The 54979-nt window shown below is 65.4% G+C and carries 59 protein-coding genes, 1 tRNA gene, 1 pseudogene and 1 riboswitch (1 of these 62 cut by a window edge); of the genes and pseudogenes, 36 read left to right on the forward strand and 25 right to left on the reverse strand.

All coding sequences use genetic code 11. From position 1 onward, the window contains the following. Positions 1–222: 222 nt before the first annotated feature. The 4 genes from ABIB35_RS11835 to ABIB35_RS11850 all read left to right on the forward strand — a co-directional run bounded on the left by ABIB35_RS11835 (position 223) and on the right by ABIB35_RS11850 (position 5100). Complete coding sequence (locus tag ABIB35_RS11835) at positions 223–897, forward strand: TetR/AcrR family transcriptional regulator (RefSeq protein ID WP_354181633.1); 675 nt, start codon at positions 223–225, stop codon at positions 895–897. 38 nt (positions 898–935) lie between these two features. Further along, positions 936–3506, forward strand: coding sequence for an MMPL family transporter (locus ABIB35_RS11840; protein ID WP_354181635.1), 2571 nt, complete (start codon positions 936–938; stop codon positions 3504–3506). Positions 3507–3690: 184 nt separating this feature from the next. Continuing rightward, complete coding sequence (locus ABIB35_RS11845; protein WP_354181637.1) at positions 3691–4266, forward strand: TetR/AcrR family transcriptional regulator; 576 nt, start codon at positions 3691–3693, stop codon at positions 4264–4266. A gap of 39 nt (positions 4267–4305) precedes the next feature. Then, positions 4306–5100 (forward strand): SDR family NAD(P)-dependent oxidoreductase, encoded by a 795-nt coding sequence (locus ABIB35_RS11850; RefSeq protein ID WP_354181639.1) that lies wholly within the window; start codon positions 4306–4308, stop codon positions 5098–5100. 36 nt (positions 5101–5136) lie between these two features. Here the strand turns inward: ABIB35_RS11850 and ABIB35_RS11855 are convergent, their stop codons facing one another. Continuing rightward, positions 5137–5628: a hypothetical protein gene (locus ABIB35_RS11855; RefSeq protein ID WP_354181641.1), complete on the reverse strand. Its 492-nt coding sequence runs from the start codon at positions 5626–5628 to the stop codon at positions 5137–5139. 188 nt (positions 5629–5816) lie between these two features. Here ABIB35_RS11855 and ABIB35_RS11860 point away from each other — a divergent pair, with 188 nt between their 5' ends. From ABIB35_RS11860 to ABIB35_RS11875, 4 genes are all read left to right on the forward strand, one after another. Beyond that, positions 5817–6707 carry a Rieske (2Fe-2S) protein gene (locus tag ABIB35_RS11860; protein ID WP_354181642.1) on the forward strand — a complete coding sequence of 297 codons (891 nt, stop codon included), beginning with the start codon at positions 5817–5819 and terminating at the stop codon, positions 6705–6707. A 61-nt stretch (positions 6708–6768) separates the two neighbouring features. After that, on the forward strand, positions 6769–7653 hold the full coding sequence (locus ABIB35_RS11865; RefSeq protein ID WP_354181643.1) for a phosphotransferase: 885 nt from the start codon (positions 6769–6771) through the stop codon (positions 7651–7653). 109 nt (positions 7654–7762) lie between these two features. Continuing rightward, positions 7763–8233, forward strand: a complete 471-nt coding sequence (locus tag ABIB35_RS11870) for a hypothetical protein (protein WP_354181645.1) — start codon at positions 7763–7765, stop codon at positions 8231–8233. Further along, entirely contained in the window at positions 8230–8643 is a 414-nt protein-coding gene (locus ABIB35_RS11875) for a hypothetical protein (RefSeq protein WP_354181647.1), read from the forward strand. Before ABIB35_RS11870 ends, ABIB35_RS11875 begins: the two co-directional genes overlap by 4 nt. Positions 8644–8650: 7 nt before the next feature. Here the strand turns inward: ABIB35_RS11875 and ABIB35_RS11880 are convergent, their stop codons facing one another. Further along, positions 8651–9199: an NUDIX hydrolase gene (locus tag ABIB35_RS11880; RefSeq protein WP_354181649.1), complete on the reverse strand. Its 549-nt coding sequence runs from the start codon at positions 9197–9199 to the stop codon at positions 8651–8653. After that, positions 9196–9738: a GNAT family N-acetyltransferase gene (locus tag ABIB35_RS11885; protein WP_354181651.1), complete on the reverse strand. Its 543-nt coding sequence runs from the start codon at positions 9736–9738 to the stop codon at positions 9196–9198. Before ABIB35_RS11885 ends, ABIB35_RS11880 begins: the two co-directional genes overlap by 4 nt. Positions 9739–9855: 117 nt before the next feature. Here ABIB35_RS11885 and ABIB35_RS11890 point away from each other — a divergent pair, with 117 nt between their 5' ends. From ABIB35_RS11890 to ABIB35_RS11900, 3 genes are all read left to right on the forward strand, one after another. Further along, positions 9856–10839: a DUF1295 domain-containing protein gene (locus tag ABIB35_RS11890; RefSeq protein ID WP_354181653.1), complete on the forward strand. Its 984-nt coding sequence runs from the start codon at positions 9856–9858 to the stop codon at positions 10837–10839. A 180-nt stretch (positions 10840–11019) separates the two neighbouring features. Beyond that, a complete protein-coding gene (locus tag ABIB35_RS11895; RefSeq protein ID WP_354181655.1) occupies positions 11020–12675 on the forward strand; it encodes a carbohydrate-binding domain-containing protein in 1656 nt (551 codons plus the stop codon). Between the two features lie 226 nt (positions 12676–12901). Then, a complete protein-coding gene (locus ABIB35_RS11900; RefSeq protein ID WP_354181657.1) occupies positions 12902–13531 on the forward strand; it encodes a TetR/AcrR family transcriptional regulator in 630 nt (209 codons plus the stop codon). 42 nt (positions 13532–13573) lie between these two features. Here ABIB35_RS11900 and ABIB35_RS11905 read toward each other — a convergent pair whose 3' ends face one another. Further along, positions 13574–14197 carry a GNAT family N-acetyltransferase gene (locus tag ABIB35_RS11905; RefSeq protein WP_354181659.1) on the reverse strand — a complete coding sequence of 208 codons (624 nt, stop codon included), beginning with the start codon at positions 14195–14197 and terminating at the stop codon, positions 13574–13576. Positions 14198–14279: 82 nt separating this feature from the next. Next, positions 14280–14356, reverse strand: a tRNA-Met gene (locus tag ABIB35_RS11910). A 96-nt stretch (positions 14357–14452) separates the two neighbouring features. Between ABIB35_RS11910 and ABIB35_RS11915 the strand changes: the two genes are divergently transcribed. Continuing rightward, the gene (locus ABIB35_RS11915) at positions 14453–15337 is read left to right on the forward strand and encodes an alanyl-tRNA editing protein (protein WP_354181661.1); all 885 of its coding nucleotides are present in this window, start codon (positions 14453–14455) and stop codon (positions 15335–15337) included. Between the two features lie 25 nt (positions 15338–15362). On the opposite strand, the gene ABIB35_RS11920 is transcribed toward ABIB35_RS11915, so the two are convergent. From ABIB35_RS11920 to ABIB35_RS11930, 3 genes are all read right to left on the reverse strand, one after another. Further along, entirely contained in the window at positions 15363–17771 is a 2409-nt protein-coding gene (locus ABIB35_RS11920; RefSeq protein ID WP_354181663.1) for an ATP-binding cassette domain-containing protein, read from the reverse strand. Between the two features lie 62 nt (positions 17772–17833). Continuing rightward, positions 17834–18181, reverse strand: a complete 348-nt coding sequence (locus ABIB35_RS11925) for a VOC family protein (RefSeq protein WP_354181846.1) — start codon at positions 18179–18181, stop codon at positions 17834–17836. A 37-nt stretch (positions 18182–18218) separates the two neighbouring features. Continuing rightward, a complete protein-coding gene (locus ABIB35_RS11930; protein WP_354181665.1) occupies positions 18219–18629 on the reverse strand; it encodes a VOC family protein in 411 nt (136 codons plus the stop codon). Between the two features lie 230 nt (positions 18630–18859). Here ABIB35_RS11930 and ABIB35_RS11935 point away from each other — a divergent pair, with 230 nt between their 5' ends. After that, positions 18860–19345 carry a nucleoside deaminase gene (locus tag ABIB35_RS11935; protein ID WP_502915784.1) on the forward strand — a complete coding sequence of 162 codons (486 nt, stop codon included), beginning with the start codon at positions 18860–18862 and terminating at the stop codon, positions 19343–19345. A 45-nt stretch (positions 19346–19390) separates the two neighbouring features. Here ABIB35_RS11935 and ABIB35_RS11940 read toward each other — a convergent pair whose 3' ends face one another. Further along, positions 19391–19921, reverse strand: coding sequence for a GNAT family N-acetyltransferase (locus tag ABIB35_RS11940; RefSeq protein ID WP_354181669.1), 531 nt, complete (start codon positions 19919–19921; stop codon positions 19391–19393). Positions 19922–20058: 137 nt separating this feature from the next. Between ABIB35_RS11940 and rlmN the strand changes: the two genes are divergently transcribed. Continuing rightward, positions 20059–21312 (forward strand): dual-specificity RNA methyltransferase RlmN, encoded by a 1254-nt coding sequence (gene rlmN / locus ABIB35_RS11945; RefSeq protein WP_354181671.1) that lies wholly within the window; start codon positions 20059–20061, stop codon positions 21310–21312. Between the two features lie 114 nt (positions 21313–21426). On the opposite strand, the gene ABIB35_RS11950 is transcribed toward rlmN, so the two are convergent. Both ABIB35_RS11950 and purB read right to left on the reverse strand, forming a co-directional pair. Beyond that, a complete protein-coding gene (locus ABIB35_RS11950) occupies positions 21427–22125 on the reverse strand; it encodes a PadR family transcriptional regulator (protein ID WP_354181673.1) in 699 nt (232 codons plus the stop codon). Positions 22126–22335: 210 nt separating this feature from the next. Next, positions 22336–23757 (reverse strand): adenylosuccinate lyase, encoded by a 1422-nt coding sequence (purB, locus tag ABIB35_RS11955; protein ID WP_354181675.1) that lies wholly within the window; start codon positions 23755–23757, stop codon positions 22336–22338. 193 nt (positions 23758–23950) lie between these two features. On the opposite strand from purB, the gene ABIB35_RS11960 reads away from it, so the two are divergent. Next, positions 23951–24238 (forward strand): hypothetical protein, encoded by a 288-nt coding sequence (locus tag ABIB35_RS11960; RefSeq protein WP_354181676.1) that lies wholly within the window; start codon positions 23951–23953, stop codon positions 24236–24238. After that, entirely contained in the window at positions 24239–25669 is a 1431-nt protein-coding gene (locus ABIB35_RS11965) for a hypothetical protein (protein ID WP_354181678.1), read from the forward strand. It begins immediately after the preceding gene. Here the strand turns inward: ABIB35_RS11965 and ABIB35_RS11970 are convergent. Then, complete coding sequence (locus ABIB35_RS11970; RefSeq protein ID WP_354181680.1) at positions 25646–26044, reverse strand: phage holin family protein; 399 nt, start codon at positions 26042–26044, stop codon at positions 25646–25648. The genes ABIB35_RS11965 and ABIB35_RS11970 overlap by 24 nt on opposite strands. 81 nt (positions 26045–26125) lie before the next feature. Here ABIB35_RS11970 and ABIB35_RS11975 point away from each other — a divergent pair, with 81 nt between their 5' ends. The 5 genes from ABIB35_RS11975 (at position 26126) to ABIB35_RS11995 (ending at position 31523) form a co-directional block, all read left to right on the forward strand. Then, entirely contained in the window at positions 26126–27265 is a 1140-nt protein-coding gene (locus ABIB35_RS11975) for a histidinol-phosphate transaminase (RefSeq protein WP_354181681.1), read from the forward strand. Positions 27266–27598: 333 nt separating this feature from the next. Continuing rightward, the gene (pdhA, locus tag ABIB35_RS11980) at positions 27599–28690 is read left to right on the forward strand and encodes a pyruvate dehydrogenase (acetyl-transferring) E1 component subunit alpha (RefSeq protein ID WP_502915785.1); all 1092 of its coding nucleotides are present in this window, start codon (positions 27599–27601) and stop codon (positions 28688–28690) included. Then, positions 28687–29661, forward strand: a complete 975-nt coding sequence (locus ABIB35_RS11985; protein WP_354181684.1) for an alpha-ketoacid dehydrogenase subunit beta — start codon at positions 28687–28689, stop codon at positions 29659–29661. Before pdhA ends, ABIB35_RS11985 begins: the two co-directional genes overlap by 4 nt. A 74-nt stretch (positions 29662–29735) precedes the next feature. Beyond that, the gene (locus ABIB35_RS11990; protein WP_354181686.1) at positions 29736–31244 is read left to right on the forward strand and encodes a dihydrolipoamide acetyltransferase family protein; all 1509 of its coding nucleotides are present in this window, start codon (positions 29736–29738) and stop codon (positions 31242–31244) included. Between the two features lie 69 nt (positions 31245–31313). Next, positions 31314–31523 (forward strand): hypothetical protein, encoded by a 210-nt coding sequence (locus tag ABIB35_RS11995; RefSeq protein WP_354181687.1) that lies wholly within the window; start codon positions 31314–31316, stop codon positions 31521–31523. On the opposite strand, the gene ABIB35_RS12000 is transcribed toward ABIB35_RS11995, so the two are convergent. The 3 genes and pseudogenes from ABIB35_RS12000 to ABIB35_RS12010 all read right to left on the reverse strand — a co-directional run. Then, on the reverse strand, positions 31520–32812 hold the full coding sequence (locus tag ABIB35_RS12000; protein ID WP_354181688.1) for an aminotransferase-like domain-containing protein: 1293 nt from the start codon (positions 32810–32812) through the stop codon (positions 31520–31522). The genes ABIB35_RS11995 and ABIB35_RS12000 overlap by 4 nt on opposite strands. A gap of 47 nt (positions 32813–32859) precedes the next feature. Beyond that, a complete protein-coding gene (locus tag ABIB35_RS12005; RefSeq protein ID WP_354181690.1) occupies positions 32860–33825 on the reverse strand; it encodes a helix-turn-helix transcriptional regulator in 966 nt (321 codons plus the stop codon). Positions 33826–33957: 132 nt separating this feature from the next. Then, positions 33958–34077 (reverse strand): annotated as a pseudogene (locus ABIB35_RS12010) (D-erythrulose-4-phosphate isomerase 1); the annotation flags it as partial. 84 nt (positions 34078–34161) lie between these two features. Here ABIB35_RS12010 and ABIB35_RS12015 point away from each other — a divergent pair. From ABIB35_RS12015 to ABIB35_RS12030, 4 genes are all read left to right on the forward strand, one after another. Beyond that, positions 34162–34584 carry a sugar phosphate isomerase/epimerase family protein gene (locus ABIB35_RS12015; RefSeq protein WP_354181691.1) on the forward strand — a complete coding sequence of 141 codons (423 nt, stop codon included), beginning with the start codon at positions 34162–34164 and terminating at the stop codon, positions 34582–34584. 11 nt (positions 34585–34595) lie between these two features. Beyond that, the gene (locus tag ABIB35_RS12020; RefSeq protein ID WP_354181692.1) at positions 34596–34727 is read left to right on the forward strand and encodes a hypothetical protein; all 132 of its coding nucleotides are present in this window, start codon (positions 34596–34598) and stop codon (positions 34725–34727) included. Positions 34728–35101: 374 nt separating this feature from the next. Next, positions 35102–36061: a lantibiotic dehydratase C-terminal domain-containing protein gene (locus ABIB35_RS12025; RefSeq protein WP_354181693.1), complete on the forward strand. Its 960-nt coding sequence runs from the start codon at positions 35102–35104 to the stop codon at positions 36059–36061. A gap of 61 nt (positions 36062–36122) precedes the next feature. Further along, positions 36123–36314: a hypothetical protein gene (locus ABIB35_RS12030; RefSeq protein WP_354181695.1), complete on the forward strand. Its 192-nt coding sequence runs from the start codon at positions 36123–36125 to the stop codon at positions 36312–36314. A gap of 95 nt (positions 36315–36409) precedes the next feature. Here ABIB35_RS12030 and ABIB35_RS12035 read toward each other — a convergent pair whose 3' ends face one another. Next, positions 36410–36970, reverse strand: a complete 561-nt coding sequence (locus ABIB35_RS12035; protein ID WP_354181697.1) for an NAD(P)H-dependent oxidoreductase — start codon at positions 36968–36970, stop codon at positions 36410–36412. Between the two features lie 110 nt (positions 36971–37080). Between ABIB35_RS12035 and ABIB35_RS12040 the strand changes: the two genes are divergently transcribed. Both ABIB35_RS12040 and ABIB35_RS12045 read left to right on the forward strand, forming a co-directional pair. Continuing rightward, positions 37081–37671: a TetR/AcrR family transcriptional regulator gene (locus ABIB35_RS12040; RefSeq protein ID WP_354181698.1), complete on the forward strand. Its 591-nt coding sequence runs from the start codon at positions 37081–37083 to the stop codon at positions 37669–37671. 89 nt (positions 37672–37760) lie between these two features. Continuing rightward, entirely contained in the window at positions 37761–39980 is a 2220-nt protein-coding gene (locus ABIB35_RS12045; RefSeq protein WP_354181699.1) for a catalase, read from the forward strand. Positions 39981–39998: 18 nt separating this feature from the next. Here ABIB35_RS12045 and ABIB35_RS12050 read toward each other — a convergent pair whose 3' ends face one another. Next, positions 39999–40421 (reverse strand): hypothetical protein, encoded by a 423-nt coding sequence (locus ABIB35_RS12050; RefSeq protein WP_354181700.1) that lies wholly within the window; start codon positions 40419–40421, stop codon positions 39999–40001. 329 nt (positions 40422–40750) lie between these two features. Between ABIB35_RS12050 and ABIB35_RS12055 the strand changes: the two genes are divergently transcribed. Beyond that, a complete protein-coding gene (locus ABIB35_RS12055) occupies positions 40751–41488 on the forward strand; it encodes a GAF and ANTAR domain-containing protein (protein ID WP_354181701.1) in 738 nt (245 codons plus the stop codon). 66 nt (positions 41489–41554) lie between these two features. Here ABIB35_RS12055 and ald read toward each other — a convergent pair whose 3' ends face one another. Both ald and ABIB35_RS12065 read right to left on the reverse strand, forming a co-directional pair. Next, complete coding sequence (gene ald, locus ABIB35_RS12060) at positions 41555–42673, reverse strand: alanine dehydrogenase (protein WP_354181702.1); 1119 nt, start codon at positions 42671–42673, stop codon at positions 41555–41557. A 71-nt stretch (positions 42674–42744) separates the two neighbouring features. Next, complete coding sequence (locus ABIB35_RS12065; protein ID WP_354181704.1) at positions 42745–43212, reverse strand: helix-turn-helix domain-containing protein; 468 nt, start codon at positions 43210–43212, stop codon at positions 42745–42747. A 109-nt stretch (positions 43213–43321) separates the two neighbouring features. On the opposite strand from ABIB35_RS12065, the gene ABIB35_RS12070 reads away from it, so the two are divergent. Further along, positions 43322–44431: an alpha/beta hydrolase gene (locus tag ABIB35_RS12070; protein WP_354181706.1), complete on the forward strand. Its 1110-nt coding sequence runs from the start codon at positions 43322–43324 to the stop codon at positions 44429–44431. Here the strand turns inward: ABIB35_RS12070 and aceB are convergent. The 5 genes from aceB to ABIB35_RS12095 all read right to left on the reverse strand — a co-directional run bounded on the left by aceB (position 44413) and on the right by ABIB35_RS12095 (position 48383). Next, complete coding sequence (gene aceB / locus ABIB35_RS12075; RefSeq protein WP_354181708.1) at positions 44413–46011, reverse strand: malate synthase A; 1599 nt, start codon at positions 46009–46011, stop codon at positions 44413–44415. The two genes, ABIB35_RS12070 and aceB, sit on opposite strands and share 19 nt — an antisense overlap. Before the next feature lie 136 nt (positions 46012–46147). Beyond that, positions 46148–46792, reverse strand: coding sequence for a hypothetical protein (locus ABIB35_RS12080; RefSeq protein WP_354181709.1), 645 nt, complete (start codon positions 46790–46792; stop codon positions 46148–46150). 7 nt (positions 46793–46799) lie between these two features. After that, positions 46800–47204 (reverse strand): Asp23/Gls24 family envelope stress response protein, encoded by a 405-nt coding sequence (locus ABIB35_RS12085; RefSeq protein ID WP_354181710.1) that lies wholly within the window; start codon positions 47202–47204, stop codon positions 46800–46802. Further along, complete coding sequence (locus ABIB35_RS12090; protein ID WP_354181712.1) at positions 47197–47757, reverse strand: Asp23/Gls24 family envelope stress response protein; 561 nt, start codon at positions 47755–47757, stop codon at positions 47197–47199. Before ABIB35_RS12090 ends, ABIB35_RS12085 begins: the two co-directional genes overlap by 8 nt. After that, positions 47748–48383, reverse strand: coding sequence for an RNA polymerase sigma factor (locus ABIB35_RS12095; RefSeq protein ID WP_354181714.1), 636 nt, complete (start codon positions 48381–48383; stop codon positions 47748–47750). The genes ABIB35_RS12090 and ABIB35_RS12095 overlap by 10 nt, the downstream gene beginning before the upstream one ends. 198 nt (positions 48384–48581) lie before the next feature. Between ABIB35_RS12095 and ABIB35_RS12100 the strand changes: the two genes are divergently transcribed. The 6 genes from ABIB35_RS12100 (at position 48582) to ABIB35_RS12125 (ending at position 51898) form a co-directional block, all read left to right on the forward strand. Next, on the forward strand, positions 48582–49145 hold the full coding sequence (locus ABIB35_RS12100; RefSeq protein WP_354181715.1) for an Asp23/Gls24 family envelope stress response protein: 564 nt from the start codon (positions 48582–48584) through the stop codon (positions 49143–49145). A gap of 70 nt (positions 49146–49215) precedes the next feature. Further along, entirely contained in the window at positions 49216–49395 is a 180-nt protein-coding gene (locus ABIB35_RS12105) for a hypothetical protein (RefSeq protein WP_354181716.1), read from the forward strand. Continuing rightward, on the forward strand, positions 49392–49811 hold the full coding sequence (locus tag ABIB35_RS12110; RefSeq protein WP_354181717.1) for an Asp23/Gls24 family envelope stress response protein: 420 nt from the start codon (positions 49392–49394) through the stop codon (positions 49809–49811). The genes ABIB35_RS12105 and ABIB35_RS12110 overlap by 4 nt, the downstream gene beginning before the upstream one ends. Beyond that, positions 49808–50374: a DUF6286 domain-containing protein gene (locus tag ABIB35_RS12115; RefSeq protein ID WP_354181719.1), complete on the forward strand. Its 567-nt coding sequence runs from the start codon at positions 49808–49810 to the stop codon at positions 50372–50374. Before ABIB35_RS12110 ends, ABIB35_RS12115 begins: the two co-directional genes overlap by 4 nt. 65 nt (positions 50375–50439) lie before the next feature. After that, the gene (locus tag ABIB35_RS12120) at positions 50440–51039 is read left to right on the forward strand and encodes a hypothetical protein (RefSeq protein ID WP_354181721.1); all 600 of its coding nucleotides are present in this window, start codon (positions 50440–50442) and stop codon (positions 51037–51039) included. A gap of 145 nt (positions 51040–51184) precedes the next feature. Next, positions 51185–51898 (forward strand): MBL fold metallo-hydrolase, encoded by a 714-nt coding sequence (locus ABIB35_RS12125; RefSeq protein ID WP_354181723.1) that lies wholly within the window; start codon positions 51185–51187, stop codon positions 51896–51898. A 43-nt stretch (positions 51899–51941) separates the two neighbouring features. Here the strand turns inward: ABIB35_RS12125 and cycA are convergent, their stop codons facing one another. Next, positions 51942–53438, reverse strand: a complete 1497-nt coding sequence (gene cycA, locus ABIB35_RS12130) for a D-serine/D-alanine/glycine transporter (RefSeq protein ID WP_354181725.1) — start codon at positions 53436–53438, stop codon at positions 51942–51944. Between the two features lie 279 nt (positions 53439–53717). After that, a riboswitch (glycine riboswitch) is annotated at positions 53718–53841 on the forward strand. A 150-nt stretch (positions 53842–53991) separates the two neighbouring features. Here cycA and gcvP point away from each other — a divergent pair. Further along, positions 53992–54979, forward strand: partial view of an aminomethyl-transferring glycine dehydrogenase gene (gene gcvP, locus ABIB35_RS12135; protein WP_354181727.1) — the 5' portion only. 1919 nt of this gene lie beyond the right edge of the window; 988 of the gene's 2907 nt are visible here — the first part of the coding sequence; its start codon is at positions 53992–53994; its stop codon lies beyond the right edge, outside the window.

The raw sequence follows: 54979 nt of genomic DNA on the forward strand, positions 1-54979 counted from the left end.
GTTAGACTTCTACAACAACCACCGGCCACACGGCAGCCTCGGAGGCAAAGCACCGATCACCCGGTGTAATTAACGTGCCGTCTGAGTACACCTAGGGCGGGCTCTATTGGACCAGCCGCCAAAAACCTGAGGGCCGGCGGAGCTGGTATCGACATTTATCGATCTGCGCCGGCATTGCGAGACAAATTGCACTTAGTGCATCGGTGCACTTAGTGTAGAGATGTGCTTCCGGAACCCTCCACCGACCGCCGTGCCGCTCTTAAGAGCCGCCACCGGCAGGCAATTGTTGCTGCCGCCGCTGCCCTCATGGAGGAACGGACGGGGACGGACTTCACCGTGGACGAGCTGGCCGAACGCGCAGACGTATCCCGGCGCACAGTCTTCAACCATTTCTCCTCCCTGGATGACGTGGTCACTGAAGTGTGCGGAGACGTGCTCAATGCCGTCGTCGAGACCCTGGCAGAGGTGCCCGCGGAAGGTGAAGGCACCGACGCTTCGATGATGGAGGAGATGGCCGCGGCCTTGCGCTCCACCGATCTGGTGGCTCCCATGGCCTATCTGACCCGGATGCTCGGCAGACCCATCGAAGAGCCGTCTCCGCGGCAGGCGCTGATGACACTGCGCGTGTTCACAGAGGTGAGCAACAGGCTCCTGGCCGCCATGCTTCACCGCCGTCCGGACGCGGACAAACTTGCCGTCCACCTGCTGGTGGGATCCGTCGCCGGCGGCGTGGGGGTCCTCTACCACCACTGGGCCGCCGAAACCGGCGCCGTGGACACGCAGGACTCCCGGCGGGTCTGGGCCGGGCACCTGGAACAGCTCATCGGAGCAGTCCGGGACGGCCACGGCACCGAATCGACACCCAGGCACACCGAACCAGCACCCCGGCTGGGCTAACCCCTCCTCTTTCGCTCCCATCCCCTGTTAGGACTCTCATGGCTGAATTCCTCTACCGACTTGGTCGGGCGGCCGCGCGCCGGGCCCGCACCGTACTGGCGGTCTGGATCGCGGTTCTTGTGCTTGCCGGAGCGGCGTTCGCTCTCTTCGGCGGCACGCTCGCGACCGCGTTTTCCATCCCCAACACCCCCACCACGCAGGTCACCGAGCGCCTCCAGGAAAAGCTCCCGCAGGCTTCCGGCGGATCGGGGTCAGTCATTGTCCAGACCGAGGACGGCTCGCGCTTCAGCGAGGAACAGCAGCAGGAGATTTCCGCGCTGGTGACCGAGGCGTCCAACCTTGATGGTGTGGAAACCGTCGTTGACCCCTTTGCCACCGAGGCTGAGCGGGCCGCACAGGCACAGCAGCTGGCCGAGGGGCAGGCACAGATCGACGCCGGCCGCGCCCAGCTAGAGGACGCTCGGGCCCAGCTCGACGCCGGGCAGGCCCAGCTTGATGCCGCACGTGCGCAGGCCGAGGCGGCCGGCGCGCCGGCGGAAGTGATCGCCGGGCTGGACGCACAGCAGGCAACCCTGGACGCCAGCCGCGCGGAACTTGATGCTTCCAACACCGAGCTTGAAGCGCAGGCACTGCCAGCCGAGCAGGGCGCTGATCTGCTGGAGATGGCCAAGGAAATCCGCACCGTTTCCGAAGACGGCAGCGCCGCTGTGGTGAATGTGGTCTTCAGTGAAACCCAGATGGAAATCACGCAGGAAACCAAGGACGCCCTTGTGGCCACCTTCGAGGACGAGCCGATTGACGGCGTCAAGGTGGACTTCTCCTCAGATATTGCCGCCGCCGTTCCCACCCTCTTCGGTGTTGGTGAGGTGGTGGGCATCGCGGTCGCAGCGGTGGTCCTGGTGGTCATGCTCGGCAGCCTGATCGCGGCGGGCCTGCCCCTGCTGACCGCACTGATCGGCGTCGGAATCGGCGCCCTGGGCGCGCTGGCCTTCTCCGGCGTGGTGGAAATGGCCTCGATTACCCCCGTCCTGGGTCTGATGCTGGGCCTGGCCGTGGGCATTGACTACGCCCTGTTCATCGTCAACCGGCACAGGCGCCAGCTGAAGGCCGGCTACAGCCTGCAGGAATCCATTGGACTGGCCAACGGCACCTCCGGCAACGCCGTGGTGTTCGCGGGTGCCACCGTGTTCATTGCCCTGCTGGCCCTGAACGTCACCGGGATCCCCTTCCTGGGACTGATGGGCACCGTGGGAGCAGCCTGCGTGGCCGTGGCCGTGCTGATCGCCGTCACCCTGACACCGGCACTGCTGAAGCTGGTTGGCATGCGCGTCCTCAGCCGCAAGGAACGTGCTGCCCTTCAGGGGCATGCTTCCGCCGCCAAGGCCGGTACCGCCGGAAACGGACAGCCCGCCGTTGCGCAGGCGAAGCCCATGGGTACCGGCCGTGCCATCCTGACCGTGGTTGCCGCCGTCGCCGGCCTGCTGCTCATCGCCATCCCGGCGCTGGACCTGCGGCAGAACCTGCCTGACGGCTCCTCCGAGGCCCATGACTCGAGCCAGTACCAGGCCTACGCCGCAGTCTCGGAGAAGTTCGGCGAAGGCCAGAACGGCACGCTGCTGGTGGTGGCCGAGCTGCCCGGTGAGCCCACCGAGGCGGAAGCCCTGGGTGCTCAGGCCGAAATAGCCCGGGCTCTCTTCGACCAGGAGGATGTGGCCGCTGTTGCCCCGATCGGTACCTCCGAGGACCGGAGCGTGGCAGCCTTCCAGGTCATTCCCACCGAAGGTCCCACCAGTGAGTCCACGGAAAACCTCGTCCACACCCTGCGGGACCTTTCTCCGCTGAACGGCGAATACGAGATTGGCGTGGCAGGATCTGCGAGCGGCAACATTGACATCTCGGACAAGCTGTCCGAGGCGCTGCCCATCTATCTCGGTGTTGTGGTGGGACTTTCGCTGCTGATCCTGATTCTGGTGTTCCGCTCCATCTTCGTGCCGGTGATCGCGACGCTGGGCTTCATCCTGTCCTACTTCGCGGCGCTGGGCGGCGTGGTGGCCATTTACCAGTGGGGCTGGCTCTCCGGCGTCTTCGGTGTGGAGACTCCGGCACCGATCCTGAGCTTCCTGCCGACCATCCTGGTGGGCATCCTCTTCGGCCTGGCCATGGACTACATGCTCTTCCTGGGCTCGGGCATGCGGGAGGCCTACGCCCACGGAATGCCGGCGCGCGTCGCCGTTGTCCAGGGTGTGCGGGCCGGCCGCTCGGTGGTCACCGCCGCCGCGATCATCATGGCTGCAGTGTTTGGCGGCTTCATCTTCTCGCACAGCACCATGATCCGGCCCATTGGCTTTGCGCTGGCCTTCGGTGTTCTCCTGGACGCCTTTGTGGTGCGGATGCTGCTGATCCCGGCGCTGATGCACCTGGCCGGAGACAAAGCCTGGTGGCTGCCGAAGTGGCTGGACAAGATCCTGCCGGACGTCGACGTCGAGGGCGCGTCCCTGGAGCGCCGCCATCCGCATGACACGGGGGAGGGCGACGGCGGTTCCGCGGGAACATCCGGGACCGCCCCGGATAAAGCGGGTGCGCCCGACGGCGTGTCCGCCCGCCGCTGACCACCGGCTCCTCCGCCCCCCCCGGCGCCTGGTGCCGCTCTTCTCCGTGACGGAGGAGGGCGGCACCTCTGGGTTAACGACTGGTCAGCCTCCGACTGTCAACGTCGTTGACAGTAGGAGGTCTTTGGGCATACGCTGGGTGTCAACGCCGTTGACACCCCTTCGCTTTCCCCTGAGGAACACCATGCAGCTTCCCGAATCCTCCCCCTTCCAGGAGTCCTCCGCCGCCACGCGCAAGCGCATCGCGGAGGCAGCTGCACAGCTCTTTTCGGAACAGGGTTTTGAGAAAACCTCAGTGCGGTCCATAGCTGCTGCTGCGGGCGCCGACGCGGCACTGGTTATTCGTTATTTCGGCAGCAAGGAAGATCTTTTCCTGGCGACTATCCAGCTGCACCGGGCGTTTGAACAGGCGCTGCAGGCTCCCCTGCCGGACCTTGCCGTTCAGCTGGTAGGTGCGGCAGTGCAGATGCGAGGAACCCGTGCGCTTCGTGTCTACGGCGTCCTGATGCGGGCGTCGGGCAACAAAAAAGTCGGGCACAGCCTCGGTGAAGCGATTGAGGATGGAATGATCCAGCCGCTGGTCAAGCGGCTGCAGGGGGCGGATGCGCGGGTGCGCAGCAGTCTGATTGCTGCGCAGCTGCTGGGCCTGCTGGATGCCCTCGCCCTCCGCGGGGACGAAGCCCTGCTGGCCGCCGCCGAACCTACCCTGGTTTCGGTGTACGCGCCGGCCCTGAATGCGTTGATTTTACCGGTGCCGTAAGGGCGCCGGCGTACCGGATAGAGAATGTAGGAGAACACCATGAACCGTTTGGACAACAAGGTAGCCGTCATCACCGGAGGTGCCAGCGGCATCGGGCGCGCGGCAGCGGCAATGATGGCAGCGGAGGGCGCCGCCGTCGTCATCGGTGACCTGGAACTGGAGAAAGCAGCGGATGCGGCTGCTGAAATCACTGCCGCCGGTGGACGCGCCGTGGGCTTGGCGGTGAACGCACTGGAGGAAGAGTCGCTGCACGCGCTTGTGGAGTCAGCGGTGGAAGAATTCGGTGCCCTGCACATCATGTGCAACCACGTGGGCGGCAGCAACCCCCGCAAGGACCTGGACCTGCTGCGCATGGACATGGCGGAGTTTGATCGGACCATGGCCTTGAACGTGCGCAGCACGGTGGTTGGATCCCGCGCCGCGCTGCCGCACCTCATCGCCGCCGGCGGCGGTTCGATCATCAACACCGCCTCCGTTGCCGGCATCTCCGGCGACTTCCTGCAGGCTGCCTATGGGACAGCCAAGGCGGCAGTGATCCGCCTGACCCAGTACATCGCCACCCAGTACGGCGAGCAGTACGTACGGTGCAACGCGATCGCTCCCGGCGCCATCATGACTCCGGCGCTGCAAAACAACCTGTCCGCGGATGTCATTGAATCGATCCGCGGGCACAACTCGCTGCCGTTCATCGGCGCCCCGGAGGATATCGCCGCAGCCATGGTGTTCCTTGCCTCGGACGAGTCCCGGTACATCACCGGCCAGCTCCTCACCGTTGACGGCGGAATGACCAGTCACAGCGCCATCGCGGACGGCCGTAAGGACATGCTGCCCTAGGCGCTCCGGCCGTACCTCGGCAGGGGCGGCCCGCGGTTACGGAACCGGCTGCGTCCGGTCCCCGGATCCGCGGGCCAACCTTGGCACGACGGCGGCGAGCAGCTTCTCCGGCTCGCTGCAGGACACCAGTACATCGCCGCCGCGGCACTCGATCCTGACCGAGGGTCCGCCAACAAGGTAGCCGGTACCCTCCGGAAGGATCCGCAGACCCATTCCGTAGCGCAGCCCGGTCACCGGCCCTGCCGAAACGGCCCTCATGTCCCGGTACGGAACCTCGGTCCGGAAAACGCCGGCGACTCGAATCTGCAGGCTTGCGGCGCCCACCCGGATCAGCGCCGTCATGAACATCATCGGCGCAATGATGGCCGTCGTGAAAATGCCGGTCACCAGCACTCCGGGACCCGCCTCCAGGGCAGCAAGGGCAGTGCCGGTCAGAACGGCGAGTCCCAGGATGCCCAGAACCAGCCGGTAGCGGGTAGGAATGGCAGTGCGGAATATCTGTGGCTGAGTATCTTCCCCCGACGTCATGGGGCCAGTCTGCCGGATTTGCTGCCGGGTTTGCACTTTCATCTACGGCCGGCCGGAGCAGCCCGCCGGTGCCGGGTACCACGTTGAACACGGTTCCGGTGGCCCCGGATACCCATTACGGGTGGTGCGGGGCCGAGTCGGTGGCTACCCTGTTGAGCGTCCCGCCAGCACTGCCTGAGGAGAAGAACATGCCGCGTCTGCCGTTGGTCAGTTCCGTCGACAAGTTGGAGGGGGCAGCCTGGCTGGATCCCGCTGCCGGCACCGTAGCCCGGCTGGTAAGGAAGGCACTGCCCTCCCCTCGGGTCACCGACGCGCTGCACGGTGTTCCGTTGGGGCATCCGGTGCATCCGTTGATGGTCACCGTGCCGCTGGGAGCGTGGGTTTCCGCCGCGGTCCTGGACCTGCTGCCGGGGAATCAGCGGGCGGCCCAGACGCTGGTGGGCCTGGGCGTGCTGGCGGCAGCACCGACGGCACTGACCGGAGTCACCGACTTCTCCCAGCTCGATACTCCGCAGCAGCGCACCGGCGTGGTGCACCAGGCCTCCAGTGCGCTTGCCACCGCCCTGTACGCCGCCTCGTGGCTGGCCCGGAACCGGGGACATCATGGGAAGGGAAAGCTGCTGGCGTTCGCCGGTCTTTCGGTCGCCGGCGTCGGAGGGTTTCTGGGCGGGCACCTCTCCTACCGTCAGGGGGCTGGAGTGAACCGCAACGAAGACCTCCCGGAGGAGGCCCCCGCCGGGTGGCATGCACTGGGTCCGCTGGAGGGGTTCACGGTGGGGCAGCCGCGCCAGGCCAATCTGGGCACTGTGCCGGTGATGGTCCTGCGCCGGGAGGGCACGGACGACGACGGCGTGTCGGTGCTGGCGGACACCTGCTCCCACCTGGGCGGTCCGCTGCACGAAGGGCACCTGCAGGACACGCGCGGGCGGCTGTGCGTGGTGTGCCCCTGGCACGGCAGCGCCTTTTCCGTGGAGAACGGAGAGGTGATGCGCGGACCGGCAACCGCACCGCAGCCGGTGTTCCAGACCCGGATCCGCGGCGGCCAGCTTGAAGTGAGCCTGACCGGCTCTGAGGACTAGGCACTTGGCCGGACCGGGGGCGGGTGCAGCAGGCGCGTTCACTGACTCCGACAGTCCGTACGTGGGAGGACCGGATCCGCACCCGCCGGACATGTGGGCCGGCCTGCGGTCCGTGTGGCCGGACCTGGCGTGGGACCGGGTGCAGTTTCGGCGCGGCGCCTTCCACCACGTGGCCGTGCTGGGGGAGGACGCCGTTATCCGGGTGGTGTACGGTCCGCGCCATCTTCGGACTACTGTGCGCGAAGCCGAGAATTTGACCGCTTTCGCCTCCGCCGGGCTGCCGTTCCGGATCCCTGCTGAGCTGAGGGCACCCTTTCACGGCGACGGCTGGTCCGCCCAGATGAACAGCTTTGTCCCCGGGGAGCACCGGCCGTTTGAGCGGTGGGAAGCGGTGCGGGGAGCCTTAGCCGCGGTGGTGGCCGCCATGACAAACATTATTACGGTCTCCGGAGGCGGCCTCCGACCGGTCCGGGAGTGGTGCGGCGCAGACGAGTGGCCCGCCGTCGTCGCCGGCATCACCGCCAGTCTGCTTCCGCCGGAAGCACGGGCGGCCGGAAGGATAGTTGCGGACGTCCTGGCGGCTGAGGAATGGGTGGCACCCGCCGTTGTGCACGGCGATCTGGGGCTGCACAACGTGCTGTGGAGCGGCACGGAAATCTCCGGGCTGGTGGACTTCGACAACGCCTGTGTGGGTGACCCTGCGATGGACCTGGCTCCGCTGGTGGGAGCCTTCGGCGCCGCCGCGGTCGCAGACATTGCCGACGCGGAGCTGGTGGCCAGGGCGCAGCTGCACCGCGCGTCCCTGTCACTCCAGGTGGCTGCGGCGGCGGAGCTCGCCGGAGACGGTTATCTCCGCGATTTTGCCCTGGACAATTTCAGCGACCGTTTCCGCAGCGGAACGCTCTATGACCCGGGACCGCGCCGCACCGGCTCGCGGAACGGCTGACCGGGGTCCACGCTGCGGGGTGCACGTCCGGATACGCTCAGCCAAAGCGGGAGCGGTGTGAGCATCGCCGCGGGGACGGGCGGCTCTTATCCGCAGGAAAGGGGGAGACATGACGCGCAAAGCGTTGATTCCGGCGGCTGGATCCAGAATTGTGCTGGGTAACCTTGCCCTGATCAAGGGTTGGTTTGTTGCCACCGGGCTGTGGCTGGGGGCTGCCACGGCCCTGCTGATCGCGGCGGCACTGCGGGATCCGCTCCCGGAGGTGAACGCCTTCGGCTTCTGGGCGGCGCTGATGCTCTGGGGTGCAGGCGGAGCTCTGCTGTTGGGCGAGCCTATTGCCCTGGGGCTCGGCTTCCTTCTGCGCCCCGTGCGCCGTCAGTGGGTTCATGTGGCGGTGTTCTTCGCGGTGCCGTCAGTCATTCTGGGTGCTGGGCTGGGCGGCGGCTCGGGCCCGGCTGCGCTGGAGCTGGCTGTCAGCGTCGGAGTGGCGGCCGCGCTGGGCCGGCTGTCCGTGTGCAGGGACGTGGAGGTGTTGTCTCCGGCCGGACCACCGGAAGGGTCCAGTACCGTGGAGGCATGAAGAACCTGCCGCTGTCCCTGGCCGCCGCCGCAGTTTCCGGTGCGCTAACGCTCCTTCGCCCCGCCGATTGGTCGTCCCGGACCCGCCGTGCCTTTGTACTGGTGCCCGGTGCGCTCGCCGCCGCCACACTGGCCGGCGGGCTGTTTCCGGGTGGCCGGAAGCAGTCCGGCACGGGTTCGGCCGCGGCAGGCGCCGCCCTGGCGTTGGGTGTTGGAACTCTGGTGTCAAGGCTGCAAACCCTTTCGCTGCACTGGGACGCGCGTCTGGAGCGCTGGCTGGTCCGGCGGGGCCTGCCGCAGCCCCGCCTCTTGATGGGCGCAGCGGTGGTACTGGTGACGCTGGCCGTGGACCTCCTCGGCGACCGGGGTGAGCACAGCAAGGCCGACCCCGCCCGTCGCCGTCGCTCCTAGTTCCCCGTTAGCCCCGACTGGTGATGGACACCTCATCCGGGTAGCTGTCCGTTGCATCCAACCGGCCGCCATCCGGGGCGAACCCGACGGTCAGCAGCGGTGTCAGCTCATCCTGCGCGAGCCCCTGGAATACCAGCCGTTCGTGCGGAACCACCAGGAGGGGAAGAGCGGCGAGGGGAAACCAGTGCAGATCTGTTGCCTTCTCCGGCTCCTGCAGCTGGGGCGCACCGGTCCATCCGGTGCAAAGGAAGAAAAAGTCCACCCGGTCCGAGGGCCCGGGTCCGCTGCGGTGAAGGGTGGTCAGCGGCATCAGCTGTTCGGTGTCCACGGTGAGCCCCAGCTCCTCCCGGGTTTCTCGTATGGCGCATCCGACGGCGGACTCGCCCGCTTCCACATGCCCGGCCGCCGCCGTCGCCCAGTAACCGTCCAGGTAACCGGTGGTGCCGCGCCGCTGCAGCAGCACCGAGTGTCCCCTGCGGAAGATCACGTAGGAGACTGCGATCAGGCCCGGGCGGACGAGAGACGCGGAATCCTTCCTTGGCAGCTCGGCGCTCACGGTAGAGCCAGCTTGATCAGTTGCACGTCCGGGACCGGATCCGTGGCCAGTCTGGCGTGGGTTTCCACATCGAAGCGCTCCGTGCCGTAGCGCAGCTTGGCCCGCTGGATCCCCTCGGGCGCAAACCCCGCCGCCCGGGCAACCCGGCACGATGCGCGATTGTTGGTCCGGTGCCCCAGCTCCAAGCGGTGGAGCAACAGGTCCTCCAGCGCCCAGCCGCCCAGTGACGCCACTGCCCTGGCTGCCAAACCCCGTCCGCGCGCCGGCGCAGCCAGCCAGTAATACGTCCACGCCGTGCCATGGCGGGCATTGATGCTGCTGATGCCTACATTTCCCACCACCGTGCCGTCTTCCTCGATGGCTACGTTGCAGGCAGTGCGCGGGTCCCATCCGAGGTCCTCCCGGATGACCCGCCGAGCCCCTGCTGTAGTTCCGGCGTCCGGGGTGAGCTGCCGTTCCAGATCAGGGCTGCCGCAGTAGGCGGCAACCAGTGCATCGGAGTCTGACTGCCGCCAGGGCCGCAGGGATAGGGAGGTCATGCGCCGAGGCTACCAGCCGCCGTCGTGGGCCGTCCCGACACACGTTCCCACTCTTGGGGGCTGGTGTTACCTGATGGGGTCACAGCTGTCACAGCAGGTACCACAGGATGGGAACGCATGCAGCCGGACCAGCCGGACCAGCCGGGCCAGCCGGACCAGCCGGGCCAGCGGGACCAGCCGGGCCAGCGGGACCAGCCGGGCCAGCGGGACCAGCGGTCAGAACGCCGCGGGCGGGTGGGCAGCGTTCCCCGCCGCCGGCCGCACGCGTATCCTCCAAGGATGAACCCGGTCATGGTTTGTCTGTGGACTTTCGCCGCCGTTTGTGCCGGAACCTGGGTGCTTTCCCTGCTCACGCGGGAGTATTCCTGGACGGACCGCATCTGGTCGCTGGTGCCGCTTGCCTATGTGTGGGTGTTTGCGGCGGCCTCCGGCTTCCAAGCCCGCCTGGTGCTGATGGCGGTCCTCGTGACGCTGTGGGGTGCCAGGCTGACGTTCAACTTTGCGCGTAAGGGCGGTTATACCCCCGGCGGTGAAGACTACCGGTGGGCTATTTTGCGCCAACGCATGAAACCGTGGCAGTTCGCCGTCTTCAACCTCCTGTTCATCAGCATTTACCAGAACATCATTATTTTTCTGATGACGCTGCCGGCCCTTACGGTCTACGAGAACACCGGTCCGCTGAATGCCTGGGACTGGGCTCTGGCGGTGCTGTTCCTGGCCGCCCTGGCGGGAGAAACAGTGGCCGACCAGCAGCAGTGGAACTTCCAGCGGTGGAAGGCCGCAGAGCGTAGGGCAGGGCGCACGCCGCAGCCGGACTTCCTCCAGGCCGGGCTCTTCCGATACTCCCGGCATCCGAACTTCTTCTTTGAACAGGCGCAGTGGTGGCTGTTCTACGGCTTTGCGGTGGCGGCCACGGGGGCATGGCTGCACGGGACCATTCTGGGAGCGGCGCTGCTGACCCTGCTCTTCATCGGATCCACCGTCTTCACGGAAAGTATTTCGCGGTCCCGGTATCCGGACTATGTTTCCTATCAGCACCGGACCTCGCCGATCATTCCGCTGCCCCCGCGGCACCGGCTCCGTCCGGCGCAGGCGGGCTAGACGCGGACTGTTCGGACACAGCGGACCCCCAAACGGGTCCCGGGCACGCACGGAAGGGCGCATTTCCGGCTCCTCTACCCAGCTCTTATATGAGGCTGTGCCGCGGCACAGCACCCGCACAGGAACCGGCGGCACGGTTGAAGGCAGAGTCCTACTGTCATCAACCGCTGAAGGAAATCCATGCCGCACACGTCTACCGCAGACACCCCGAACCGCCGTCCGACCCGCCGACCCGTACGCTCCTCCATTCTTGCCACCTCAGTGGCAGCCCTGGCCCTCGCGGCTTCCCTGGTCGGGTGCAGCGGATCAGCTTCCTCGACAGCGCCCAGTCCAGCCGCTGACGCGCCAGGCGCTTCAGCGGCAACAGGTGCGGACGGGGGTTTCGGCCCCGCGGTGACGGCCGAGGCGATCACCGAGGACACCCATTACGACGACGATGACCTCACCTGGGATGCCGCCGACGAGGTTAACGTGAGGCTCGCGGATGGCGAGAACAGCACGGCGGCGGCCGGGGTATCCGTTGACGGGAACACCGTGACGATCGCCGCAGCCGGAACCTACCGGCTTTCCGGTGAGCTCTCCGACGGCCAGCTGGTGGTCGCCGCGGGGGAGGAGGACGTGGTCCGGGTCATCCTCGACGGCGTGAACCTGACCAGCAGCACCGGTTCACCGTTTGTGGTCAGCACCGCCAACGAGGTCCTCGTCTACCTGGAAGAGGGCAGCACCAACACACTGACGGATGCCGCCACCTATGCCGACACTGCAGACGACGCCCCCAACGCTGCACTGTACTCCAAGGCGGACCTGACCATCGCCGGGAGCGGTGCGCTGACGGTGAAGGGCAACGCCTATGACGGCATCGTCTCCAAGGACGGCCTGGTCCTTGCAGCAGGCAACGTCACCGTCACCGCTGCCGACGACGGCATCAAGGGCAAGGACTACCTGGTTCTGGCCGGCGGCCGGTACAACGTCACAGCCGGGGGCGACGGCGTCAAGGCCACCAACGATGAGGAAGCGGACCGCGGGTGGTCCAGTATCTACGGCGGCGAGCTGGCGGTGGCCGCCGGCGATGACGGGGTCAAGGCCGAAACCCTGCTGACCGTCCACGCGGGGACCGTCCGTGTGACGGAATCGGTGGAAGGCTTGGAAGCCCGGCACATCACCATTAACGGCGGAACCGTCGACCTTACGGCCAGCGACGACGGTGTGAACGCCGCGGGCGGCAGCTCCGACAGCTCGGGCACCGGCATTGCCGAAGGTGCGGGAAATGACATGCCCGTCCAGCCGCCGGGCGGCATGGAGCCCGGCGGCACCGGAGGCATGGGCCAGGGCGAAGAAGCGGCCGGCGACTTCTCGCTAACGATCACAGGCGGCGCGCTCACAGTGAACGCCGAGGGTGACGGCCTGGATTCGAACGGTGACGCCGTCATCACCGGCGGAACCGTCGTCGTACACGGGCCCACGAACAACGGCAACGGCGCCCTGGACGTCAACGGCACCCTCACCATCGAGGGCGGGACGGTTACCGCGGCGGGCAGTGCCGGGATGGCGCAGGCGCCGTCGGAATCCTCCGCCCAGTCGGGCGTGCAGATCAGCTTTAACTCCGCTGTCTCCGCCGGAACCCTCATCCAGGTGGCGGACGCCGACGGCACGGTGGTGGCGTCCTTCGTGCCGGCCAAGAAGACCGCCTCGCTGATCTATTCTGCGCCGGAGATCAGGGCCGGGGACACCTACACCGTCTACACCGGCGGCAAGGAGGGCAGCCTGAGCGGGGCGACCAAGGTCAGCAGCGCCACAGCGGGTGACTATGAACAGGGGCTCGGCCCCGGATTCTAAGCGGACTGCAACACGCCCAGATGTTTTCCTCCGCCAGATTCTCGGCTTTTGGGGACTAGAATCTTTTCGACAGGTGTTGAATAAGATGGTGTTGGACGGCGGAGAACCCGCCGGACCCACCAATCACTAACGGCAAACACACAAGCTTGCGGCGTCCCCCAGCGCCGCGGCACGGACGGGCTTCGCTTCGGCGGGGCCCTTCCGTGTGTCTGAGAAGATAAGTCCTATGTCTGCACCGGAAACACCCCACGCAGCGCGGCGCCCTCCCGCGGAGGAGCCGCGGACCGCTCGCACCCGTGAGGCGCTGGAAGCCGGCCTGTGGGAGCTCCTGCGCGAGCATGAACTGGCGGACATCAGCGTGGCCGCGCTGTGCCGGCAGGCAGGGGTGCATCGGACAACGTTTTATGGCCACCACCGCAACATTTACGACCTTGCGGCCGCCGTCTACGCGGGCGTCGTGGACCGGCTCGGCACCGTGGATGTGGACCAGCGGGGGACCGGAAAATCTGTTGCGGAGATCGGCTTCCTGTACGTCGATGCGGTGCGGCAGATCCTGCAATACACCCTGGCGGAGCGGCGCGTCTACCGCGCGCTCTTTCACACCGGAACGTTCCAGTCCGTCCTGGCGGACGGACTGCGGCTGCGTTTTCTCCTCTCGCTGTATGTGTGGCAGGGCCATGACCTGGTGCCGCCGCTGAACCTGGAGGTGACCGCGGCCTTTCTCGGCGGCGCCTACGCCTGCTGGATTGAGCAGTGGGTTGCCGGCGATGACGACGACGTCGAAGCCTGGCTGGCGTCACTGGTCAACCTGCTGCCGGCCTGGTGGCCCAGGGACGGCTTCCCGCCTGCCCTTTAGGGGGCCTTCGTCCCTCTGCGCCGCTCCCCGCAGATGTTCCGCTCATAAAATATGTTCGCCGGAGAACCGGCCAAGCCTGCCCCGCAGTCCGGCTCGAACCTCGGGCCACTCCGTGGCGAGTATCGAATACACGGCAGTATCGCGCCAGGTACCGTCCGCGCGGAGCCTGTCCCGGCGCAGGACGCCTTCAAAAACGCCGCCGAGTTTCTCGATCGCGGCTCTCGAACGGGCGTTCCGGGAATCGGCCTGGAGACTGACCCGGCCAAATCCGGCGTCGAAGGCATGCCCGAGCAGCAGGAGTTTACTCTCGGCGTTGACGGCAGTACCCCAGACCGAGGGACTGTAGGCAGTCCACCCCAGCTGCACCGTCTCGTTCTTTAGATCCACATCAGCGAGGGTGCTGGTGCCCACCACGGCGCCGGGTGCCCCGTCCTGAAGCAACCGTACAGCGAACGGCAGCGCATCCCATCGGTAATATGTCTTCGCCCAGGCGGCGAAGGCGTCCGGATCCGAGCGCAGCCCCGCCGGGCCGCCGCCGTAGCCGCCGGCAAAAGCTTCGGGCACCGCAATGGCGCGGTGCAGGTCGGGGAGCAGTTCGGGGGTCAGCGGCTCGAGGTGGACCGTCTGGCCGGTGAGCAGGGAGGAAGCGGGACGCACGGCAGTCATTCCGCCAGTCTAGAATGGAGGGTCAACAAGACCCTTAAACAAAACGGCCCCCATCGGTTTTCACCGATGAGGACCATCTTCTTGGTTGCGGGGGCAAGATTTGAACTTGCGACCTCTGGGTTATGAGCCCAGCGAGCTACCGAACTGCTCCACCCCGCGTCGTACTTAGAACTGTACCCCCCTGTGGACCCAGACGAAGAATCCAGTGACCGCCGTCACGGTTTTGGTGCCAAATTCACTCGATAGGGTGGGAGTGTGAGCCTGCCTACCGTAGATACAACTGTCACCTATCCGTCCGGCGCCGTGGAATCCACCGGCACCGTCCTCCACGTCCAGGACCTCGGGGACGGCACCCGGGCGGTCCTGCTGGACACTACTGCCGTTCATCCCGTGGACGCCGGCTGGCCGGATCAGGGCGCGGACCGTGCAGTGCTGACCGTCGCCGGGGGTGTTTCCTATGAGCTGCAGGACGCTGTGGTTGCCGCCGCCGACGGCTCCTCCCTGTTCCTGGGCGCTGACATCCCGGTGAAGAAGGGCACCGAGGGGTGGGCTTTCACCGTGGCGCATGTGCTTCCGGCCGCGGCCGCGGTGCAGGAGGGGGAATCCGTGCGGATCGAGGTCGACGGCGCCTACCGGACCGCGCTTTCGGCCGGCCACACCGCCTGCCACCTGGCGTCGCTGGCGCTGAACCGGCAGCTCGCCGGGGCCTGGAAAAAGGACGTCATGGCCGACGCCGCCGGCAACCCCAACTTTGACGCGCTGGCCATCGAAACGTCCACCATCGCCGAACACGGCTCCACTGATGTGTACCGGCTGGGCAAATCCCTGCGCCGCAAGGGTTTTCTGCCGGACGCCCTGCTGGCGGACCTGCCCGCCGCCGAAGCCGGCATCAACACCATCCTGGCCGGCTGGACGGCCACCGGGGCGGAGGTACGGATTGAGTGCGACGGCGGCGGCCTCACCGACATGCGACGCTGGGCCGTTGACCTCCCCGACGGCACGGTCCGGATTCCCTGCGGCGGAACGCACGCCGCCTCGCTCAAGGAGACCGGCGGCATTCAGGTCACACTCACCGCGGACGAGGGCGACGGCGCCGTAACGCTCACCATGGATACCCGGTGCGTGCAGCCGGCCGGCTAGGGCGCCTCAGGCAACTCGAGGCGTCTCAGGCGCCCACGTACGTGGCCAGATACTCGCCGGTGAGCGTGGATTTGCCGGCCACCAGGTCCGCGGGAGTCCCCTCGAAAACTATCCGCCCGCCGTCGTGCCCGGCGCCCGGGCCCAGGTCGATAATCCAGTCCGCGTGCGCCATCACCGCCTGGTGGTGCTCAATAACAATGACCGACTTGCCGGAATCGACCAGCCGGTCCAACAGGCCCAATAGCTGGTCCACGTCCGCCAGATGCAGCCCGCTGGTGGGCTCGTCAAGGACATAGACCGCGCCCTTTTCGGCCATTTGTGCGGCCAGTTTCAGCCGCTGCCGCTCGCCACCGGAAAGAGTGGTGAGCGGCTGACCCAGCTGCAGGTAGCCCAGCCCCACGTCGGCGAGCCGGACGAGGACCTTGTGCGCTGCCGGCGTGGGAGCCCCCGTGCCGTCCGATCCGTTGCCGCTGCCGAAGAATTCCGCGGCCTCGGCCACCGACATCCCCAGCACCTCCGCGATATTTTTTCCGCCCAGCGTGTACTGAAGCACCGCCGCCTGGAACCGTTTGCCGCCGCATTCTTCGCAGGCCGATTCCACCGTGGCCATCACGCCCAGGTCGGTGAAAATCACCCCGGCACCGTTGCAGACGGGGCAGGCGCCCTCCGAATTGGAGCTGAACAGCGCCGGCTTGACGCCGTTGGCCTTCGCGAAGGCCTTGCGGATCGGTTCCAGCAGCCCCGTGTAAGTGGCCGGATTGCTGCGCCGGGAACCCTTGATGGCACCCTGGTCAACCACCACCACGCCGTCCCGGCGGGCCACCGACCCCTGAACCAGCGAGCTCTTTCCGGAACCGGCCACGCCGGTAAGCACGCAGAACACGCCCAGGGGAATATCGACGTCGACGTCCTGAAGGTTGTTTGCTGCGGCGCCCCGGATTTCCATGGCGCCGGCGGGGGAGCGCACCGTGTCCTTCAGCCGGGCCCGGTCATCGAGATGCGCTCCGGTGACGGTTCCGCTGCCACGCAGGTCCTCCACCGTGCCCTCGAAGCACACAGTGCCGCCGCTGCTCCCGGCCCCCGGGCCCAGATCGATCACGTGGTCGGCAATGGCAATGGTCTCGGGTTTGTGCTCGACGACGAGCACGGTGTTGCCCTTGTCCCGCAGCTGTAGGAGCAATCGGTTCATCCGCTCGATGTCATGCGGGTGCAGGCCGATGGTGGGTTCGTCAAAGACATAGGTGACGTCCGTCAGTGAAGAGCCCAGGTGCCGGATCATCTTGGTGCGCTGGGATTCCCCGCCGGAGAGCGTCCCCGATGGGCGGTCCAGACTGAGGTAACCCAGTCCAATCTCGGCGAAGGAATCCAGGAGGTGCTGCAGCCCGGCCAGCAGCGGTGCCACTGACGGTTCCTTCAGAGTGCGGACCCACTCGGCGAGGTCGGTAATCTGCAGGGCGCATGCGTCGGCAATATTCCTGCCGTTGATTTTGGAGGAGCGGGCCTCAGCGCTGAGCCGGGTCCCTTCACACTCGGGACAGGTGGTGAAGGTGATGGCCCGGTCCACAAAGGCGCGGATATGCGGCTGCATGGCCTCAGGATCCTTGGACAACATGGATTTGGAGATTTTGGGAATCAGACCCTCGTAGGTCAGGTTGATGCCTTCAACCTTGATCTTGGTGGGCTCCTTGTAGAGCAAATCGTGCAGTTCCCGTTTGGTGAACCTGGCGATCGGCTTGTCCGGGTCGAAGAACCCGGTGCCGTTGTAGATCCGCCCGTACCAACCGTCCATGCTGTAGCCGGGAATGGTGAGCGCACCCTCGTTGAGGGACTTGCTGTTGTCATAGAGGGCGGTCAGGTCGAAGTCGGTCACCGATCCCATGCCCTCGCAGCGCGGACACATGCCGCCGAGCCGGTTGAAGGTGGCCTTCTCGGCCTTGGTCCGGCCGCCGCGCTCCACCGTAATGGCACCGCTGGCCTTCACCGAGGGCACATTGAAGGAATACGCATTGGGCGAGCCGATCTGCGGGGTGCCAAGCCTGCTGAAGATGATGCGCAGCATGGCGTTGGCATCGGTGGCGGTGCCCACAGTGGAGCGCGGATTCGCGCCCATCCGCTCCTGGTCCACAATGATGGCCGTGGTTAGCCCTTCGAGCAGGTCAACGTCAGGACGGGCCAGGTTGGGCATGAAACCCTGGACAAAGGCGCTGTAGGTTTCGTTAATCATTCGCTGGGATTCGGCGGCTATGGTTCCGAACACCAGCGAGCTCTTGCCCGATCCGGAGACACCGGTAAACGCCGTCAGGCGGCGCTTGGGGATTTCAACACTGATCCCCCTGAGGTTGTTCTCCCGGGCTCCATGGACCCGGATGACATCCTGGCCGTCCGCCGGATGCGGGAACTCCGATCCGTTCTCCGCTGAGGTTCCTGTACTCATGCCCGTGCCGTTCCTCTTTCGATGAGCTTGACTGCTTCCGCCTGAGGCTACAGGTTTCCTTCCTACGGTCCGCCGGCGCGGCACAGAAAATCCCAAAGATGTCCGTCCGGATCCGCTGCTGTTCCCAGATAGACGCCGTCCGGCCGCAGGCGGGCACGGGACGTCACTGCGCCTCCGCCCGGCACACAGGCAGAGAGCAGATCATCCACATCACTGCGTGTGGGGAAGGCCAGGGACGTGCGGATTTCCTGCCGGAAGGGTTCCGGAACAAGAATCAGGACAATTGCTGCAGAAATATTCATCGCCGAGAGATTCGCTGTGCTGAGTTTTTCATTGAGGGAAAAACCCAGACTCAGATAGAAGCCGGTGGACCGATCCAGATCCGCCACCGGAAGGCGCGGATAAATCACGGGATACAAGCGCAGCCTCCCAAGCCCAGCGTGGGCTCTATTCGGGGATGGACGGGTCCATCCACATGAATTCCCAGACGTGGCCGTCCGGGTCAGCGGCTGCACCGGAATACATGCCCGGCATCTGTTCCCTGGCCGGCTGGAAGACAGCACCGCCGCCCTTGGCGCAGTTTGCGAGGAAAGCGTCAACCTCCTCACGGGTCTCACAGCTAAGGCAGTTGAGGACTTCCTTGCCCGCTGCGCGCAGGTGCGGGGTGTCACCCTGGGGCAGGAAGCCTTGGAAAAATTCCTGCTGCAGCAGCATCACAACAATCGTGTCAGAAACCACCACGGCCGTGCAGTCCTCATTGCTGAACTGGGGGTTTTGGACGAATCCCAGCCCCAGATAGAACTCTGTGGACTTGCGCAGGTCCGCGACGGGAAGATTGGGAAAAATCATGCGCTCCATGGCGGCGTCCTTTCGGGGGCGGCGCTTCCCGGCCGACCCCGTTCAGTGGTTCGGCCAGCTCTTGTCCCTGTACGTTCCCACACCGGTCCGGCCCAGTCCAGAGCCACCTCGCTGGGTCTCGGGTTCGGTGTGTGCCGGGTGCTAGCCTTGTGCTGCCGAAGGCGGGCACCGTGTGGTGCTATCTACCTGGCTGTTCCGGCAGTGGTTGCCGGCGATCCGCACCCAAGGAGATATCCATGACCACCAGTGACGCCCAATACCTTGCCCGTGCCATCAACCTGGCCACCGCCAATGTGGCTGCGGGGGGCGGGCCGTTTGGCGCCGTCGTCGTTGCTGTGGACGGCAGGGTTTTTGACGGCGTCAACCGCGTTACGGCCAACAACGATCCCACCGCACATGCCGAGGTGACCGCCATCCGCGCCGCCGGAGCGGGGCTGGGAACCCATGATCTCAGCGGCGCCGTGCTGTACAGCAGCTGTGAGCCCTGCCCCATGTGCCTGGCATCCTCTCTATGGGCACGGTTGGAACGGGTGGTTTTTGCCGCCGACCGCCAGGATGCGGCACGGGCAGGATTCGATGACGCAGTGTTCTATGAGTACTTTGAAACGCCGGTGGCCGAACGTTCCCTCCAGGTGACCCAGCAGACGGCCGGGGAAGTTCCGGCCACAGCCCCGTTTGATGCCTGGGCCTCAACAGTGAGCCGCATCGAGTACTGAGGTATTTCCGGGACGGGCCCGGATCAGCCCCCGGAGCAGCGGGCCTCAGGCCAGTCGGCTCCGGGGCGCAGCGGTTCCCGGAGGCGGGGGGCAGATTCCGGTTCCAATGGTCTTCGCGAAGCACACTGAGTCCTCCAACCCGGAGTACGGGCCGAAGTTGGGCACCACCGTGTAACCGCCGTGCTGGTAGAACCGCCGGCCGTCCGGCTGCGCCGACCCGGCCTCGGCCGTGATCACCGCGTAGCCTGCGGCCCGCGCCCGGTACTCCAGGGCCGTGAGGACGGCGGTGGCCACACCCGAGCCTCGGGCGTACGGAAGGACGTAGATCCGCTTGATTTCCGCCGTCGAGTCATCCAGCCGCCGCAACCCTCCGCAGCCCAGCGGCTGGCCCGAACTCTTCTCATAGGCGACCAGGAAAACAGTCACGTCGTCGGCGGAGGGCGGCGCCGGTTCGTTGGCTACCGTGCCAACGCGCGAGTTCAGCTCCGATTGCTGGGCGGCGCGAAGATCAGCGCCCACGGGGTTGCTCCAGGGCACTTCGCGGATGGTGAGGTTCGGTGGCTGATCGGCAAGCATGGAGACCTCCTGGTGAGGGCACGCCGGAGCGGGCTTTTCCTTCAATCTAGGAGCGTGCGGTTTCAAGGGTGTTTCAGCACCGTGGCGAGTTGGCTAACAGAAAGCACCGAACCCGGATGCGTGCAAAAATGGAAGGGATGACTTCCCTCGATACTTCCTCCGCAACCCCGTCCAAGCCGGTTGGCACCTCCAAGGCGCAGCTTCAGGCGCGGAAGGCCCAGGTGCGGCCCGCCACTGAGGGGTGGGAGCAGGCCAAGGAGCCCGACGGCCGCCCGTTGCTGCAGTTCAAATCTCCGCGGGTTTCCCAGCCTCCGGTGCACCTTGCCGACCTGAGCCTTGCCGAACGGCAGGCCAAGCTCAAGGAACTGGGCCTGCCGGCGTTCCGCGCCAAGCAGCTCTCGGTGCATTACTTCCAGCACTACACCACGGATCCCGAGGCCATGAGCGACCTCCCCAAGGAGCGCCGTGATGAGCTGGTGCAGGAGATGTTCCCGACACTGCTCACTGAAGTGAAGCGCCTGACCACGGACAACGGCGACACCATCAAGTTCCTCTGGCGCCTCTTTGATGGCTCCCTCGTGGAGTCCGTCCTCATGCGCTACCCCGGCCGGATCACGCTGTGCGTCTCCAGCCAGTGCGGCTGCGGTATGAACTGCCCGTTCTGCGCCACGGGCCAGGCCGGACTGACCCGGAACATGTCAGCTGCGGAAATCCTGGACCAGATTGTCCAGGCAAACCGGGTCATCAAGGAGGGCGGCCTGGGCGGTAAGCGCCGCGACGGCGGGCACGACGCCGAGCGCGTCACCAACATTGTCTTTATGGGCATGGGTGAGCCGTTGGCCAACTACAAGCGCGTCATGACTGCCGTGCACCGGATGGCCGCCGAGGTTCCCGAAGGTCTGGGCATGAGCGCCCGGAACATCACCGTCTCCACCGTGGGCCTGGTGCCGGCGATCAACAAGCTGGCCGAGGAGAACATCCCGGTGACGTTCGCGCTGAGCCTGCATGCTCCGGACGACGAGCTGCGCGACGAGCTGATCCCGGTCAACAGCCGCTGGAAGGTGGACGAGGCACTGGACGCCGCGTACAACTACTACCGCGTCACCGGCCGCCGCGTCTCGATCGAGTACGCCCTGATCAAGGATATGAACGATCATCCGTGGCGTGCCGATCTGCTGGCGAAGAAGCTCAATTCGCGCGGCCGCGGCTGGGTGCATGTGAATCCGATTCCGTTGAACCCCACTCCGGGTTCCATCTGGACCTCACCGGAACCGCATGTCACCCGCGAGTTCATCAACCACCTGATCGACGCCGGCATCCCCACCACGCTGCGCGACACCCGCGGCAAGGAGATCGACGGCGCCTGCGGACAGCTGGCTGCTGCGGACTAGGCGTTGGGTGTACTGCTGAAGTGACTGCAACGGTCTAACGACGACGGCGGGAGGCCGGGTATCAAACCCGGCCTCCCGCCGTCGTCTATGGTTGAGGCAGCAAGTGCCACTGCGCTAGTCCTGGTCCGCGGCCGGGTCTGCGGCAGGAGCTGCTGCAGGAGTTTCGCCGGCAAGGATCAGGTAGAGCGACCGCTTGGTCTCCGCCAGCAGCGCCGCAGCCGCCGTGACCTGTTCCGGGGTGCCGGCCATGCCCACCTGGCGCGCGGCGCCGGCCAGCTCGTGCAGCAGGGCGCGAAGATCGGGTCCACTGTTTCCGGCTGCAAAGTCGGCGAAGGGGTCATTGGCCTCGGCCTGGGCTGCGGCTTCCTGCTGTCCGGCTTCCGTGAGGCGGGCGAGTTTGCGTCCGCCGCTGGCCTCGATGGTCACGAGCCCCTCGTCCTCGAGCTGGGCCAGGGTGGGGTAGATGGCTCCCGGGCTGGGCTTCCAGCTGCCGTTCGTGCGGTCCGTGATCGCCTGGATCAGCTGGTAACCGTGCATCGGCTCGGCGTCGAGCAGCAGCAGGACTGCTGCCCGGACGTCGCCGCGGCCGGCCCGGCGGCCTCCGGGACCGCCGTGATGTCCCCTGCCGCGGCCGCGGCCGCCGCCCATGGGTCCCGGCATGCCGCCGGGACCCATGGGGGAGTGGTGGTGCCGCCGGCGTGCCGGTCCGGGTGTGCCGGCGGCAAACTCCGGTGTTTCGGAGAAAAACGCGCGGGCTTCGCGGGAAAACTCAGGGGCGGTGCCCGGAACATGATGTGTGCGTGGGTTGCGCATGGTTGATCTCCTTCTCTGGATCTAATTGATAACATCACGATATATCGCGATGCACTGTTTAATCAAGACCTTGGGAGATGTGATCTTGCCCGCAGCGCACCAGCGGCTGGAGGGTCAGCCGGTGCTTCAACGCAGCGGCGGGAGGCCGGGGATGAAACCCGGCCTCCCGCCGTCGTGCCTGCTGCCGCTCCTGCGCGGTTATGCGGGCAGTTACTTCGTGACGTGGTCCACGAGCGACTCGGCGATGCCGGTGTACTTGCCCGGCGTCAGGGCGAGCAGCCGCGCTTCGGCCTCGGAAGGCAGGCCCAGGCCGGTGACGAACTCGCGCATGCGGTCCGCGTCGACCCGGTGTCCGCGGGTCAGTTCCTTCAGGCGCTCATAGGGGTTGTCCATGCCGGGGGCACCGGCAATGGCCTCGGCCCGCATGACCATCTGGATGGCTTCTCCAAGTACCTCCCAGTTGGTGTCCAGATCGGCGGCCAGGACGTCGTCGGCCACGTCCAGGCGCTCAAGGCCCTTGACTACGTTGGAGATGGCCAGTATTGAATGGCCAAGCGCCACGCCGATGTTGCGCTGCGAGGAGGAATCGGTGAGGTCGCGCTGCCAGCGGGACGTCACCAGGGTGGAGGCCAGGGTATCCAGCAGTCCGTTGGAGATTTCCAGGTTGGCTTCGGCGTTCTCGAAGCGGATCGGGTTGACCTTGTGCGGCATGGTGGAGGATCCGGTGGCGCCGGCCACGGGGATCTGCTTGAAGTAGCCGATCGAAATGTAGCTCCACACATCGGTGCAGAAGTTGTGCAGGATCCGGTTGAAGCGGGCAATGTCCGCGTACAGCTCGGCCTGCCAGTCATGGGACTCGATCTGCGTGGTCAGCGGGTTCCAGGTCAGGCCCAGGCCTTCCACAAAGCTGCGGGCCACCTGCTCCCAGTCGGCGCCGGGCACCGAGGCGTAGTGCGCGGCGTAGGTGCCGGTGGCGCCGTTGATCTTGCCCAGGTATTCGGTCTTTTCAATGCGGTGCAGCTGGCGGGTCAGCCGGTGGGCCGTCACCGCCAGTTCCTTGCCCAGGGTGGTGGGGGTGGCAGGCTGCCCGTGCGTGCGCGAAAGCATGGGAACGGCGCGGGTTTCCTCAGCCATGGCAGTGATCCGGTCCACCAGGTCCAGTGCTGCGGGATGCCACACGTTCTCCACGGCGCCCTTGATGCCCAGGGCGTAGGAGAGGTTGTTGATGTCTTCGGAGGTGCAACCGAAGTGCACCAGGGTGGTCAGGTTCTCGATGCCGATCGCGGGCAGGCGGCGGCCAATGTAGTACTCCACCGCCTTGACGTCGTGAACTGTGACCTGTTCAATTTCGGCCAGTTCGGCCACGGAATTCCCGTCAAAGCCGGAGACGATCTCGCGCAGCTGGGTCTGCTGCTGCGTGCTGAGCGGAGCCGTTCCGGGAAGTACGGAGTGGGAGGTGAGGTGGATCAGCCACTCCACTTCCACATGGGTGCGGTCGCGGTTCAGGGCCGCTTCGGACAGGTAGTCCACCAGCGGAGCCGTGGCACCGCGGTAGCGGCCGTCCAACGGGCCCAGGGCAATGGCGGGGGTGACGGAGGCAAGGGGGACGCGGGGAGCAGCGGATTCAGCCATGCGGCAATTCTTTCATGTTCCGGCGGTACGGCCTGCTCTGTGACTTGTCCTCCACAGCCTCTCCGCCTGGGCGCGATCTGCGGCCTTGTCCCCGGCGGCCGCTTTGGCGGGAGTGCGCGTTGCACCGCCGTGACATAACGGAAGCTCCGAACTGCCGGACGGGCGAATTGGAGCAAACTGGAGGGAGGGCTCCATGAGTATGAGTGTGGAGGTTGCGCCTGTTAACCCGGCGGATGTCTACGCGGCGAACCGGGCTGCCGCCTACGTCATCAGGGCAGCGGAGGAGCTGACCGCCATTGAACAGGTGCTGCCGGGCCTTGTCCGGATGGAATGGCGATCCGAGGCCGCCGGCCGGTTCGAAGAACTTTGTGGCCAGCACATCAAGAGTGTCTCCGCCACGGCCGCGGATCTGAGGGACTGCGCCGCGGCCGTGGAGCAGCATGTACAGGAACTGCGCTCACTCGGTCATGAGGTGCAGTAAATGGCAGCGAAGTGGGCCGGGGAGGGTTCTGCGTCCGGAATCCGGGTGAGGGGCGGCTCCCACGGGCTGACCGTTGAGTTCCGGGAATTGGAGCGGGTGGCCGATGCCCTGCAGGGGGTGGTTTCACGCCTCGCGGACCTCCGGGCGGAATGCACGGAAATGTACCTGCTGCTCAACGGAACCAGTGCGGTGCACCGCCATGCGCATCAGGCCGCCGCCGCTGCTGAACACGTCATCCGAGGTCTTCAGCGGAATATGGCAGAGCTGGAGGAAGCGGCAGCAGACCTTCGGGAGGCTGCCGGGAACTATCTGGACGTCGAGGGGCGGATGGAGGATGCCCTCGCCCGTCTGCGGTTTCATATGGGTTTGGCGATGTGGAACGGGGGAGGGTGGGCCCATCCCGGCCGCACCCCTTTGGATTTCATGATGCCGGAGCAGGAATGGATTGCCATCAAGGTGGTGATGGGCCTTCTTGCCGAAGGCAGATACGGGAAGCTTCGGCCCATCGAGGTGACAAAGGTTGAGGCGGGCCTCGAAACGGTCCGGGTGAGTGGAACAGCGCAGGCGTTGCTGGAGCGGTCCAAGGTGCTGCTGGATGGATTGGACGGCACGGACAGAGGTGGAACGCCGGGGCCCGGCGTGGTGGAGATCCTCACCGGATACCGGCACGGAAAGCCGGTGCGGATTGTTACGCTCCCGGGAACCCAGAATTCCGGGACATTCCTGGTGGGACCGAATCCCTTTGACTTCTATGGCAATGCCGAAGGCCGGGCGGAGGACAGCCGGTACGTTGCCGACGCCGTCGCTGAAGCGCTGCGCCAGGCCGGAGCCTCGGCCGGTGACGAGGTGATCCTTGTGGGGTACAGCCAGGGAGGAATCCATGCTGTCAACACGGGAGCGCGGCTGGCAGAGGACGGCCGGTTTTCGGTGGAGATGGTGGTGACAGCAGGCGCACCGGCCGGGGATAGGAACATCCCCGACGGAGTGAGGGTGCTCAACTTTGAGCATGAGCGGGATTGGGTCCCCGGGCTGGACGGTTCATCCAATCCGGACACGCCGGACCGTGTGACGGTGTCCGGAACGTCGTCGGTGGACGGCTGGTCGGACGGCGGACTGGGACGTGGCCATGACCTGGACATGTACCTGGATCTGGCGGATCAGGCCGACCGCAGTGAAGACCCGTCCCTGAAAGACTCGCTGGGGTATCTTTCCGAAATCATTCTGCCGGGGACCATAACCACGCGCAGCCTGTTTAGGTTCTCCAGAAAATCATCGTCCAAGCCGCAGGGGCCAATGCAGCCGCCGGGAGAAACCAGTACGCTGCCACATCAGCCTCTGCCTCCACCCGGCGCTGGGCCGCTGGTGCCCCGCCCGTTCCTTCCACTGCCCGGCGCGGGGACGCCGCTGCTACCGCCGCGTCCCGGTCAGTGAGCCGGCCACCAGGGAAACCAGGCTGATGATGATCGAGGCGAGTACGGCGGTCCAGAAGAAGGAGTCAACACCGAAGTTGATGGCCGTGTAACTGCTCAGCCAGGACGTCAGCATGAGCATTGCCGCATTGATGATGATCGTGAAGAGCCCCAAGGTCAGGATTGTCAGCGGCAGGGACAGCAACTTGACGATTGGGCGGATCAGGGCGTTCACCACGCCGAACAGCAGGCCGATAAAGAGGTAGGCCAGCACAAGGTCGAAAGTGGGATCTCCCGTGAGCGCACCTCCGGTCTCGGTCACCGTGATGCCCGGCAGCAGCCAGCTGGCCACATACAGGGCAAGGGCATTGATAATGATCTGAATCAGGAAGCGCATGCCTCCATGCTGACACACCACCCAGTGGCCCCGGCGGTGTCACAGATCACTGAAGCGCCAACGGCTATTAGGGTTAAGCCTATGACGACCACCGAGAAGGACGCTCAGACCGCTGACGTTCAGGCACCAGCCATCCGCCCCCGCACGGTTCTGGGTAAGCTGCCCCGCTACGCCGCAGGCAAGCCCCCGGAGGTTATCGACGGACTGCAGAGCTACAAACTGTCCTCGAATGAGAACCCGTTTCCACCGCTTCCGGCCGTGCTCGAAGCGATCAGCAAGCGGCAGGATATCAACCGCTACCCGGATCCGCTGTCCACTGCGCTGCGCACTGAACTGGCATCCTTTCTGGACATCCCGGCAGAGGATATCGTCACCGGCGGCGGAAGCCTCGGCGCCCTCAACCAAATTCTTGCCACCTTCGCAGGCCAGGACGAACACGGGGTCCCGGATGAGGTCATCTACCCCTGGCGTTCCTTTGAGGCGTATCCCATCAGTGTGGGGCTCTCCGGCGCAGACAGCGTGCAGGTGCCGCTGCTCCCGGACGGCACCCATGATCTGGAGGCCATGGCCGCAGCGGTCACCGACCGCACGCGGATCATCCTCCTCTGCACCCCCAACAACCCCACCGGCCCGGCTCTGACCGCCTCGCAGGTGGAGAACTTCCTAGCCCGGGTACGCTCGGATGTGCTGGTGGTGATTGACGAGGCGTACGAGGACTTTGTCCGGGATCCGGAGGCCGTCAACGGCATCGAGATGTACCGCAGGCACCCCAACGTGGTGGTCCTGCGGACCTTCTCCAAAGGCGCCGGGCTGGCCGGTCTGCGTGTCGGATACTCCGTGTCGCATCCGGCGGTGACCCAGTACCTGCGCGTTGCCGCGGTTCCGTTTGCCGTCTCGCAGCTGGCTGAAACGGCTGCGGTGACCTCGCTGCGGCACCACGGGGAACTTGTGGAAAGAATACAAGGACTGGTTGCCGAGCGGACCCGGGTGGTAGCGGGCCTAAAGGAGCTCGGCTGGCGTATTCCGGACGCGCAGGGGAACTTCGTGTGGCTTGATCTAGGGGAGAACACTCCCGAGTTTGCGGCGCTGGCCGAGCAGCAGGCTCTCGCTGTGCGCGCCTTCGGCACCGAGGGAATACGGGTCACGATCGGTGAGGAAGGGGCCAACACCCGATTCCTCGCAATATGTGCGACTTATACAAAGGGACCCCGGGTTTCCTAGCGTGTCCTAAGTGCGGACGGAAGCCGGCCCCTCGTTAGGCTGGGTGAAGTACGTTCCACATATATTCCCTGCAGGTGATCTATTCCATGCAGGGAATATATCTAGCACGGAGCCGGTCGCCTGACCGCCCGGCGAGGAGTAAGCATGGACCTAAAGCACATGGCCGCCCGCGCGGAGGCCGCAGCTGCCTCCCGCCTGCCCGGAGACGGTGCCGGCGGCGGAGCCCTGGACGGGCACACCGGCGTGTCAGTCCAGGGCTCCGTTCCGGAAGTTCTCGGAACGGAGGACAGCAGCCAACATGGCGCTCCGGCCGGGGCCGATGCTGAGCCGGAGATGGTGCAGCTACTCACCCCAGAAGGAAAGCTCCGCGACGGCGGCAGCTACAGTGCCTACGCAGAGTTAGGCGCCGAGGAGCTTCGCGGGCTGTACCGGGATATGTACACCATCCGCCGGTTCGATCAGGAAGCCACCGCGCTGCAGCGCCAGGGTGAACTGGTGATGTGGGTGCCGATGACCGGGCAGGAAGGTGCACAGATCGGCTCGGGCCGCGCCCTGCAGACCCAGGACTACGTCTTCCCCACATATCGGGAGCACGGGGTTGCGCTGACGCGCGGTCTGAAACTGTCCTCCCTCCTGCGCCGCTTCCGCGGCGTTTCGCACGGCGGCTGGGACCCCCGGGAGTCAAATTTCCACCTCTACACACTGGTGCTGGCAGCACAGGTGCCCCACGCCGTCGGCTACGCCATGGGCATGGCCCGTGACCGGAAGATGGATCCGCAGCTTCCGGAAGCCGCCACTGTTGCCTACTTCGGTGACGGCGCCAGCTCCGAAGGCGATGTTCACGAGGCCATGGTCTTTGCCGCATCCTATGACGCGCCGGTGGTTTTTTTCTGCCAGAACAACCACTGGGCCATCTCCGTGCCCACCGAGGTGCAGTCCCGGATTCCGCTCGCCAACCGGGCCAAGGGTTACGGTTTCCCGGGTATCCGGGTGGACGGCAATGACGTGGTTGCCGTCCGCGCGGTGACACGCTGGGCACTGGAGCATGCCCGCTCGGGCAAGGGACCGGTGCTGATTGAGGCTTTCACCTACCGGATGAGCGCCCACACCACGGCCGACGACCCCACTAAATACCGGCTGAGCGCGGATGAGGAAGCGTGGATCTCGCGGGACCCGCTGACCCGGCTGGAGAAGCACCTGCGCGCCGCCGGCCTGGCCGACGATGCGTTCTTCGAGACGCTTGCCAGGGACGGGCAGGTCATGGCGGAGAAGCTCCGCGAGGATGTGCTGGCCATGCAGTCACCCGGATTTACTGACGCCTTCACGGATGTGTACGCCGAGGCCCACCCGCTGATCCAGGAGGAACTGGACTTCCACCGCCGCTACGAGGCCGGCTTTGCCGACTCCCAGGAGCCCACCGCATGAGCACCATGACCATGGCCAAGGCCATCAACGCCGGCCTGCGGGCGGGACTTTCACAGAACCCCAAAGCACTGCTGATGGGTGAGGACATTGGAGACCTGGGCGGGGTATACCGCGTGACCGAGGGACTCAAAGCGGACTTCGGTGCGGACCGGGTGATCGACACCCCGTTGGCGGAATCCGGCATCATCGGAACGGCCATCGGCCTGGCCCTGCGCGGTTACAGTCCCGTCTGTGAGATCCAGTTCGACGGCTTTGTGTTCCCCGGCTTCAACCAGATCACCACCCAGCTGGCCAAAATGCACTCGCGCAGCGAGGGTGCCCTGAGTGCCCCGGTGGTCATCCGGATTCCCTACGGCGGCGGAATCGGCTCCATTGAGCACCACTCGGAATCCCCGGAAGCACTGTTCGCGCACACCGCCGGGCTGCGGATCCTGACCCCCTCCAACCCGCAGGATGCCTATTGGATGATCCAGCAGGCCATGACCTGCCTGGATCCCGTGATTGTCTTCGAACCCAAGCGCCGCTACTGGCTCAAGGGCGACGTCGATACGGAGAAGCCCTCAGGCGACCCCTTTGCGGCGCATGTGCTGCGCGAGGGCACTGACGCCACCATTGTGGCCTACGGACCGCTGGTGCCGGTGGCCCTCGCAGCAGCCAAGGCCGCCGAGGAGGACGGACGGAGCATTGAGGTGGTGGACCTGCGGTCCATCTCGCCCATTGACTTCGACACCATCACGGAATCCGTCCGCAAGACCGGGCGGCTGATCGTCACCCATGAAGCGCCTACCTTCGGCGGGATCGGCGGTGAAATTGCTGCCCGGGTCACCGAGCGCGCGTTCCTGTCCCTGGAAGCGCCGGTGATCCGTGTGGGCGGTTTCCACATGCCGTATCCCGTGGCCAAGGTCGAAGAGCACTATTTGCCTGACATCGACAAGCTGATGGACGCCCTGGACCGGTCTTTCGCCTACTGATTCGGAACATGGCCGGAAGGCCCCGCCCACGCTTGCCGCACACAAAGCTTGCCGCACACAAAGATTGAGAAGCCATGACTGAGAGAACGTTCCACCTTCCCGACGTAGGAGAAGGCCTCACTGAGGCCGACATTGTCCAGTGGAAGGTCAAAGCCGGAGACACGGTGGAGATCAATGACGTCATCGTTGAAATCGAGACCGCAAAGTCGCTGGTGGAACTGCCGTCCCCCTACGCAGGCGTCGTGTCCGCCCTGTTTGTGGACGAAGGCCAGACGGTGGATGTCGGAGCGCCGATCATTAGCGTCACCGCTGCTTCCCCGGCACAGGAAACCGGACAGCAGCCGGGTGCGCCCATGACTCCGGCGCCGGTTCCTGCGGCAGCGGGCGAGGACGAACAGCCCAGCGCTTCCCTCACCGGTACCGGCCCCAAAGCCGACGCCGTGAAGCGGCGACCGCGGATGAGCCGTCCTGCCGCCGGGCAGCCAGCACAGCCCGCACAGCCAGCCGGGGACGGTCAAGCTGCAGAGCCTGCCTCGCCGTCGCCGGTTCCTTCCGCTGAGCCGCCTGCCCCTGAGTCGCCTGCCCCTGAGCCGCCGGTGGCACCTGCGGCCGAACGTTCCGCTGACGCCCGCGCCGCTGACCCGCGCACCCAGGGCGTGGCCGCTGCCGGCGCCGCGGTCCAGGACACTCTCACTCGCCTGCTTCAGCGCGTACTGGCCAAGCCGCCGGTGCGCAAGGCGGCGAAGGATCTTGGCATCAACCTTGCTGACGTGCCGGCTACCGGTCCCAGCGGCGAAGTGACCAAGCAGGATCTGATCAGCTATCAGGCCCAGCGGGAATCCGAACAGGACTCGGCGGACACCTTTTGGGCCGGAGCGCAGAAGGCCGGTGACCAGCGTATCGAGCGCATTCCGGTCAAGGGCGTGCGCCGGGCCACGGCCAAGGCGATGGTGCAAAGTGCGTTCACGGCCCCCCACGTCAGCATCTTCGTGGACGTGGATGCGTCCCGGACCATGGAGTTCGTGAAGCGCCTGAAGGTGTCACGGGATTTTGAAGGCATCAAGGTCTCACCGCTGCTAATCCTGGCCAAGGCCGTGATTTGGGCTGCAGCCCGGAATCCCTCCGTCAACGCCACCTGGGCGGGCGACGAGATCCTGGTCAAGCACTTTATGAATCTCGGAATTGCTGCAGCCACCCCGCGCGGACTCATGGTGCCCAACATCAAGGACGCGCAGGACCTGTCCCTGAAGGAACTGGCCATTGCCCTCAATTCCCTGGCAACCACTGCACGGGCAGGGAAAACCCCGCCGGCGGATATGCAGGGCGGAACCCTGACCATTACCAACATCGGGGCCCTGGGGATCGATACCGGAACGCCCATCATTAATCCCGGCGAAGTGGCGATCGTGGCCTTCGGAACCATCAAGCAGAAGCCCTGGGTGCTGGACGGAGAAGTCATCCCGCGCTGGGTGACCACTCTGGGCGGCTCTTTCGACCATCGGGTGGTGGACGGTGACCTTTCGGCACGGTTTATGGCCGACGTCGCCTCCATCCTTGAAGAGCCGGCGCTGCTTCTCGATTAGGGAGCTGCCGGGTCATTTGCAGGCTGGGGCGCTGCGTGCCGGTTGGCAGGCGGATACGATCGGGGGACTATGACTACTCCTCGTGGCCCCCAGGGGCAAGGCGGTCCGCCGCGCATTGACCTTAAACGCACGCTCATCCTGCTGGCCGTCGCGTTTGTCATCTCCAGCCTGCTGATCGTTCTCTTCCCGGGCCTGGGCACCTTCTGGCGCCTGCTGATCATCCTGGGCCTGTTCCTTGTGGTCTTTCCATTCCTGGAACGGCGCCGCAGGAACCGCTAGCGCGCGGCGTGTTCCACCGCGCGGCGCAGCACCGGAGCCAGCCGCCGCACGCCCTCGGCGATGTCCTCTTCGGATACCGCGCTGAAGGCCAGCCGCAGTTTGTTGCTGGGCTCGTCCGACGGCGAGAAGGCGGCGCCCGGGATGAAGACCACTCCCGCGTCGATCGCCTCATACAGCAGGGGATAGGTGTCCACGCCGTCCGGGAGGCTCAGCCAGACGAAGAATCCGCCGTCGGGCACTGTCCAGGTCACGCCGTCGGGCAGTTCCTCGGTCAGTGCCGCAAGCATGGCGGAGCAGCGCGAGGCATACAGCACCCGTGAGTCGCGGATGTGCTGCATCCAGTCGTAGTCGCGCAGGTAGGCGGAAACCAGCATCTGGGTGAGCGGCGACGGGCAGAGCACCACGGCCTCGCAGGCCAGATAGAAGCGGCGGTGCAGATGCCGCGGGACCAGGGCCCAGCCCACTCGGACCCCGGGGGCAAAGATCTTGGAGAACGAGCCCAGGTACAGCACATCATCCGGATTTCCCGCCCGCAGCGGAGCCAGGGGCTGGCCGTCAAACCGCAGCATTCCGTACGGGTTGTCTTCGAGGATGAGGATGTTCGCCGCGGTGCAGATCTCGACAATGCGCGGCCGGCGGTGGGCCGCCAGGGTGACCCCGCTGGGATTGTTGAAGCTGGGAATGGTGTAGAGCATCTTGATGGTTTTGCCCTGCTCCCGCAGCGCGGCGATCCGCTCCTCCAATGCTTCGGGGATGAGGCCCTCGCTATCCACCGGCAGAGCCTGCATCTCCACTTCATAGGCTTCGAAGGCGTTGAGCGCCCCCACATAGGTGGGATCCTCACACAGCACCACATCGCCGGGGTTGCAGAAAACCTTCGCGGCTACGTCCTGGGCGGACTGCGATCCGGTGGTGATGACAATGTCAGCGGGATCGGCGTCGTAAATGCCTTCGGCGGCCATCACCTCACAGGCCTGGATGCGGAGTTCCTCCATTCCCTGCCCGGCACCGTACTGCAGCGATTCCAGCCCGTGGTCGGCGACGATGCTCCGCACGGACTCACCCAGATCCGCCAGCGGAAGTGACCGGAGGTAGGGGCTTCCGCCGGCGAGGGAGATCAGCCCCGGACGGATCGAGATATCAAAGACGTCGCGGACTGCCGACTGCTTGATGTGGAAGGCGCGGTCTGAAAACAGCGCCTCATGGCGGTGTGTGGAGGCCGTAGCCCGGTCAAGAGCTGTCTGGGTTTCGGCGGTCAGGACCGTGGCGGATGTCTCCTCGAAAGTCATCCCCACATCCTAGCCCTGTTGGTTCACTGGAGAGCAACATCCGTTGCCTAAATCCACCCCGCGCGATGTGCCTTCAGCCCGGCCTGGAACCGGCTTTCGGCGCCCAGATCCTCCAGCATTTTGGCAATGTGCCGGCGGCAGGTGCGCACACTGATGCCCAGGCGCCGGGCAATAACCTCATCAGACTGTCCCGAGGCCAGGGCGCGGAGGATTGACCGCTGGATGCTGGTCAGCTGTCCCGATGTCGGTTCCTTGGTCAGGAACGGCTCACCCAATTCCCAGGCGAATTCGAACATACGCACAAAAATGTGGATCAAATCAGGATCCCGGATGACCAAACCGGCCCGGTCATCCGCGCCGCGCCCGCGGGGGACCACAGCCACCTTTCCGTCAAAGATCACGGCCCGCAGCGGCATATGGGGCAGGGTCCGGAATTCGCCGCCGGCGGCCGTGACAACTTCGACCGCCCTGCGGGTGGGCATATGGTCCCGGATGCTGGAATGGTACAGCGTTCGCCGCTGCACCCCCTGCCGCAGCAGATCGACGTCCTTCTGGACGCTCTCCTCCTGTGTATCGGCGGTGGCTCCGGGGCCGGGGCGCGCCATCAGGACGCAGTCGGATGCGGAGCGGGCGTACTCAATGAGTACGCTCATCACCTGGCCTGGATCTTCGAGGACCTCGACGGCGGCATCAGTGGACGCGCGCCTGCTGGCCTCGGCATAGACAGATCCCAGGCCGGCCAGCTCACGCCGCTTGGCGCTAATCCGCGCCCGCAAATCCAAGAGGGCGCGCTCGTCGGGGTCTACGAGTTCCGCCAGGGCAACATCGGGGGACACCGCTGCGTAACCGGTCTGGCCCCCGTTGGCCTGCACCAGCAGGCAATGATCCCGCAGCGCCATGATGGCCGATTCGATGGAGCGCGTGGTAAACCCCAGTGCCTCGGAGGCCTCGTCAACGGTCCATCCCGGGCTGCCCACGGCGTACCGGTACACGGCCAGGGATATTTGATCCACCGCACCTGCTCCTTCCGATCCCGTTGTGGCTACCCTAATCGACAAGCGGGGCTGTGGCTGATTCGTGACTCACCTAGGCTGCTTTGTGCACAGCGGCGGGTTTGCGGGGGAGCGAGCGGTCAGGAGCGGAGGTTATCCCTTTTCGTATCCGCTGATCGCATCCACTTTCTCGGCTGAGGAGCTGGCGGGGTCAAATACGTAGCCGAGCCATTCTTTGGCCAGGCGGCGGGCCAACTCGACGCCGACAACCCGCTATCCCAGGCACAGCATCTGCGCGCGCAGAAGGACGTGACCTGGTTCTGGCTGGCTCAGGGGGCTGAGGATGAGGAGACACCCGTGAACCGAGAGAAGGCGGCGCACCGTTTCCGGGAGCTGGGAGAGTACGCCGCCGAACGCGGAGTAAGCCTGTCCCTGGAGATGTATGAAGGAACCTTCCTTGGTACGGCTGACAGCTCAGTGGAGCTTGTCACGGCAGCGGACCTGCCCAACGTGGGGCTTTGCCCCGACATCGGCAACATTGTCCGCCTCCACCGCGAGGTGGAGGACTGGCGCGAGATGCTGCAGAAAATGCTTCCGCACACCAACTATTGGCAGCTGAAGAACTATTTCCGTGATTACGACCCGGCTACCGGTGCCTATGCATCGGCACCCGCCCCCTGGCTCTTGGCTTCATCAATTACCGGGAGGCGATCGGCATGGCGCTGGAAGCCGGGTTTGAGGGCCCCCTCTGCGTGGAACACTATGGCGGCGACGGGCTGACGGTGTCAGCGATGAACCGCGACTATATCCGGGAAATCCTCCGCGCAAAGCTTCCGGAGCAGCAGGCCGACGGCGTCGGGTTGACTTGCAGAGGGGCGGATGACGGCCCGGACGCCAACGAAAAGACTGACATGTCCGCTTAATGCCAGATTCCGGAGCGGCTAGACCAGCTGGCAAAAACGCGGCCACATTGCGCTGATCCCGGGGGATAAGGGCTCAGCGCGACACCGCTGCACGCTGACGCAAGGGTGAATCGGGTCATGACAGGAACCGGGCACCGGAAAGGGTAGACGGGGCCTTGCGCAGCGGGGGAAGCTTTCGGAGTCAAACAACCGCACAGGCTGGAGAACCAGCCGCAGGTACAGGAGGGGAATGAAGATGACCACCAAAGTTTGGGACTGGATCTAGCAACCTCCCCCCAGGGGGAACAAACCAACCTTTCAGCAACCGTAAAAGTAAACAGTAAGTCCCGCCCAGCGGCGGTAGCCAAGCACCAACCCCGGAGGGGATGCACGCCATGACACAGCTGACTGCAGTTCGAAACGCCTCACGAACTCGCTCAACCGCACAGTGGTGGACGCTCTCCTTCTATACCGGGGGCTTCGATGTAGCGGACGGCATCATTGGAGAATTGGTTACCCCGCTGGCGGCACGGGCCCAGGCGCAGGGGGCTCAGCGGTGGTACTACACCAGATGCATGGAGCCGGCCAACGCACATGTCCGGCTTCGGATTCTCGGGGAACCGGAAACCATCGAGCGGCTGCAGTGCCTGCTGGCCGCACTGCGTGAACAGGCAACGGGTGTGATTGGGCACCTGGAAATGACCCAGCAGTTCAGCGAGCCGGCCACGGACCGGATGGGCCCTGCCGGAATGGAGCAGCAGAACCCGCGGCTGGAAGCCGATCTGGCCAAATACGGCGGCATTGAAGGATTGGCACTGGCTGAAGAAGTCTTTGAACTCTCATCAGAGCTGGGGGCCTGGGCAACAGCACGCTTCCCCAAGGTTCAGAACAGATGGGCCTTTGGTTCCCTGCTGCTCTTTGATACCGCACGCGCCATGATGAAGGGACCGCGTTCGGCAAGTTGGCCTGACCGGCGGAGGATCTCTTGGGACTACTATTGGGACAGCCATCTGCGTAGTTGCACGGCGGGGTTCGGCCAGCGGTCGGGAAGTGTGCGTCAGGCGATGACGGTGCAGGTGGCAGCGAAGGTGACGCCCACCCATCGATTAATGGCGGCTACTGCAGCCGAAAATGCCGTGGAAAACTGGCGCCGCCGGTGGTCCCGGACCATCGACAGCTACCTTTACCGGGCGGACAAGGCCCGACTGAGCCGGAGCGCACAGCACCTGACGGTCTATCAGGCGCACATGCTCCTTAATCGTTTGGGACTCTCCCTCCGCGAAGAAGCCGCGTTGGGACTGTATGCGCGGAGCTGGAGCACGGAACGCGAAGCTGCCCTGCTGGATAGGCAGTAGCTTCCCCTGCAGGACAGGCACAGGTCTCAAGAATAATCAGCGCATCTGAAAGGAGAATTCCGTGGAAAGTCGCAACGAGCTGGTGGTAGCTGCCAGTTCCCAGGACCTGTCAGAGGTCCTGGGGTGCTCCCAGGACGTTGTTGAAGATCTGCGGGACATGGGAATTGTCGCGTCGAGCGGGGAGCTGTGGGACGTTGGTCCCGCGCGCGACTACCTGCGGGACGCGGCGTGGGCCGGCGGCTTCTGGGAGTAGCCGCCTCATGCGGGAGGACGGGACCAGCTGCGCTCGGGCAGTCGGTCCCGTCCTCCTTTAATCTTTGATGGGCCTTCAAGGCCCTCGTCGTAAGGCTAGACCGCAGCGGAGGTGGACGCTTCGGCCAGGGACGAAATTACGGTGCGGACCTGCTCTGCCACCTCAGGATCGTCCTTCGGGTGGATCTGGGCAAAGCGCGTCACCGAGCCGCCGATGGATAGGCGCGCATCCTCAACCACGCGGGCGCCGGCGATGCCCAGGGATTTGCGGGCGTCATCATGGGCCCAGACTCCGCCGTACTGGCCAAATGCGGTTCCGATGACGGCGGCGGGCGTGCCGGAGATGGCGCCGGAGCCGAACGGACGAGAAAGCCAGTCGATGCTGTTCTTCAGGACGGCGGACATAGTCCCGTTGTATTCCGGGCAGACCAGCAGCAGGGCGTCGGCAGCCGCTGCAGCTGTGCGAAGGGCGGCGGCAGCTTCGGGAACGGATCCCTCGACGTCGATGTCCTCGTTGTAGAACGGAATGGTGCCAATGCCCTCGTGGATGATGAGCTCAACGTCCTCCGGGGCGTTGAGGATGGCTGCTTCCGCAAGCTGGCGGTTGACTGAACCGGTGCGAAGGCTGCCGACCAGGGTAAGTACTTTAGTGCTCAAGTGAACTCCTATCGGGGACCGTGCCGGTGACGGCACGGATGATGCATCTCAAATATAAACGGACCGCGGTCCGTTTATATTCCTCACGCGCTAGACTTTCGCGCATGCAGATGAGCAGATCAGGAGAAGCGGGTTTCGGATGTGAGCGGCTGGACGCTGCCCGAAACCGGCGTCTGCTCCTGGAGGCGGCTCTGGATATCGTTTCCGAACGCGGCGTGGAAGCGCTGACCATGGATGACCTGGCGCGGCGGGCCGGCGTGGGGAAGGGTACGGTCTTTCGGCGCTTTGGCAGCAGGGCGGGGCTGATGCAGGCCCTGCTGGACCACGCCCAGCGGGGCTTTCAGGAAAGCTATATGAGCGGCCCTGCTCCGCTGGGTCCGGCGGAAGCGCCGCTGCAGCGGCTGCAGGCGTTTGGTACTGCGCGGATTCGAGCACTGGAACTCACCGGAGAACTGCGCCGTGCAGCCGATGTGGACGGCTTCACTCAACACCGGCACCCTGTAAGAGTCCTCGAATTGAGCCACCTCACGATGCTTCTGGCGGCACTTCCCGGCGTCCGGGATCCCGAACTGACGGCCTATCAGCTGGAAGCATTTCTGGAAGCGGGCCTGTTGCTGCACCTTCACCGGACGGCCGGTATGTCCCTGGAGCGGATCACCGAGGGGTGGTTGAAGCTCGTCGAAGCGGTGACAGCGGAATAAGTGTCAGCAGGCTTACTAATTCAGTAGGGTGGTTGGACAGCGGCCCCCACTCGGGCTGCTCTCAGGTCCGAACCATGATGGAGGCTTTCATGTCTGACAAGAGCACATCCGTACCCGATCTCCCCATCCCGGGCGTCCCGTCGCCGGAAACACCGTCTCTGGCCGAGCCCACCGAACCGCGGGAACCGTTGCCGCCCAAGTCTGACCAGGACGGACCGGAGACGGTTTCTCCCACCGGCGTTCCCACCGGCGCACCAAAGGCCTCGAATGGCCAGAGCGGAAGGTTCCTGACCACCGCGCAGGGAGCGCGGCTGCGGGACACGGACCATTCCCTCAAGGCCGGCCCCCGCGGACCGGTCCTTCTGCAGGACCACCACCTGCGGGAAAAGATTACGCACTTCGACCACGAGCGCATTCCCGAGCGCGTTGTCCATGCCCGCGGCGCAGCTGCCCACGGCGTCTTTGTAGCCAACGGCGCGGCCGAGGGCATTACCCGGGCGGGATTCCTGGCCAAGGGAACCGAAACGCCGGTGTTTGTGCGGTTTTCCACGGTGCTGGGTTCCCGCGGCTCCGCGGACACGGTCCGGGATACCCGCGGTTTCAGCACCAAGTTCTACACCGACGAGGGCAACTATGACCTGGTTGGCAACAACATTCCGGTGTTCTTTATCCAGGACGCCATCAAGTTCCCGGACGTCATCCACGCCGGCAAACCGCATCCTGACCGGGAGATCCCGCAGGCGCAGAGTGCCCATGACACCTTCTGGGACTTTGTCTCCCTGCACACCGAAGCCCAGCACCACACCATCTGGAACATGTCCGACCGCGGCATCCCGCGCTCCTTCCGCACGATGGAAGGCTTCGGCGTCCACACCTTCCGCCTGATCAACGCCAAGGGTGAAACCACTCTGGTGAAGTTCCACTGGAAGCCCCGGCAGGGTGTGCATTCGCTGGTCTGGGAAGAAGCGCAGATCATCAACGGTATGGACCCCGACTTCCACCGCCGTGACCTCGCCGACGCCATTGAAGCCGGTGCCTTCCCGCAGTGGGACCTGGGCATCCAGGTTTTCCCGGACACCGAAGATGAGATGTTCGAGGGCATCGACCTGCTCGATCCCACCAAAATGGTTCCCGAGGAACTGGCTCCCGTGCAGATCATCGGCACCATGACTCTGAACGCCAACCCCACCAATTACTTCGCGGAAACCGAACAGGTGGCCTTCCACCCCGGACATCTGGTGCCCGGGATCGACGTCACCAATGACCCGCTGCTGCAGGGCCGGCTCTTCTCCTACATCGACACACAGCTGACCCGTCTGGGTGGGCCGAACTTCAGCCAGATCCCCATCAACCGCCCGCATGCTCCGGTCAATGACATGCTCCGCGACGGTTTTCATCAGGATGCCGACCATTCCGGTGTGGCGCCCTACCATCCCAATTCGCTCGACGGCGGCTGTCCCTTTATGGCCGGCGCGGACATGGGTGCGTTTATCGACGTCCCCGCCGAGGTGCCTGCCTCCCGCAAGGTGCGTGAGAATCCAGCCACCTTCGACGACCACTACAGCCAGGTGCGGATGTTCTTCCGTTCCCTGACGGCCGTGGAGCAGGACCACGTGGTGCAGGCCTACACGTTTGAACTGGGCAAGTGCTATGAGGAGAACATCCGCCTGCGCCAGCTCCAGGCACTCGCGAACATCGATGAGCGACTGGCCGCCGAAGTGGCGACAGGGCTTGGACTTGAGGCTCCCGCTCCCAATGTTGCCGTGGAAGACACCCCGCCCAGCCCCGCGCTGAGCCAGCTGGGCGGATCCTGGCCGGTCGCCGGCCGTGTGGTGGGGGTGGTGGCGGATGATGCCACCGATCTTGGTGCGCTTTCAGCGGTCCTCGCATCACTGCACGCGGAGGGTATGGTCCCGCTGGTCATTGCCCCGCACGGAGGTAAACTCGGCGGCGAAGTGACCGTCCAGCGTACCTATCTCACGGCGCGTTCCACCGAATTCGACGCCGTGGTGGTGGCAGCCTCGGGGGCAGCCGCTCCCGATGCCGTCGACAGTCTGGACGCCAAGGCTGGCAATCCTGAGGGTCATCCTTCCCTGGATCCGCGGGTCACCCTGCTCCTGGCAGAGACCTTCAGGCATGCCAAGGCCATCGGCACCTGGAACGACGGCGCTTCAGTCCTCATGGCTGCCGGCATCCCCCTGGATGCACCCGGCGTGGTGGCCGGAACGGCCGAGGACGTCGCTGCTGAAATCAGCGGACTGCTGGCCAACCACCGGGTGTGGGAGCGTTTTCCGACGATCCTCGCGTAACTGAGCGGAAGTGGGGCTCTATTTCGGAGCGGGATCCGCGGGCGGCGGCGTCAGGGCCTGGATCAGAGCGTGCAGCTCTTGGCGCAGTGCCCCGACGTCGTCGTTGCCGCGGGACATGAGCCGGACTTCGGCGTCGTCCGCCGAGGCCTGGATCTTCGCACCGGAGGGGGTAACTGCCCACAGCCCATCGGGGCCGGAAGTGATGTAGCCGCAGCACTGCAGGGCCAGGACACAGTCCCGGACGCACCCGGCAGGCAGGCCGGAGGCTTCGGCGATCATGGCCTCACCCGCGGGGGACTCGACCAGCAGGCGCAAAACCGCGGTACGTTCCTGGGTGAGCCGCAGCTCGGCCAACGATGTTTCGGTTGCCCGGTTGGTAACGAAGGCCGCTGCGGAGAGAAGCCGCGGAACGTATCCCGCCGTGTTGCGGTCAGGACTCAACTGCGCCACCTTGGAGGGGTCCAATCCGCCGGAACCGGATGACCCGCGAAGGATTCACAGGCGGAGCATGTGTAGTTGACCACGCCGGGAACATCACCGGCGGGGGGAGTGAAAGACTCAAAAATCAGGTAGTCGTCCACGCCGCACTGATGGCAGACGGGACGTTGAACTGCGGAATCCATGGGTATCCTCTGCTTAAAAGTTCGCAGAATGCCATGGCCGCGTCTTGACCGTGAGTTCTTTATCGTAATATCGAATCGCACGGCAGACAATTCCGGGCCGGCGGTGCCGACCGCCCTCACAACGGCACGGAACCAAATAGAGGAAATATGGACGAGCTGATGTCAGAAACGGCCCAGTGGGCGCAGCTGCAGGACCTGTTGGTCCATCATGAGGACGTACAGGACTTCCTTCAGGAACTTGCCCGGCTGTCCGCGTCCTCCCTGTCAGTCCGGGGCACCACTTACTGCGGCATCACGCTTCAGCGTTCCCGCGATCACCAGTTCACCGTGGCCAGCAGCGACCGCGAAGCGCTGCAGATGGATGAAATCCAGTATGCCTTTGGCGACGGGCCCTGCCTGCACGCCATCCGGATCCAGGATGAGGTCCACGTCGGCAACGCCGCTTCGGACTCGCGCTGGCCGGAGTATATGGAGCACATCAGGGACTACGGCATCCGGTCGATGTACTCGGTTCCGCTGAAACTTGGCGGCCACGCCAAGGCAGCCATGAACCTTTATGCCAAGGACCCGGACGTCTTTGACGAGGATTTCCGGCGCGTGGCCCGGACCTATGCCGCCGAGGCCTCTCACGCCCTGCTCCTCGCCGTGCGGGTTTCCCAGCATGCCGCTACGGTTGAAGACCTTCAGGCCGTGCTCGCCTCGCGCACTGACATTGACCTGGCGGTGGGAATCATCATGGGACAGAACCGCTGCACGCAGCAGGAAGCCTTTGACACGCTCCGCCGGGCCTCCAACGGACGCAACCTCAAGGTTCGGGTTCTCGCGGCGGAGATGGTTGCCCGGCTGAACGGCGAGCCTGCCCAGACACATTTCACCGCGGGATAGGCGCCGCCGCGGGTAAGTGCCGGCGGTCGGGACGGCTGCGGCGCCCCGCCGTCCCGACCACCGGGATCAGGCAGGCAGCAGCGCGGCCCAGTCATCCGCCAGATCCAGCCCAAGCGCCGTGGACACCGACGCATGCGCCACTTTGCCGCCGGCAATGTTCAGCCCGCGGGCCAGTGCCGGGGAGGCATTAAATGCGCCGCGGACGCCGCGGTCGGCCAGGGCGACGGCGTACGGAAGGGTGACGTTGGTCAGCGCATAGGTGGAGGTGTTGGGCACGGCTCCGGGCATGTTGGCCACGCAGTAGAACAGGGATCCGTGTACCCGGAAGGTCGGATCCTGGTGGGTGGTGGGACGGCTGTCCTCGAAGCACCCGCCCTGGTCCACGGCGATGTCCACCAGGACGCTGCCCTGTTTCATTCGCGAAACCATGTCATTGCTGACCAGCTTCGGCGCCCGGGCTCCCGGGATAAGGACCGAACCGATCACCAGGTCCGCGTCCACCAGGGCCCGTTCAATTTCAAAGGCGTTGGACGCGATGGTGCGGATGCGGCCGGCGTACTGGGCATCCAGCTGGCGCAGCCGTTCAATGTTGATGTCCAGGACGGCTACATCGGCCTGGGCTCCGGCTGCCGCGGCCACGGCATTGGTGCCCGCCACGCCGGCACCCAGCACCACCACCTTTGCCGGACGTACGCCCGGCACGCCGCCCAGGAGTAGTCCCGGACCGCCGGCGGGGGAGGTCAGGCACTGCGCACCCACTTGGACGGAAAGCCGCCCGGCCACCTCGGACATGGGCGCCAGCAGCGGCAGCAGGCGTCCTTCCTGCACCGTCTCATAGGCAATTGCAGTGGTGCCGGAATCCATCAGGGCCCGCGTCAGCTCCGGTGCCGCAGCCAGATGCAGATAGGTGAACAGCACCAGATCGGACCGGAAGTAGCGGTACTCCGACTCCACCGGTTCCTTGACCTTCAGGACCAGTCCGGCCCGGCCCCAGACCTCGTCCGCGGAGTCCAGGATTTGGGCACCCGCGCGGGCGTATTCGGCGTCGCTGATGCTGGAACCCGTTCCGGCTCCGGCCTCCACTAGCACCGTGTGCCCGCGGGTGGTGAACTCATGGACGCCGGAGGCCGTGATGGCCACCCGGAACTCGTTGTTCTTGATTTCCTTGGGGATACCGATAATCACAGCTTGCTCCATTGCATCGCAGGTGCGGCGGCGGACCGCCGTGTTTCCATCAGCATAGGGGAGGGGTGCAGTCACTGTCCGCCGGAAATGTCGCCGCCCTGCGTCCGGGCTGTCCGGGCCTGCTGGTCCCGGAGCCAGGCTTCGACGTCGGACAGCCGGATGCGGCGGTGGGTCCCGCGGTATTCCACGGGGATAACGCCGGCGTCCGTGAGATTGCGCAGATAGGTGTGGGAAATTCCTGCCGCTGCCGCCGCCTGCGACGTCGTCAGCAGGGGAATGCCGGACCCGTTCCGGGCCGCCGGCTCCCGTGCGGCGGCCCGGGGTTCCGCACCATCTGCCGGGTCCCGGGATGTCACCACCACATCTTCGCCCCGTCCCATCCGGACCAGCAGGTCCAGCACCGCGTCGCGGGCGGCAGCGGGAAGGCGCAGTGCAGTGCCGTCAACAAAAACGGTCACGTCCCCGGCCGAAAGTGCCCGGGACAATGCCCGTACTTCCTGGGCCGGCAGCGCGGATGTGTGGCGGGGGCTTTGGCTCATGCTGCCATCTTGCCAAAGATCGCCTGCAACGGTTGCATGTCAGCCCCGGTCCGCCCGGCGCGGCCCGCTGAACCCTGCCGCGGTGACCGGGGATGCGGCAGTATGGAGCATGGACAGTAGCCGCCTGGGCCATCAGGTCCTGCCCGTTGCGGGGCGGCGTGAAGGGAACTCCTTGCAGGAACCGGCAGGAAAAACCGGCGCCCTCCATTCCTGGCAGCCGGATATTCTGGGGCAGGGATACGAACAGCTGACCCTCGAACTCCCCGGCGGAGCTCCGGCAACACTGGTCAGGTATCTGCCGCCCGCTGAAAGCGGGGCTCACGCTGATGTCCTTTACGTCCACGGGTGGTCGGACTACTTCTTCCAGACCGAGCTGGCAGAGTACTGGGCCGCCGCCGGCGCCCGGTTCTACGCCCTGGACCTGCATAACTACGGCCGCAGCCTCCGGCCGGAACAAAGCCCGGGATTCGCTACCGAACTTTCTGATTACGACGACGACATCGGCGCCGCGCTCGCCGCAATGGGGCGGCCGAAACCCGATGTGGAGGGTCAGACCCCCGGGCGTCCACTGATCCTCGTGGGACACTCCACGGGAGGTCTCACCCTGAGCCTGTGGGCGGCCCGGTATCCGACGGCTGCCTCAGCCCTGGTGCTCAATAGTCCGTGGCTTGAATTCCAGGCCACGGAACTGGGCCGGCGGGTCATCGCACCGCTGATCGGGCTGGAGGCCCAGCGCCGTCCGCTGACGCCGCTGCCTCCGGTCGATCCCGGCAACTATTCGCGGTCCACTTTCTCAGCCTTCGGCGGAGAGTGGACCTACAACCTGCAGTGGCGGCCGCTGAGGGGGTTCCCCGTGACCCTGGCTTTCCTCAACGCCGTCTTCCGGGCGCAGGCGGCCGTGGCAGACGGGCTCCACCTGGAGATCCCCGTGCTGGTGCTGCTCTCGGACAAGAGTTATCTGCAGCCCCGCTGGTCCGTCAACGCGGGGACCTCCGACGTCGCGCTGGACGTGAACGTGGTGGCTCACCGCGCGCTGTCCCTGGGCGATTGCGTCACCGTGGCACGGATCCCCGACGCAGTGCATGATGTCTTCCTGTCACCGGCCCCCGTGCGCCGGCGGGCCTACGCAGCGGTGGCCCGCTGGGCCCGCGGGTACCTGTCCGCGGCTCCGGCCGGCGTGGCGGAGCCGCGGACCGGCCCTCAGTCGATCAGCTCGTAAGCCGGCAGAGTCAGGAAATCCACATAGTCCTCAGACAGGCTGATGTCAGCGATCAGCATGCTTGCCGGCGCGTAGTACCGGGAAAAGAGGTCCTCCGGCACTTCACCGCGCAGGCGTTCGGTCTCTTCCGCCAGGAGACGTTCCACCAGCTCGTCCGTGACGGTGGCACCGGTGTCCTCCAGGACAACGCCGTTGCGGACCTGCTGCCACACCTGCGACCGGGAGATCTCCGCCGTGGCGGCATCCTCCATCAGGTTATGGATGGCAACGGCGCCGTTTCCGGAGAGCCAAACCGCCGTGTAAGCCACGGCAACGTAGAGGTTTGAGCGCAGGCCGGCTTCGGTGACCGATCCTCCGGCCGTGCTGACATCAAGCAGGTCGGCAGCAGACACAGATACGTCATCCCGCAGGCGGTCCACCTGATTCGGTTTCCCGTCCAGAACGCCGTCAAAAACCTCGCGGCAGGTGGCCACCAGATCCGGGTGGGCAACCCATGAACCGTCAAAGCCGTCATTGGCCTCGCGCGTCTTGTCGGCCGTGACCTTCTCCAGCGCCCGGGCAGTGGTTTCCGGGTCCTTCCGATTGGGAATGAATGCGGCCATACCGCCCATGGCGAAGGCGCCCCGGCGGTGGCAGGTCTTCACCAGCAGCTCGGTGTAGGCCCGCATGAACGGGGCGGTCATGGCGACGTCGGCGCGGTCCGGCAGCAGGAAGGTTTTGCCGGCGTCGCGGAAGACCTTGATCATGCTGAAGAGGTAGTCCCACCGGCCGGCGTTCAGTCCGGAGGCGTGGTCACGGAGTTCGTAGAGAATCTCATCCATTTCAAAAGCCGCCGGGATGGTCTCGATCAGCACGGTGGCCCTCACGCTGCCGTGCGGGATGCCCACGTATTCTTCGGCAAAGGTGAAGACATCGTTCCACAGCCGCGCCTCGAGGTGGCTTTCCATCTTCGGCAGGTAGTAATACGGGCCGAAGCCCTCGTCCAGCAGCTTCTGTGCGTTTGCGAAGAAGTGCAGCCCGAAGTCCACGAGCGCGCCGACTGCCGGTTCGCCGTCGATCGTTACGTGCTTCTCCGGCAGATGCCAGCCCCGGGGGCGGACAACCATGACTGCCAGGGGTGCGTCGTCCCGCAGGGCGTATTCCTTGCCCTCTGTGCTGGTGAAGGAGAGGTCCCCGCGCGAAGCGCCGTACAGGTTCACCTGGGCGTCCACCACGTTGTGCCAGGTGGGCGTATGGGCATCCTCAAGGTCCGCCAGCCAGACCTTGGCGCCGGAGTTCAGCGCGTTGATGGCCATCTTGGCCGGGGAAGCGGGGCCCGTCATTTCCACCCGCCGGTCCGTCAGGGCGGCGGGGGCCGGAGCCACGGTCCAGTTTCCTTCGCGGACGTCCGCCGTCTGGGGCAGGAAGTCCAGGCTTTCACCCTCCGCAATACGGTTGCGGCGCTCGGTTCGGGCTGCCAGCAATTCGTCCCTGGTGGTCCGGAATCGGTGGTGCAGCTCTTCGACGAACGCCAGCGCCTCCGGCGTCAGAATCTTCTCGGCCCCCTCCACGGGGGACAGGTCGCTCACATCAATGGCCATGGTTTTTCTCCCTCACGAGTGGTGACGTCGTTGTCAGTTCACAACTGCTTCGATGGGATGGAGTTTACATGCCTCAGCTCAAGTTTCTTCCGTATGGTGGACTTTATTATCTATTGAGTGGAAGCGTGAGGAGTTTTTAGGCATCCCGTGTCCGCATGAAGGTGAGGACATCCGCGGTGGAGCTCCAGCCCTGACGCGCGTACCACTGGGCAGATTTGGGCAGGGTAGGCATGAGGATCAACGGACTGTCCCGGTCCGCTGCTTCATCAGCCAGTGCGGCGAGCACCGCGGTCTCCATGGTGTGGTCCGGGTCGGCGCGCCGGATGTCCATGCCGCCGAACACAGCAAAGCCGTCTCCCGGTGCGATCCGTCCGCGCGCAACGGTTTCCCCGAACGCACTGATCTCGGCCACGGAATACTCCGGAAAGACGGTCAGGGTAATTTCTGCGCCTTCAGGCAGTTGAGGGACCTGGGGCAGGTCTGCGGGGTCGGCGGTGAGAAGCATCAGCCGGGACAGCGAGGTCAGCCCGTGCCCGGTGGCAAATCTGCCGGCGGTTTCCGCATCATCGGTCACCAGCGTCAGGCGCGCTCCGCGGAGCGCGGCAACCTCTGCGGCCGCACGGGGAGTGTCCCTGCCGGGCCAGGTGACAACGTATTGCGGCGTCGCTCCGCCGCCGGCGGGCGCCATCAGCACCGCGTCGCCGTCGGGTGTGCTGCTCAGGCCGCGCACTGCCGCCCAGGCAGGAGCCCACAGGGTGAAGTTGCTCTGCCATGAACCCAAAAGCAGTTCACCACCTCGGATACGGGGGAGCGGGCGGAGGCTCCTCGATGGAACAGACGGTGACGTTAATGGCTCCGGCCGCCACACCCGTGCGGCGCAGGGCCTGGCGCACCCGCTCCTGAAGGTTGGCAGCTACTTCCAGGGCGTTGAACCGGGCATCGGTGGCCACTTCCACGTCGATGGTGGCCCGGCCTCCTGAGATGGAGGCGTAGACTCCGTCGCAGCTCGTCCGGGATCCGGAGTCAGGAACGCGGCGCAGATTGTTCCGGGCAGTGGCCCCCCACCGGACCATCAACTGCCCCAAAGTGGTATCCAGCCGCAGAATTCCCGGCGTTTCCCGTGCGGCACGCGCGGCGATGCCGGCAATGACCGAGCTGCCGATCACCTTTCCCTGAACCGGGCGGTCAGTCATCGTAGAGGTCCTCTACGGTCAGATGGACGGTGTGCGGCACGATTCCCACGGATGCCTCCACGGCATCGCGGATGCGCAGGCGCAGGAAGGCCATGGTGCGGCGGATGTCGACGCCGGGCGCCACCGCCGTGCGCAGGTGGATCAGCAGTCCTGAGTCGGCACCGGGAACCTGGTCAATGAGGCAGCGGCGCGCCCGAACGCCGCCCAGATCCCGGGCGGCTTCCCGCACGACGCCGGCAAGGGCCACGTCGTTGATTTCAACGCTTCCGCGCAGCGTTTCGGCCAGGGGGAGCCGGATGCCCCGCCGGGCCTGGGCGAGGGCCACGTGCAGAACGGCCTCCTTGAGCCCGTGTGGCGGCCGGAGGCCGGGATGACGCAGATCGTGGTCCCGGAGCGCATCAGTTGCGGCGTACAGGTCCTCCATATTTTTCCTGGCCGTCCGGCAGTCCGGGCAGGTCCGGGTGTGGGGATCCGGGGGGAGGTACATCTCCAGCCAGATGCGGTTGACGGTGCGCCCGCAGCCCAGCGGGGGGAACCGGTTATCTAGTGCCATTGGATCATTGCCTCCCCAAGTCTTTCCCGTGCCCTGGCCAGGCGGCCGCGTACCGTATCGGGGCCGATCCCCAGAGCCGCGCCAATTTCCGCGTAACTTTGGTCGTGGAGCTCGCGCAGCAGCCAGCAGGCGCGCTGATCAGGCGGCAGCCCGGCCAAGGCCTTGGCTAAACACTCGAACTGCGCCGTGGTCTCGGCCTTGCGGTGCGGATCGCCCGATGGCAGGTCCAGGGCAGGCCACAGCCCGGCCACATCCATGCTGTCTTCCGGATGGGTGCTGCGGCGGCGGAGAACGTCGAAACAACGATTGGTTGCTGTCCGATACACCCAGCCCCCGAAGGCGCTTGACCGGTCAAGTGCGGGGAGGGCACGCCACCCGGCGGTCAGGGTGTCCTGTACTACGTCCTCTGCTTCTCCGCGGTCATTGAGCATCCTCAAGGCCAGCCGGAACAGGGGCCCTTGGTAGGTCTCCACCAGATGTTCAAAAGCGGAAAGGTCTCCGTCCTGGGCACGGGCCACAATGGTGGCCTCGTCCAGGCCGGCCAACCCTGAGAGTCCGCGGGACTCCGACGGGATGCGGGACTGGGCAAAGGTGCCGGACTTTTCCGTCGGTTTAGCCGTGGTCATGGGCACCCCTGTCCGGTCCGGCGGATGTCGGTCCTTTTCCAAATATCGCAGACCGTCTGAAGCCGCGGAATACTGTCCGCCCCGGCACGGGCGGAGAAGAAGAACTTTGCGCAACGGCGTGACGATTGCCCGCGCCACGCGTCTTTAACTTCGTACCCGATCCCTGGGGGATCCAGTCCCAAGCAGGAGTTGAATGACATGGCAGATGCACAGAAACCATCCGGACCTTCGGCCGGGCCGGTGCCCACATCGCAGGGTAGTGGAGGGTCCTCCGGTTCAACCCCCGGCAGCGCGGTTGAGAGCCCGGAGAGAAGCACTTTTGATGTAGATCCGGCTCGCAGATCCGGCCCCCTGCACACCCCGCACGGAGACACCACGATCGATGAGACGGTGGTGCAGAAGCTCGCGGGCATGGCAACCCGCGAGGTCCCGGGCGTTTATGCCATGGGAAATGCTGCGCGACGGGCCTTCAGCTCAATGACCGACCGGATCCCCGGATCCCAGACCAATGTCAGCAATGGCGTCAGCGTCGAAAAGGGGGAACGGCAGGCGGCCGTCGATGTGAGCATCGTGGTGGAGTACGGCTTCTCGATCGTGGAGGTCAGCCAGGGCATCCGCCGCAACGTGATCCGTTCCGTGGAAAACGCCACCGGACTTGAGGTGCTGGAAGTCAACGTCAACGTCACCGACGTGCACCTTCCGGATGATAATTCCGACGACGACGAGGACAACAACAAGAAGCCTGCCGGCCGGTTGGAGTAGTTCCTCAGTGTCAGCAATCGGCCGGCCAGCCGCCGCAGTGCTGTCCGGCAACCTAGTGAGGGAGAAGTTCATGTCCGCAACGAAATGGTGCCTGGCCGTGGGCCTGGTCCTGGGAATCGTGCTGGGCGTCGGAGGGTGGTACGCCTTCCTGCTTGCAGTGCTGTTCGGCCTGGTTGGGCTGCTGGTGGGTATGGCTGCCGACGGCAAGCTTGACCTCCAGTCGATGTTCGGCCGAGCGTCCAGCAGATGAGTGCACCCGGACTCCAGAGCGCACTGTCTCCGGGTGCCCGGCCGCGGAGACTGGAGGTGGGCGAGCGCGGGACCACCGTACTGTCCCGGAAGGTCCTTGAGAAGATCGCCGGGCAGATCGTCAGGGATGAAACGTACGCGGGGGGCAGTTCGGGCGGCTTCCTTGGCATCGGGCGGCAGGCAGATCTTTCCGCGAGGCCGCAGGCCAACGTGGAGCTCGCCGGCAATGTTGCCGCCCTGCGGGTTGAAGTGGGGCTGCCGTATCCGGTGCCGCTACGCCAGGCCGCTGACCAGCTGCGGGACCGGATATCCAGCCGGATCACGGAGCTGACCGGTGTGCAGGTGCGGCAAGTGGATGTCACAGTGTCCTGGCTGCGGCCCAAAGAGTCCGGAGCCGGCCGAAGGAGGCTGAAATGAACGGGGGGCCTCCGGTGGCCCTGCGGCCGCGGCCGAGCCGCGTGGTTCCAGCCATTATCTGCGCACTGGTTCTGCTGGCAGCAGGTGTGGCGTTGGTCTGGGCGGGTATTGCCAGGCTGGCCCAGGGGGACTGGCCGCCGTTTTTCACAACGGTGTCCGATTGGCTTGTTTCCCTAAGTTGGAACAGCGCTGGGAGCTGGATCGCGGGGAGCATCCTGACGGTGATCGGCGTGGTACTGCTGCTGGCGGTGCTGATTCCAGGGCGTTTCCATTCACTGCAGCTGCATCTGGACCCTGCTCCGGAAGTGACGGGCGAAAACCGTGCCGTGATGTCACGCCGCGCCGTCGCCCGCTTGGCCGCTGCAACCTGCGAACACATCGACGGAGTCACCTCGGCTTCGGCGACCGCTTTGGACAAGGAAGTGCGCGTATCCGTCAACACGGCCCTGCGCGACACCGCCGAGCTGCAGCACTGGGTTACTGACGGTGTGCGTTCACGGTTGCAGGCATCGGGGCTGGAACCGGTGCCGAACGTCAACGTTTTCATTAGGTCCAAGAGCTGATGAGGTTCCGCCGCTTGAAGGCGGCGGAACCGCGGATCGGCCATCCACGACAGAAGGGGAACATTATGCGGCAGCACGCCGGCACCGCCAATCGTGTGTGGCTGACCATTCTTGGGTTGCTGTGCCTCGCGGCGGGCGTTTACGTCCTGCTGCTGGCTTCGGGGGTGGTGGGCAGCCCCGAAGACCCGGTCCTGTCCGGGCCGCCGGAAAACATCACCGGCCCCGACTATGCGCCCATTGTTGCCGTGTTCGCCGGGCTGCTGATAGGCCTGTTGGCCCTGTGGTGGCTACTGGCCCAGATTCCGCGGCGTCTGACGGCCGGCACGTTCCGGCTGCAGGAGGATCCCGCCCGCGGCATAACCGTCTGCAACGCTTCGATCCTCGCGGCCGCCGTCGAAAACGATACGGACCGGATCCCGGGCGTGGTGGGGTCAACGGCGCTTCTGCGCGGAACTCCCGAGGAGCCGGATCTGACCTTGAAAGTGACGGTCAACGCCCGGGCTGACATCCGGGAGGTGGTGGAGCGGATCCAGAGAACAGTAGTGCCGAACCTGGCGTCGGCCCTGGAGAATCCGCTGCACAGCGTGGGTATTCATCTCGAGGCCAGCGACAAGCAGGCGTTCTCCGATGGCGTTGTCAGCTCAACCGGAACCGTGGTGTATTAGCCCTATGCCCGCCGCATTGCCCCGGGAGCACAGTAACCGCTCCCGGACTGGTCCATCTCCAGGGCTCCCCCTGTGTGTCGCCTGCGGCACGCAGTACGGCGCTGCCCGCGGGGACTGCCCGCTTTGCGAGGACGAACGCCAGTTTGTGCCGCTGACCGGGCAGGCCTGGACCACACTGGAGAGGCTGTGCGGTCCCTCCCGCCGCGGAGCACTTCATGCCCAGGGGCCGGGCGTCCTGGGCATCGGCTGCGAGCCGTCCTTCGCCATTGGACAGCGCGCCTTGTTGAGCCAGGCGCCCGGGGGCAACGTGCTCTGGGACTGCCAGGCCTACCTGGATGATGAGCTTGTCGCTTTGATCCGGGCCGAGGGCGGAGTATCCGCGATTGCCATTAGTCATCCGCACTTTTACACCACCATGGTGGAATGGGCGCATGAATTCGACGCACCGGTTCATCTGCACGCGGCGGACCGGCGCTGGGTGGGAAGGGAAGATGCAGCACTGGAGTTTTGGAACGGTGACAGCTTTGCGCTCGCCGAAGGCCTGACCCTGCACCGCGCCGGCATCCACTTTCCCGGCGGTACGGTCCTGCACTGGTCGGGCGATCCGGACGGCGGCGGGGCGCTTTTCAGCGGCGACATCATCAATGTCATCCCCGACCGCACGCACGTGTCCTTCCTGTACAGCTATCCGAACCAGATTCCCGAGCGTCCGGAGGTGGTGGAGAGCGCAGCTGCCCGGCTGGAACCGCTGCGCTACGACCGGTTGTACGGTGGCTGGTGGGACCGGACCATCCCGCACGGCGCGGACCGGATTGTGCAGGAATCCGCGCGGCGATACCTTGCCTTTACCCGCGGATGAAGCCGAAGCACGACCGGCCCCAGAGACCAGCACCGGGTTCCGGCTACCTTGCCGCGTTCGCCTGTGACGCCACGTCCGACCGCTCCGCAGCGGCCAAGGCTTTGTACTCCGCCACCCGTGCCTGATGCACCGGGGTCCGGCGCAGGAACGCGTAGACAACGCCCAGCAGCGCAAACCAGATGGGGGTGACCAGCAGCGCCTGGAGAGTGTCGGCCTGCGTAGTCAGCGCCCAAAGGATGAAGACAAAGAACGCCAGCACCACGTAGACCATCACCACGCCGCCGGGCATCTTAAACTTCGATGCCTCGTGCAGCTGCGGCCGGCGCTTCCGGAACACCAGGTAACTGAGCAGGATGACCGTCCACACGAACATGAAGCACAGCGCGGAGATGGTGGTGACCAGCGTGAAAGCCGCGCTGACAGATTCGCCGGCATACAGGAGCACCACGCCGGCCAGCAGGAAGGTACAGGAGAAGAACAGGGCGTTCTGCGGTACCTTCCGCCGTGACAGGCGGCCGAAAGCCCTGGGGGCATCGCCGTCGTGCGCCAGGCCAAAAACCATGCGCGAGGTGGAATATATGCCCGAATTCGCCGAGGACGCAGCGGACGTCAACACGACAAAGTTCACCACGGCGGCTGCCGCGCCAAGCCCTGCGAGGGCGAACATGCCAACGAACGGGCTCTCGTCCGCGCTGAACTCGTCCCAGGGAACCACGGAAATCAGGATCACCAGGGCGCCTACGTAGAAGAGCATGATGCGCAGCGGAATGGAGTTGATGGCGCGGGGAAGGTTCTTCTCCGGATCCTTCGTCTCTGCGGCGGCCGTGCCCACCAGTTCAATGCCGACAAACGCGAAGACGGCAATCTGGAACCCGGCCACAAAGCCCATGGGACCGGTGGGGAACAGCCCGCCGTGCTCCCAGAGGTTGTTGAAGCCGGCAACATCACCGTCGCCGGAGGTGAAACGGGTGAAGATCATGACCAGGCCCACCACAATAAGGGTGACAATCGCCAGGATCTTGACCAAGGCAAACCAGAACTCAGTTTCACCGAAGGCCTTGACCGTGGGAAGGTTCAGCGCCAGCAGCACCAGGATGCAGGCCAGCGCCGGAATCCAGAGCGGGGCATCCGCCCACCAGAAGGTGACGTAGTGCGAGATGGCCACCACGTCGGCAATTCCGGTGACCACCCAGCAGAACCAGTAGGTCCAGCCGGTGAAGAATCCGGCCCAGGGGCCCAGGAGGTCGGCGGAGAAGTCGGTGAAGGACTTGTAGTTGAGGTTGGAGAGCAGCAGTTCGCCCATGGCCCGCATGACGAAGAACAACATGAAGCCAATGACCATGTAGACGAAGATTACCGACGGTCCGGCCACCGAAATGGTTTTGCCGGAGCCCATAAACAGGCCGGTCCCGATGGCACCGCCAATGGCCAGCAGCTGGATGTGGCGGCTCGAGAGGGAGCGGGAGAGTTCCGGTTCGGAGGAGCTGGTGCCTCCGGGAGCTGTCTCCGCAGGGGAGGGGCGGGTCAGTCGGTCAGACATTGGGTTCTTTCTCGTATAGGCACCCGCCGGCGTGCGTGACGCCGCTACGCGCATGGAAGGCTCTAGCCGAGGCCACATGAGAGGTGTTGGCGCCACCGCCGACATTCAAGTTTGGAAGTCCCGCACGCGCGATGTCAATTTGGCGTCCTTCTGGCTGGCAAACAGGGCGCTGACGTCGTGTACGGGCGTCAAAAAGGGCGGGGGGACGTCACTGCCTTGATGAGGTACCGGAGTGAGGGTAAGGTCACAGGTGGAAAACCACAACTGAATATGCCTTTATCAGCCGTGGCGGGAGAGTCCCGCGAAGTTGCAGTCCATATGTGAAGCCAAAACTGCACCGGCGGGCGCCGTAGGAGCAAACCCTCCCCGGGAATCTCTCAGGCCCCTGTACCGCCACAGCGAGGCAACTCTGGAAAGCAGTCTCCGCACCCCGGTGCGGAGCTCACCGACGGTGCAAGCGGGGCCACCCCTGCGGAATCTCTCAGGTCCAATACAGAGCGGGGAGGACCCAACGAACGTTGGCGTACCCCGTCTGCCTTTCCAGGAGCCCAGAATGACTGCTGATCTGTCCACTGCCGAAACCCCCGCCACGCAGGCCGCGAACTCCCTTGGCTCCGCCGAGGCCGCTCCGGTTGCCGAGGGCTTTGTTGACCGCCACATTGGTGCCCGCGCCGGTTCCGCCGAGGCCATGCTGAAGGCCGTGGGGTACGACTCCCTGGACGCGCTGGCGGATATGGCCGTTCCGGCCGCGATCCGCCAGGGCAGTCCGCTGGTGCTGGATCCCGCCCGTTCCGAAGAGGAAACCCTCGCGCAGCTGCGCTCCATCGCCGGGAAGAACAAAACGGCCGTGCAGATGATCGGCCAGGGCTACTACGGCACGCACACCCCGCCGGTCATCCTCCGCAACGTCGTTGAGGACCCCGCCTGGTACACCGCCTACACCCCGTACCAGCCAGAAATCTCCCAGGGCCGCCTCGAAGCCCTGCTGAACTTCCAGACCATGGTGCAGGACCTCACCGCCCTGCCCATCGCCAACGCCTCTCTGCTGGATGAAGCCACAGCTGCGGCCGAAGCCGTGCTGCTGATGCGCCGGTCCAACAAGTCCAAAGCTCACGGCGCCATTGTCCTGGACTCCGAAACGCTGCCGCAGACCATCGCCGTGGTGAAGGGACGGGCCAAGGCCCTGGACTTCACGGTGATCGTTGCGGACCTGGCCAACGGCCTGCCCGACGGCGACATCACCGGCCTGCTCCTGCAGCAGCCCGGCGTCTCCGGTGTGGTCCGCAACCAGGCGGCCCTCATTGCCGAAGCCAAGGAACGCGGCGCGCTGGTCACCGTGGCCGCGGACCTGCTGGCCCTGACTCTGATCACCGCCCCCGGCGAACAGGGTGCTGACATTGCCGTTGGCTCCGTACAGCGCTTCGGTGTTCCGCTGTTCTTCGGCGGCCCGCACGCCGCCTACATGGCCGTCCGCAAGGGCCTGGAACGCTCCCTGCCCGGCCGCCTGGTGGGCGTCTCCAAGGACTCAGCCGGCACCCCCG

This window comes from Arthrobacter sp. UYP6, assembly GCF_040547315.1.
GTDB lineage: Bacteria > Actinomycetota > Actinomycetes > Actinomycetales > Micrococcaceae > Arthrobacter_B.

Bases quoted from the DNA above. Each gene is read 5' to 3' on its own strand.
- ABIB35_RS11840 (WP_354181635.1), top strand. From the start codon at position 936: ATGGCTGAATTCCTCTACCGACTTGGTCGGGCGGCCGCGCGCCGGGCC.
- ABIB35_RS11995 (WP_354181687.1), top strand. From the start codon at position 31,314: ATGACTACTCCTCGTGGCCCCCAGGGGCAAGGCGGTCCGCCGCGCATT.
- ABIB35_RS12090 (WP_354181712.1), bottom strand. From the start codon at position 47,757: ATGGCACTAGATAACCGGTTCCCCCCGCTGGGCTGCGGGCGCACCGTC.
- ABIB35_RS11930 (WP_354181665.1), bottom strand. From the start codon at position 18,629: ATGGAGCGCATGATTTTTCCCAATCTTCCCGTCGCGGACCTGCGCAAG.
- ABIB35_RS11940 (WP_354181669.1), bottom strand. From the start codon at position 19,921: ATGCTTGCCGATCAGCCACCGAACCTCACCATCCGCGAAGTGCCCTGG.
- rlmN (WP_354181671.1), top strand. From the start codon at position 20,059: ATGACTTCCCTCGATACTTCCTCCGCAACCCCGTCCAAGCCGGTTGGC.
- ABIB35_RS11975 (WP_354181681.1), top strand. From the start codon at position 26,126: ATGACGACCACCGAGAAGGACGCTCAGACCGCTGACGTTCAGGCACCA.
- pdhA (WP_502915785.1), top strand. From the start codon at position 27,599: ATGGTGCAGCTACTCACCCCAGAAGGAAAGCTCCGCGACGGCGGCAGC.
- ABIB35_RS11905 (WP_354181659.1), bottom strand. From the start codon at position 14,197: ATGACTGCCGTGCGTCCCGCTTCCTCCCTGCTCACCGGCCAGACGGTC.
- ABIB35_RS11855 (WP_354181641.1), bottom strand. From the start codon at position 5,628: ATGACGTCGGGGGAAGATACTCAGCCACAGATATTCCGCACTGCCATT.
- ABIB35_RS11960 (WP_354181676.1), top strand. From the start codon at position 23,951: ATGAGTATGAGTGTGGAGGTTGCGCCTGTTAACCCGGCGGATGTCTAC.
- ABIB35_RS12110 (WP_354181717.1), top strand. From the start codon at position 49,392: ATGAGTGCACCCGGACTCCAGAGCGCACTGTCTCCGGGTGCCCGGCCG.
- ABIB35_RS11895 (WP_354181655.1), top strand. From the start codon at position 11,020: ATGCCGCACACGTCTACCGCAGACACCCCGAACCGCCGTCCGACCCGC.
- ABIB35_RS11875 (WP_354181647.1), top strand. From the start codon at position 8,230: ATGAAGAACCTGCCGCTGTCCCTGGCCGCCGCCGCAGTTTCCGGTGCG.
- ABIB35_RS11885 (WP_354181651.1), bottom strand. From the start codon at position 9,738: ATGACCTCCCTATCCCTGCGGCCCTGGCGGCAGTCAGACTCCGATGCA.
- ABIB35_RS12095 (WP_354181714.1), bottom strand. From the start codon at position 48,383: ATGACCACGGCTAAACCGACGGAAAAGTCCGGCACCTTTGCCCAGTCC.
- ABIB35_RS11850 (WP_354181639.1), top strand. From the start codon at position 4,306: ATGAACCGTTTGGACAACAAGGTAGCCGTCATCACCGGAGGTGCCAGC.
- ABIB35_RS11920 (WP_354181663.1), bottom strand. From the start codon at position 17,771: ATGAGTACAGGAACCTCAGCGGAGAACGGATCGGAGTTCCCGCATCCG.
- aceB (WP_354181708.1), bottom strand. From the start codon at position 46,011: ATGGCCATTGATGTGAGCGACCTGTCCCCCGTGGAGGGGGCCGAGAAG.
- ABIB35_RS11860 (WP_354181642.1), top strand. From the start codon at position 5,817: ATGCCGCGTCTGCCGTTGGTCAGTTCCGTCGACAAGTTGGAGGGGGCA.
- ABIB35_RS12070 (WP_354181706.1), top strand. From the start codon at position 43,322: ATGGACAGTAGCCGCCTGGGCCATCAGGTCCTGCCCGTTGCGGGGCGG.
- purB (WP_354181675.1), bottom strand. From the start codon at position 23,757: ATGGCTGAATCCGCTGCTCCCCGCGTCCCCCTTGCCTCCGTCACCCCC.
- ABIB35_RS11900 (WP_354181657.1), top strand. From the start codon at position 12,902: ATGTCTGCACCGGAAACACCCCACGCAGCGCGGCGCCCTCCCGCGGAG.
- ABIB35_RS11845 (WP_354181637.1), top strand. From the start codon at position 3,691: ATGCAGCTTCCCGAATCCTCCCCCTTCCAGGAGTCCTCCGCCGCCACG.
- ABIB35_RS12045 (WP_354181699.1), top strand. From the start codon at position 37,761: ATGTCTGACAAGAGCACATCCGTACCCGATCTCCCCATCCCGGGCGTC.
- ABIB35_RS12000 (WP_354181688.1), bottom strand. From the start codon at position 32,812: ATGACTTTCGAGGAGACATCCGCCACGGTCCTGACCGCCGAAACCCAG.
- ABIB35_RS11965 (WP_354181678.1), top strand. From the start codon at position 24,239: ATGGCAGCGAAGTGGGCCGGGGAGGGTTCTGCGTCCGGAATCCGGGTG.
- ABIB35_RS12115 (WP_354181719.1), top strand. From the start codon at position 49,808: ATGAACGGGGGGCCTCCGGTGGCCCTGCGGCCGCGGCCGAGCCGCGTG.
- cycA (WP_354181725.1), bottom strand. From the start codon at position 53,438: ATGTCTGACCGACTGACCCGCCCCTCCCCTGCGGAGACAGCTCCCGGA.
- ABIB35_RS12100 (WP_354181715.1), top strand. From the start codon at position 48,582: ATGGCAGATGCACAGAAACCATCCGGACCTTCGGCCGGGCCGGTGCCC.
- ABIB35_RS11890 (WP_354181653.1), top strand. From the start codon at position 9,856: ATGCAGCCGGACCAGCCGGACCAGCCGGGCCAGCCGGACCAGCCGGGC.
- ABIB35_RS12020 (WP_354181692.1), top strand. From the start codon at position 34,596: ATGAACCGCGACTATATCCGGGAAATCCTCCGCGCAAAGCTTCCGGAG.
- ABIB35_RS12085 (WP_354181710.1), bottom strand. From the start codon at position 47,204: ATGACTGACCGCCCGGTTCAGGGAAAGGTGATCGGCAGCTCGGTCATT.
- ABIB35_RS11985 (WP_354181684.1), top strand. From the start codon at position 28,687: ATGAGCACCATGACCATGGCCAAGGCCATCAACGCCGGCCTGCGGGCG.
- ABIB35_RS11990 (WP_354181686.1), top strand. From the start codon at position 29,736: ATGACTGAGAGAACGTTCCACCTTCCCGACGTAGGAGAAGGCCTCACT.
- ABIB35_RS12065 (WP_354181704.1), bottom strand. From the start codon at position 43,212: ATGAGCCAAAGCCCCCGCCACACATCCGCGCTGCCGGCCCAGGAAGTA.
- ABIB35_RS12025 (WP_354181693.1), top strand. From the start codon at position 35,102: ATGACACAGCTGACTGCAGTTCGAAACGCCTCACGAACTCGCTCAACC.
- ABIB35_RS12040 (WP_354181698.1), top strand. From the start codon at position 37,081: ATGAGCAGATCAGGAGAAGCGGGTTTCGGATGTGAGCGGCTGGACGCT.
- ABIB35_RS11970 (WP_354181680.1), bottom strand. From the start codon at position 26,044: ATGCGCTTCCTGATTCAGATCATTATCAATGCCCTTGCCCTGTATGTG.
- ABIB35_RS11950 (WP_354181673.1), bottom strand. From the start codon at position 22,125: ATGCGCAACCCACGCACACATCATGTTCCGGGCACCGCCCCTGAGTTT.
- ABIB35_RS12055 (WP_354181701.1), top strand. From the start codon at position 40,751: ATGGACGAGCTGATGTCAGAAACGGCCCAGTGGGCGCAGCTGCAGGAC.
- ABIB35_RS12105 (WP_354181716.1), top strand. From the start codon at position 49,216: ATGTCCGCAACGAAATGGTGCCTGGCCGTGGGCCTGGTCCTGGGAATC.
- ABIB35_RS12120 (WP_354181721.1), top strand. From the start codon at position 50,440: ATGCGGCAGCACGCCGGCACCGCCAATCGTGTGTGGCTGACCATTCTT.
- ABIB35_RS11870 (WP_354181645.1), top strand. From the start codon at position 7,763: ATGACGCGCAAAGCGTTGATTCCGGCGGCTGGATCCAGAATTGTGCTG.